This is a genomic window from Capnocytophaga sp. HP1101 (genome assembly GCF_054772415.1).
On sequence record NZ_BPUU01000009.1, the window covers coordinates 258,560 to 316,230 of the forward strand.

The window sequence follows — 57,671 nt, forward strand, 5'->3', positions numbered from 1 at the left end:
AAAGGTGTTTAACGGGAAAGTGCTACAAGTAGCGAATAGTACACCATAAACTAACGACTAATGACTAAAAACTAACGACTAATATGTATATCATTATTTTAACGTATCAAAAAGACCTTTCAGAGGTTGAAAAACATTTAGAAGCGCATCGCGCTTATTTAGATGAGCATTACGCTTCAGGCAATTTTATCGCTTCAGGAGCACAAGTACCTCGTGTAGGGGGCATAATTTTGTGTAAAGCAAGCAGTAGGGGAGAGGTAGAGGCTATCATTGCTAAAGACCCCTTTCATCAGCACCAAATAGCGAGCTATCAGGTTATTGAGTTTACTCCTACCAAATATGCTGAAGCTTTTGGTAAAGTAATTTCCTAATACATTTATATGAAACATTTTTTTGCAAGTATTCTTTTGCTTTTACTGCTCTGTAGTTGTGAAAATAGGGTAGAGGAGAAGCAACGTCTCACAGGTGGAGAACCTCCTATTACGTCATTGCCTGATAAAGCCCCTGTACCTTATGTAGACTGCCTAAAGTTGAATTACGAAGATTTTCTCAATCGTTATAAAGACAAGTATCCCCCTAAAAGTGAAGTTACTTTTATTATGAATGACTTGCAAGATGGAATCATCAGCGAATTTAGAGTGGGGCTATACAACTGTTTCAGTGAAAAAGAAGCTAAAGAGCGTGATATTCTCATCAAAGAAGTAACGTGGGATATTTCTTCAGACGACAAATATTTGACAATATGGTATCGCAGAGAAGGGAAGCACTGGGTACCTATAGATCATTTGCTTTATTCAAAAGATACAAGATTTTAACAAATTACCTCAAATGAATTTACAACAGTTTATTGAGAATTTTCCTTGGCAGAGATTTGGTACACCTTATGAAACCAATGCCAATATAGTAAAGCAAAGTCTGCTGAAAATATTGGACGGCTCGGCTACTAAAAGAGAGTATCAAAACCTTATCGATAGTTTTGAGTCGCAAGCGTGGTTGATAAAACTTTCGCCTTGGGGAATGAGGTTTTACCTTGCCTTATTGGAAGAGAACAAAGCGGATAAAGCTATATTGTTACGCGATATGCACACGCTTTTTGAGGCAGCTAATTACAGCTCACAGTCGCCACAAGCTAAGGAGTTTAAAACTACTAAAGGAAAAGTCGCTAAATATGAAGCATACAAAGAGAAACTATTTAGCAACACTTATAATGGCACAATGGACGATGAGTTTTTAAAGCTCGTTAAATCGTTAGACCGCCATTATTACCACGTAGCGATTATGGAACTATTAGAAGCGAATATCTCTCTATTGGAACGCTTCACTACTTCTGAAGATAAAGCAATAGCAGAGAACGCAACCTCACTGATAGAAGCTTTCAAGAACCCTAAAGTATATCCTTACAACTAATGAAAATAGTATTTTTAATAATCTTTATCCTTTTATTCTTAGTTTTCTTACTCTATTACTTAGTTCAGCAGTCTAAAAAGCCTTCGGGTTTTGTAGGCGTTATAATGATGAAGCTTTTCAATAGCGTTTATATGCCAATGGTACAATGGGCATTGGAATTCTATAAACCATCAAAAGTTCCACGAAAAATATTAGACATAGGGGTAGGAAATGGTAAATCAACAGTATTGCTCACTGAATATTTTCCTCATAGTGAAGTTTGGGGAATCGAAATCTCTGAAATAGCTATTAAGGAAGCGAAAAAACTTCATACAAGGGCTATTTTTCAGTTAGAGGACATTCGGAATACCTCATTTGGTGATAATACTTTTGATTTGATTACTGCTTTTCAAACACACTTCCATTGGCAAGAGCTTAAAGAGGCTTTTTTAGAAGTGAAACGCATACTTTCTGATAAAGGTACTTTTCTCATTGCTTGTGAATATACGAAGATTAGTTACTACCTTCCTAAGCTAAAAAAGACAGAAGATTTTAGTCATTTTTTAAACTCGGTAGGACTATCACTAATACAAGAAGAATGTAAACAAGGTTGGGTATTTTATAAGATAGTAAATACTGAATATAAGTAATTTACATTAAAAATATAAACTATTTATTTAACACTTATTTTACAAAGCATCTATTTACTGCGCGTACACTTGTATAACTATATTTATAATCAGTGTATTAAGTGCTTGTTTTAACAAATGTAACAAGCTTTCATTACAATTATTATCGGTTTCGTATTGGTTTCTATAGTTATATTTTAACTTTAAAATATTACAATAAAAACACTTATAACCAATATATTAATACAATAACTATATATGAGTAAAAATATAGCCCCTACTGTCAAGAAAAAACGCAAGGCTAATCGCTCCAAAAAAGTAGGTTTGCCTGCGGGTAGTTTGGTATACTTCGGTAACAAAGAGAAGCCCATCAATATAGAGGTGATGAGCTATAACGAGTCTTCTTGTTCCATAAAAAAAGTAACATCAGCTGACGAAGCTTTGAGTCTTATTACCGATAATCGTATCACGTGGATTAACGTAAATGGGTTGAACAATATTGAGGAAGTAAAAAAATTGGGTAACTATACCCAGTTGAATAACTTGCTCTTGGAAGACGTGTTGGATACAGAACACCGCCCAAAAGTGGAAATCCTCGACGATCATATTCTTGTGATCATCAAAATGCTGTATTATGGCAAAGATGAGCAACTCATCTCGGAACACTTAGCGTTGTTATTAGGCAAGAACTACCTCATTACTTTTCAAGAGAGTGAAGGCGAAGATGTGTTTGAACCCGTACGCAAACGCTTGCAAAATGCCGATACAGCCCTGAGAAAACGCACTGCCGACTATCTGCTATTCGGACTCTTAGATGCTATTGTGGATAATTATTTTGTAATTTTGGACAAGGTGAGTGAGAAGATTGAAGCAATTGAGGACGAACTCATTACGCACCCTCGTGAAGATATGATTTCTGAAATACAGTTGCTCAAAAAGAGTGCTATTTTCTTGCAAAAGTCAATTGTGCCCTCGCGAGAGGTGGTAAACAAGATTGAGAAAACCCCTCATCACCTTATTGAAGCTGATACCAAACACTATTTTCGCGACCTCCACGACCATACCGTACAAATTGTGGAGACCCTCAGCACTTATCGCGATATTCTTTGGGGGCTCACCGATACCTATATGGGGGCAATGAGCAACAAGATGAACAACATTATGCGTTTGCTCACACTCATTTCCACTATTTTCATTCCGCTTACTTTTATTGTAGGGGTGTATGGTATGAACTTCAAATATATGCCTGAATTGGAATGGTGGTGGGCATATCCGTTAGTTTGGTTGGTGATGATAGGCATATCAGTAATGATGATTTTCTACTTCAAACGCAAAAAATGGCTTTGACATTCACAAAAATACACTATCTTTGCGCGCTATGAATTTGTTAGACGAGAAAGTACAACAGTTTATCAAGGATTATCAAGGGGCAACTACAACATTGCTCCTCAAGAAAGCTGTGTTTAAGGGTCTGACAAACAAAGATTTAGTTGAGCAGATTGAAGGTAGGCGTACCGCTACTAAAAAGTTGCCTTTTTTATTGGCTGAAGAAGGCATATTATTTCCGCAAACGCTTAATTTAGAGCAAACCTCTTCTGAGGCAACGGCTCGCTACAAAGCACAAGGCTTGCAAGGCGAACGCTTTTTAGACCTCACTTGTGGCTTTGGCATTGATGCTTATTTCCTGTCAGAAAAGTTTAAAGAGGTTACCTTAGTAGAACAAAACGAGGAGCTCCTCAGCAAAGTACAGCACAATTGGCAGATATTAGGTCGCAGAGCCTCTTTTGTAAATAGCGATGCAGAAGATTTTTTGCAAACTACTACAGCACATTACAACCTTATTTACTTAGACCCCGCACGGCGTGACGCTCACAAACAAAAGAAGTTTCTGTTAGAAGACCTCTCGCCTAACATCTTAGACTTGCAAGCACTATTGTTGCAAAAAGCTGATAAAGTGCTTACCAAGCTCTCGCCTATGATAGACCTCAGTTATCTGTTGCACACGCTACCTAAGATTACGCACATTCACTTGATAGCGGTACGCAATGAGGTAAAGGAAGTTTTGGTAGTACAAGAGGCTAAAGGAGAAGAGCAAGTACGAATACACTGTGTGAATTTGGAAACTGAAGAGCCCTCTTTGCAGTTTGCTGAAGAGGCTTTGCATACCACTCAAGTAGCGTATAGCGCTCCTGAACAATATTTGTACATTCCTAACAATGCCTTGCTGAAATCGGGGGCATTTAACTATATAGCGCAAGAATTTGGGATAGAGAAATTAGACGTAAACACACAGCTGTATACCTCTGAAGAACTACAAATGCCTTTTGCAGGGCGTGTGTTGCAGGTGAGTACCATTAATCCTAAAGAACTCAAAAAAGGCAGTAAGTACTGTATTCTTTCAAAAAATTATCCACTAACGGTTGAAGAAATTAAAAAGAAATACCGCCTTGTGGAGGGCGGTAGTGAATATCTCATTTTTACCCGTTCTGTTGAGGGTTGGGTCGTGCTTTTAGGGACGGTAATCGGGTGAGGAAGTGCTTTTTCTTGAGGTAAAAGTGTTTCGTAAACGACAGTTGCAAGCTGGGAGTAATGAGGCGAATAGGTTTACTATCAGTAGGATATACCGATTTGTTATTAAAGATACCCGATAAGGCTATTGCCCAATCATTTTTGAGATAAACAAACGAGAAACGCGTCATAGAAGTAGGGTAGACCTTGATATTGAAATTTTGGAGCACGTCCATTTGGTTACCAAAATTGAGTCCGCCGATAAAAGTGCCTGTCAGCAACCAGTGTTCACTGGCTACCCACGAATAACCATAGCCCACGTGAACCCCTATTTGGAAGTTTTCAAAAGCCTCAGTGCTCACATTTTCAGTTTTAGCATCAGGCTCAATGCGATGCCAATAGAAACCACTGCCAAAGAGCAAACTCCCCGCCGATTTCACTTGACGTTCGCTCTGCTCAAAAGCCGCCCGTGCCGAAAACTTATCAGCGCGCCACACATAAGTGCTTTCAACCCCTATTTGTTGGGTAGAAAGGGTAGGAAAGAGGTCGTAATTACCTTTCCCTCTATCGATGTAAAAACCTGTATAATCATAAGCGTCGATTAATACACGTTTGCCGTATTTATGGGCTTGGATATCAATACTACGAGTGCTTAGATTGGTAGAGTTTTTCAGTCGGAATAAGTCCTGTGCATAGAGTATATTAAGCCCTAATATCTTGCGCAAACCTATTCCCACCCCTAAACTGAAAGGGTAATTAGGCGAATAAGTTTCCCCGCCCTGCGTAAGTACAAGCATTTTGGTAGGCGTATACGCTCTGAGCCATATTTCTTGTGGATAAGGCTGAATGTAGGTAGTGTCGCGCTCTTGAGCAAAGCTCAAAAGGCAACTACTTACTATAAAAACAAATAATAAGGCTCGTAAATTCATTGTAATATATAAAAACGGGTGCAAAAGTAATACATTTTTAGCAACTATGGAAATCATACTCAAATACTTTCCCTCACTCAGTGAGCAACAACAAGAACAATTTGCAAAGCTCAAACCGCTTTATGAGCATTGGAATGCTCAAATAAACGTCATCTCACGCAAAGATATCGACGATTTTTACGAGCGACACGTATTGCACAGTTTAGCTATTGCCAAGCGCATTCAGTTTTCTGATGATAGTCAAATATTAGATGTAGGCACAGGTGGAGGCTTCCCTGGAGTGCCTTTGGCTATATTGTTTCCTAACTGCCAGTTTACTTTAGTCGATTCTATCGGGAAGAAGATAAAGGTAGTGCAAGAGGTCGTAAAAGCCTTAAATCTTACCAATGTAACGGCTATACAGCTCAGAGCTGAGGAATTAAAAGCCCAATTCGACTTTGTGGTAAGCCGTGCGGTTACTCAAATGAAGGATTTTGTGCCTTGGGTAAAAGGAAAGTTCAAGAAAACCTCTGTAAACGACCTGCCTAATGGTATTCTCTACCTAAAAGGGGGCGACCTTACTGAAGAGTTAGCGCCTTTCCCTAAAGCAGAACTCACCGATATCAGTAGCTATTACGAAGAACCGTTCTTCGAGACCAAGAAGATAGTGTATTTAAAGGCTTAAAATAGTAGACCTAAAATATAAAAAAGGCTGTCCGAAACGACAGCCTTTTTTGTGTTCTAAATTTTCTTGAGTTGTTGTTGCATCATCTTTATTTGGTCGCTCATCAAGTTTTGCTTATCGAGTTTTTTAGCTTCGGTAAGAAGTTCTTGTGCTTCTCGTTTTTTGCGTTTCTGCATCATAATGCCGGCTAAGCTCAATTTTGCCATCGCTACATCATAACTCATCGTAAGCCCTAATTGCAAGGCTTTGCGAAAGTATTTTTCCGCTTGTGTGAGGTTCTTTTGCGAATAGATAATGCCGTACATATAGTTGTAATACCCTTGTTGTTTGCGCAATAAAGCAGTCTCTGGGTCAGCTATTTTACCAAGCCATTTTTCCATTCCCGCAAAGTCTTGTTTGCGCAAACGCAGGAAAGTAAGCAATATAAATTCGTTCCGAAAATAAAGTAAAATAGGGATAAGTGATAGAAAGATAAGCGCTATCCCATTGCCTATATTCCCCTGCGTGAACTGATACACTGCCCAAACAATAATAAGCACAGCTATTACTATTTTTAAATATTTGTTTTGTAGATATTTCATTTCTGTTTTTGTTTTAAAAGTTTGCAAAGGTAGTAATTCTTCTGGAATAATACTAATATTTAGTTGTTTTTTTCAACAAATACGTTCTCAGGGTATTCTATATGAGTGAGAAACAACCCACAAGCAGGCACCGAAGCCCCTGCTTTGCTCCGACTCTTACTAAGGATAATATCCTCAAAATCGGTGAGTGAAAGCTTCTGTAAGCCTACATCTATAAGTGTTCCCACAATCGCGCGCACCATATTGCGCAAAAAACGGTCGGCTGTGATGGTAAAGATGAGTTGGTTACCTACTTTTTCCCAATGTGCTTCGTATATTTTACAGTTATACGTCTTTACATCGGTATGTGTTTTTGAAAAACACTGAAAATCAGTATAATCAAAAAGTATTTGAGCTGCTTCATTCATTATTGCTACATTCAGCCGGTGTCTGAATGCCATTGCAAATTCATACGCAAAAGGGTCTTTTTCAGTACTAATATGGTATTGATACGTGCGTTTTAAGGCATCAAATCGGGCGTGAGCATTAGCTTTTACCTCGTATATATGATGAACAGCAATATCATCGGGAAGAAAAGCGTTTAACCTGTGAATGAGGTTAGCAGGCAACTCTTCTTCCACATCAAAATGAGCATACATTTGCGAAGCGTGTACCCCACTATCAGTTCGTCCTGCTCCCACCACTGTTATAGCAGTCCGCAAAATAGTAGAAAGAGCCTTCTGTAAAACTTCTTGCACTGAAATAGCTTTCGGTTGTAATTGCCAACCGTAATAGTTTTTACCAAAGAAAGAAAGTTCTATAAAATAGCGCATTTTTATCTTTATAAAAAGTAAAAGGTAACAGAGTTGAGTTCTGTTACCTTTTAGCATTCAGTTTATAATTAATTATTATTCACCAAGTAGCTTTTTAATACGTTGGAAGTTAGCACTGTCGCTCAAGGCACCATAAATACTCTTTAGCTGTTCTAAGATATTCTTATCGTTGCCATTAACTTTTACGTAGTTTTCTAACACTTCAGCAGCTTTTTTAAACAAACCTTCTTTTTGGTCTCTAAGCTCGTTAAATTTCTTGTTATCAGCAGCCGAATTACCCAATGCGTTCATTTGTTCAACCAATGAATTTCCTTCGTTGATGTAAGTAGTCGAAAGATTCAAAGTAGCATCAGCGTATTTAGGTTTAATTTTAAGCGCTTGTTCAAAAGCTTTGCGAGCTTCAAGATTGTTGCCTTGTTGCATATTGATAACCCCAATATTATAGTGAAGGTCAGCGTTATTAGGGTCAAGCTGTGCAGCTTCTTGCATTAGTTGTTTGAATTTTTCTTTATTGTCTAACTGCAAGTATACATTCGCCTCAGCAAGAATGATGTTAGCATCTTTAGGATAAGCCTTTCTGGCTTCAGCAAAAGCTTTTAACGCCTCATCTGTCTTGTTTTGTTCTACGTAAATAAACGCAATATTCTTCACGATATCAGCGCGTTTTGAAGGCGTTTTTTCTATTTTAGCATTTTCGTGAGTACCCGCTTTCACCATCAAATCACGTTGGTTCTTATCAGGGAAAGTTTCCTCTTTCTTAGTTTGCTTGTTAGTAGCCAAATAAAGCGTTTCAGCACCGTCATAACCTAAGTCTTTCAACTCTTTATAAAGTTTTACAGCGTTGTCGTAATCTTTACCTTCTACTGATACTACAGCCGCATTGTACAAAAATACAGTATCACGCGGACTAAGACGGTATACTTGTTCAAAAGCAACAGAAGCATTTTTGTAGCTTTTGCGCTCGTAATTGTCTTGCGCTTGCTTAGCTGCAATATTGATAGCCTCATCAGCTAACGTTTGCAATTGTCCTGAATATTTCCCTTTGCCACCTTCCAATTGTCTTACCTTAGCAAAAGCTGAAGAAGCCGCTTGTAATGAAGGCAATACATTCTCGTTTTTCTTAGCAGCCTCCACATTCACTTGCGCTTCCAAGAAATAAAACTGAGGTGCAAATTCAGTACCTTCCACTGAGCCTTTAATGGAACTTAATCCACTTTTAGCTGTCGCCAAATCCCCTTTACGGATTTGTTTTTCAATCTCTTTGAGTTCTTTTTTTTGTCCGAATGCCACTGCCGAAATTAGTAAGGCAGCAGCCATTAATAATGGTTTTCTCATATTGTTTTGCAATTTAAACGCAGTTTTTTGTTTTATGTTTTAATTTCAAGTCGCAAATGTAGCACTTTATTTTTAAAGTACCAAATATTCCCGACTTTTTATTTAGCAACAAATCTTGTGCCAACTGCATTCTTCTGATAATTAGTTCGTTGATATTTTATGAATATTCCACCACTTTATTTCTAATTGTGATAAAATTTTCTCAGAAGCCACACCTAAGAAAAATTGCATTTTTTTCGCTAAAATCGCGTTTTTAACATTTTTTTCTCAATAAGCTAAATACCTCTTTCTACTAATTGAAATTCAAGTTAGTAACCTCATTCCTTCGTCTTTCCTTCGTCTTTCCTTCGTCTTAGGTTCGCCTTACCTTCGCTTTAGGTTCGTCTCTTGTTCGTCTAAGAGATAAGATAGGTATATTTGTTATCTAATTGATACATAAACAATTATCATTTTCTTCTCTTTAAAAGAGTAACCAGTGTTTTATTATTTTATTTTGAAGAAAAATGCCCTATTTTAGATATTTTAAGAATTTTTCTTCAGTTTTTCCAAAGTCCGCATAGTATTCCTACACTACTACCTCGAATTTCCTTTATTTTTGAAACTAATTTGTTCTATTTCTTGCGTATAGTCTCACCATATAAAAGAATACTTTTCACCTATAATACTATTGTTTTGCATTAGCAATAAAATTTATAGGCTAACACTTTTGTATTTCCGATTATTATTCGTACCTTTGCCCTCAAATAAAATCTTATGAAGAAATTAACTTTAATCGCATTCCTTTTAATTGTCTTTTCTTGTAAGACAAATCCCTTTACAGGGAAGAGTACCCTTAATTTTATGCCTAATAGTCAGGTGTTTCCAATGGCATTTAGTCAGTATTCCACCTTCCTGAACTCTAATAAGGTAGTGAAGAATACCAGTGATGCCGCAATGGTAAAGCGCGTAGGCGAACGCATAGCAAAAGCAGCCAAACTATGGCTCGATACCAATGGTTATAAAGGCTATTTAGACGACTATCGCTGGGAATATAACTTGGTAGATAGTCCCGAGGTGAATGCTTGGTGTATGCCAGGAGGTAAAATTGTGGTTTATACAGGTATTTTGCCTATTACGCAGTCCGAAACTGGCTTAGCAGTGGTAATGGGGCACGAGGTGGCACACGCTTTAGCCGACCACGGAGCGCAACGTATGAGTGCGGCTACCTTACAACAAATAGGTGCTATTGCGGGTTCAGTAGCCCTGCAAACCAGTAAATACGCTGCTTATACCGACCAGTTTATGCTGGCTTACGGTCTCGGCTCTAACTTAGGGGTAATGTTGCCCTTCAGTCGTTCCAACGAAACTGAAGCCGATGCCATAGGTATCCAGATTATGGCAATTGCAGGTTATGACCCTGCCGAGGCGCCTGAACTATGGAAGCGTATGAGTGCCAAGAAAGACGGTAAATCTACCCCTACTATTTTAAGCACCCACCCTTCTGATGCCTCTCGTATTAAAAACCTTACCCTATTGGTACCCAAAGCACGTGCTGAGGCTGCTAAATTTGGAGTTACCAATTTTCAATAGGCTTAAAAAATAAGATACTATTACTAAGATTATATATGCGTAATAAGTGTCGCTACAATTCCCCCCTTGAGGGGGGTATAGGGGGATGTCTTTAATATCTCCATATATTAATTAGGTAACAAATAAACATTATAAAGATATGCAACAAGTTTACGACAAAATTAATGAAACGGCTCGTATCATACAGTCGTACATCACAGAGCACACTCCTGAGTTTGCTATTATTTTAGGTTCTGGACTCAATAAGTTAGAAGATGAAGTGGAAGTAATTTCGGAGATAAAATACAATAACATACCTAACTTCCCTAAATCTACAGTAGCAGGACACAAAGGCAAACTAATTTATGGTAAAATAGAAAACCGCTACGTGCTGATGATGGCGGGACGCGTGCATTACTACGAAGGCTATTCAATGCAAGAAGTAACTTTCCCGATACGCGTATTTGCACAATTGGGGATTAAACGTCTCATCGTTTCCAACGCTTCAGGTGGAGTAAACCCAAACTTTTCTATAGGTGATGTAATGGTGATTCGCGACCATATCAATTTATTCCCAGAACACCCTTTGCGCGGTAAAAACTTAGACCTATTTGGTGCTCGTTTTCCCGATATGAGCAAACCCTATAGCCAAGCAATGATAACTGAGCTTGAGAAAATAGCAAAAAAGCACAAAATTAAGCTCCAAAAAGGAGTATATGTAGGTTTACAAGGACCATCGTTTGAAACACCCGCTGAGTATGGAATGGTACGCATTTTAGGAGGTGATGCTGTAGGTATGAGCACCGTGCCCGAAGTGATTGTCGCACGTCATCAAAAAATGGAAGTGTGTGCCCTCTCTGTCATTACCGACTTAGGAGGTCCTGAAATATCCCCCGATGTATCTCACGAAGAAGTACTGAACGCCGCCAATATCGCAATGCCTAATGTCATATTGTTGGTCAAGAACTTGATTAAAAACTATCAATAATTTTTAGTCGTGGTATAAACTTTGCCAAAGTTTTAAACTTTGGCAAAGTTGAATTACCAAATTATATTCACTCTTCACTTTTCTCTTTAATAAGTCTCAGCACCTTCTCAGGGCATCTCACAGGTCTAAAAGTCTTCGCATCTACAAACACTAATACAGTATTAGCTGTAGAAAGTAGTTCACCTTTTTCATTGAGAATTTCATAATCAAACTCTATTTTTGTAGAGGGCAGTTCCTTTAGTTTCGTACGAATGGTAATGAGTTCATCGTACAAAGCAGGCTTTTTATATTGAATTTGCAACGATACCACTGGCATCATCACCCCTTCTTCTTCCATCCCTTTATAGGTAAACCCGATAGAACGTAACCACTCCACTCTACCTAGTTCGAGGTACTGAGGATAATTTCCATAGTATACTACCCCCATTTGGTCAGTTTCTGCATAGCGCGTACGCAGTACATAATCGAAATATAATTCTTTCATATTTAGATAGATATAAGTATTAACAAAATATTAACAGCTCTCTCATATAAAATAAAAGTACAAAAACAAGTGTTAAATATTTTTTTAATTCAAAAATTATTCACAATTTTGCTCACTGAAAAAACAACAGTTTTATCACCGGCAAAATTAATAAAAAAATCTAATAATCAAATTTTTAGATAAAAAGTAGCACTAAAAAAGATGAAAGAAGCAGCTGAAAAAGTCTGGAGTAAGTGTCTTGAATTTATAAAAGACAACATCGCAGAGCAACCATTTAGCACGTGGTTTGCTCCTATCATACCTGTGGAATTAGAGAACAACACTCTGAAAATCAAAGTCCCCAGTAAATTCTTTTGCGAGTGGTTAGAAGAAAATTACATTTCTCTTCTCAAATCGGCTATGACTTTTACCTTGGGAGTAAATTCCCGCTTGGTGTACATCGTCGATAATCCTATCACCAAAGAACAACTTCCTAGTACGAACCGGCCGGAACTAGCCAAACAGACTTTGACTTTAGCTACTGAGACCAAAGATCCTGGACTTAAAAATCCTTTTGTAATTCCTGGTATTCGCGAAATAACTGTTGATCCTCAGCTGAACTTACATCAAAACTTCGACAACTTTGTGGAAGGGGCTTCTAATCGTTTGGCGCGCTCTGCAGGTATGGCTGTTGCTAACAAACCTGGTGGCACAGCTTTCAATCCACTGTTTATATTCGGTGGGGTAGGCTTAGGCAAAACGCATTTAGCGCACGCTATTGGGGTAGATATCAAAGAGAAATACCCTAAGAAGAAGGTGCTCTACGTCTCTGCCGAAAAATTTACTCAGCAATTTATCAGCGCTTCTACTGCCAAAGACAAAGATAAAAATACTCTCAACGACTTTATTCACTTTTATCAGCTCATTGATGTGCTGATAGTAGACGATATTCAATTCCTATCAGGGAAAGTGAAAACTCAAGATGCTTTCTTTCACATCTTCAACCACCTTCACCAAAATGGCAAGCAGGTAATTCTTACTTCTGATAAAGCTCCTGTTGATTTGTTTGACATAGAGCAACGTTTGCTCTCTCGCTTCAAATGGGGACTTTCAGCCGAATTGCAAACCCCTGACTATGAAACGCGCTACAAGATATTAGAAAATAAATTCTACAACGATGGGGCTGAAATAAGTGAAGATATCATCGCTTATTTAGCTGAAAATATCCGTACCAATGTACGCGAACTCGAAGGTGTGAGTAATTCATTGATTGCGCAAGCTGCCTTTAACCGCAAAGAGTATTCCATAGAACTCGCTCAAAGTATCATTGATAAATCAGTGAAGAACAACCGCAACGACTTGACCATCGACCATATCCAGCAAATCATTGCCGATTATTTCAACTTGGATATAGAAGCCTTGCACTCCAAAACCCGTAAGCGCAATGTGGTGCAAGCACGACAATTAGCAATGTTCTTCTCAAAGAAATACACCAAGAACTCACTTTCTACCATCGGTAGCCAGATAGGTCAACGAGACCACGCAACGGTACTGCACGCCTGTAAAACAGTGGAAAACCTAATAGAAACCGATCGCGCTTTCAAAAAATATGTAAGTGATTTGGAAACTAAATTTTCTGACTAATACAAATCATTATCTTAAAATTTACTATTCTTATAAATAAAAAGAGAATTAGGCTGTATTGTATTGCCTAATTCTCTTTTTATTTATATCAAAAATCACTTAATTCGCTACTTCACTGATGAATTTCAGTCGGTAGATTCTCAATTCGTCGTCTTCATAGTCACCAGCAAACTCTTTTGAAGCTAACGATATTTTATCGCTTTCAGCTTCCATAAAGTACTCGTGTAACTCTTCTTGTTGCTCTTCATCAAAAATTTCGTTTACCCAGTAGCCAATATTCAGCTTGGTACCACTGTATACAATCTGCTCCATTTCTTTGAGGAACTCATCCATCTCCAATCCTTTGGCTTGAGCAATATCAGGCAAAGGTAACTTTCGGTCAATATTCTGAATGATAAACAGTTTCAAAGCCGAGTTAGAACCTGTAGTTTTCACAATTAAGTCTTCAGCTCGTATAATGTCGTTTTCCTCTACATAACGACCTATGAGCTTTATAAACTCAGCTCCAAACTTCTTAGCTTTACCTTCCCCAATACCGTGTACATTAGTCAGCTCCTGAATCGTAATAGGATATTTTAACGCCATATCTTCCAATGATGGGTCTTGGAATACCACAAACGGAGGTACACCTTTCTGTTTAGCCACCTTTTTGCGTAAATCTTTAAGCATTTCCAATAACACAGGGTCGGCAGTACTAGCGTTCCCACTATTGATATCCTCAGGTTCTTCGTCAAAACTGTGGTCTTCCGTCATCATAAACGACGGTACATCTTTCAAAAACTCTTTACCCTTATCGGTGATGAACATCACCCCATAAGTCTCTATATCCTTACGAATGAGCCCGTTTACCATTATTTGACGCAGTAGCGCCATCCAGTAAGCATCGTCTTTATCTTTACCAATGCCAAAGAACTCTTGTTCGTCAATACGGTGAGCCTTGATAATAGCACTCACTTTACCGATGAGTGTATTCACAATCTCTTTAGCTTTGAACTTCTGTTTAGTAGCGATAATCACGTTCAGCAATTTCACCACATCGTCTTTTGCTTCTTTCTTTTCTTTAGGGAAACGCACATTGTCATCCATATTAGCCCCTTCTCCGTTCACCTCGTCAAATTCTTCACCAAAATAGTGCAGTATAAACTTCCTGCGCGAACTGGACGTCTCGGCATAAGCTACAATGTCTTGCAATAACGCCTGACCTATTTCCTGCTCGGCTATAGGCTTGCCAATCATAAACTTTTCGAGCTTTTCCACATCTTTATAGGAGTAAAACGCTAAGCAATGTCCTTCGCCACCATCGCGCCCCGCACGACCGGTTTCTTGGTAATAACTCTCTATGCTTTTAGGAATATCGTGGTGAATTACAAAGCGCACATCAGGTTTATCAATACCCATACCAAAGGCAATAGTAGCCACTACCACATCTACCTCTTCCATTAGGAACATATCTTGATGTTTGGCGCGTGTTTTAGCATCTAAGCCCGCGTGGTAAGGCACTGCCGAAATCCCGTTTACTTGTAAAGTCTGTGCGAGGTCTTCCACCTTCTTACGGCTGAGACAATATATAATACCCGACTTCTTGCTGTTCTGTTTCACAAAGCGGATAATGTCGGCATCTACATTTTTAGTTTTAGGGCGTACTTCGTAATACAAATTAGGACGGTTAAACGACGATTTAAACACATTAGCCTCCTGCATACCCAAGTTCTTCAAAATGTCCTCTTGTACCTTAGGCGTAGCCGTAGCCGTAAGTGCCACGATAGGGATATTGCTACCCAATCGCTCAATAATCGTTTTGATATTGCGGTACTCAGGACGGAAATCGTGCCCCCATTCCGAGATACAGTGTGCCTCATCAACAGCTACAAACGAGATAGGCACCGTCTTGAGGAAGTTTGCATACTCCTCTTTGATAAGTGATTCGGGGGCTACGTAAAGCAGTTTAGTTTTTCCCGCACTGATATCCTCCATCACCTCGCGAATTTCATTTTTTGTAAGCGAAGAGTTCAGCACGTGAGCAATGCTATCAGTTGACGAAATACCACGCATCGCATCTACTTGATTTTTCATCAAAGCGATAAGGGGAGAGATAACAATAGCCGTTCCCTCCAAGACTAAGGCAGGTAATTGGTAGCATAATGATTTACCACCACCTGTAGGCATAATAACAAAGGTGTTCTCTTTGTTAATTACACTGGTAATAATTTCTTCCTGATGCCCTTTAAACGCTTCAAAACCAAAATAGTGTTTCAGGGCACCGTGTAAATCATCTTTTGTCATTTTCATATTAAATTTCTCCTGTTTTAGTGTCGAGTTTCTTTGTTGTCAAATTTATTTTACAAATATACGGCAATTTTTTGAATCACAAAAATTTTTTCAAAAAAAAGCCCAAAAAGATAAAAATCTCTTTGGGCTCTTTGTAAAACAAGAGCTAAATGTTACAAGGTGTGTTGTAGTTCCGTTACATTTCCCGGAAAGTCTGTTACCTTTATAGTTATAACACTACCTCTAACAGACGGATTACCAGCTGTAGTAGTATACACATATTGCATACCGTCTTGCACCGCTTCCCCTTGTTCAATCAGCGACTTGTTGGCTTCGTGAATACTCACTTTCACCGAGCGCACCGAAAAATCCTCTAAGATAAGCAATCTGATTTTATCACCAGTATTGCCCTTATAATCGCTTGCGTCTATCTTGTTCACCTTAGGTTTATTGAGATAATCGGCAACAGCCATTGTAAAGACTGTTTGCTCGCCACTCTTTGCCTGAGGTGATGCTGCATAGAACGCTTTCTTATCGGGCGTTTTCATCACTTGTTGGGCATAACGCACCGCTTCTTTAAAAAGCTCGCGTTGCTTTGCTTGTGCTGCACTGGGCGCTGATTTTGAAGGTCGGGGAGACCTTGCAACTATAGTTCTACCTTTCACATTGCGAAAGATAAGTGTTTTACCGACCTCACCCTTGAGGTCTTTGACAAGAATGTTAAAACTTTCTGCCATAACGAAATTAATTTTAAAGAGTTATACATTATTTTATTGAAAGCCCAAAAGAGGAGTGGTTATCCCCTTTTGTTTTCGGTGCAAAGGTACGGCAAAAAGCAATAGATTTTTCGCTAAAATTAATAAGTTATTAACACACTTATCAACAAATGAATGTTAAACATTATTAATGAAAGAGTTGTGTATTTATTCCTTCAATCGTTCTTTTATAAAAGCACTTACCGTAAGGCGGTGTACTCCTAAAATCCTACCTATAGCAGAATACGATACCTGCTTACTCAATAGTTCTTTTATCTGTCGCTCCTGCCCTGTGAGTTTGGTCTTAGCCGATTTGCTTCCCTTGGGTCTGCCTAATACTACCCCTTCAGCTTTCTTGCGTGCCAACGCCTCACGCGTACGCTGACTGATAAGGTTACGCTCAATTTCAGCCGAAAGCCCAAAGGCAAACGCCAGCACCTTGCTGTTGATGTCGCTACCAAGGCGATAGTTATCCTTAATTGTCCACACCTGAATATCGCGATTCATACACTCATTCAGCACCCCCATAATCATTAGGAGGTTACGCCCCAAGCGCGACAGCTCGGAACAGATAAGAATATCGTCTTTTTTCATTTCCTTTAGGATTTTACCCAGTTTTCTATTTTCTACCTTAGTCATACCCGAAATGGTTTCTTCCACCCAAGCATCAATACTAAAACTATTCTTTTTACAAAATTTACCAATCTCAAATCGTTGGTTTTCTACCGTTTGTTTATCGGAACTCACCCGAATATATCCATAAATCATTGTATAAGTAATTTTGATTAAAGTGTTTAATATAATCAAAAAGAATTAAATAATGATGGACGTTTATTTTTGACTAACCTAACAGAAGTTACAGGGCAACGTTGGAATGTTTTTGAAACAGTAAATAAGAAATTAAAATTAGGAGAGGGAGATTATCCTAATAATAAATTAAAACACTTAGCTTACTTGTTAAAAGGACAAAGCATAACTTCAAATGAAATAGAAAAAGGTGATTATCCTGTAATAGCAGGAGGGCAAACGAGTCCTTATACTCATAGTCAATATAATTTTAAAGGGAATGTTATTACAGTAAGTGCTTCAGGTGCCTATTCAGGGTATGTTTGGTATCATAATAACCCTATTTTTGCTTCAGATTGTATAGTTATATTTTCAAAAGAAGAATCAGAAATTACAACTTTATATTTGTCTGAAATATTGAAAATGAAGCAAAAAGAAATTTACAGTTTACAACAAGGAGCTGGGCAACCTCACGTATATGCAAGAGATTTAGAGAAAATAAATATCCCAATTCCTCCAATAGAGAAACAAAGAGAGATTACTAATAGAATTACAGCTATCAGACAGGAAGCTAAAAAACTACAGTTAGAAGCTATTGATACATTAGAAATAGTAAAGAAAACTATAGAGCGAATGATATTAGGTAATTAATTACCTAATATCATTCGTTCTACTTCTTTTTTGGCTTGCTCCAAAATTTCTTTTCCTTCTCGTTTTAATAAATTAGCTTTACTTCGTATCTGTGAGATATAGGTTGCTATTTCATTTTGCTTTTCTAAAGGAGGTAAAGGAATTTCTATATTTCCTATATCTTTTGGATAAATATGTGATGTTTGCCCTGTTTTCTCTCTGTTAATCAATATTTTATAGAGAACTATATTTAATAAGGGAAACAAATAATTTGATAGTAGTTTTGTCTCATCTGCTCTAACACATAATAGTTCCCCAACAAAAGAAGTGGAATTTTCAGGTGATTCTTCTAAATATTTTATATGTTTTCCTACATATTCAGCTTGATGCGCTGCTGAAAGAATAAAAATATCTCCCTTTACAACAGAAAGAGATTGTTTGTTTAAAGCAAAAGCTACCTTTTCAATATCAATTTTGTAATCTGTATAACTACTAACCTTAATTATAGGATAAAGAGACTTTTCCTTAGAATATTCAGAGCTTGCAGGAGTTTTTCCTGAAAAAATATTTAAGCAATTATTACTAATTGCATTTGTAGGGTATTTACCTTTCTTTATAATAGCTATAGTTCTTTTATAAAATACAGAATAATAATCAGGGTCAATTCTTTTTCCTGTAACTTCTGTTAGGTTAGTCAAAAATAAACGTCCCTTTTTTACTAACAAGTTATCTTTGTCTAAATTGTAGCTATTATCCTTATTAATAGGCTGTTGTAAATACTCTTCTTCTTTGGGTAGTGTTATACCCAACTCACCTAAAAGATAATCATCAATGCTATCCAACAACCTTTGTGCTTCAGCTTCTTTCTGTTGTTTTTCAGTATAGGCAGTTTCATATAATTCAACTATTTGTTGCTGAATTTCTAAAGGAGGAATTTGAGGGATTTTTAAACCAAATATTTTATCTATTCCTAATTTTGGAATAGTAGTTTGTATATAACTTAATTCTATTTGCTTTTGTAAGAAATTGGTTTGCAATACAATATTTAGATACTGAGGTAAAACAGCAGTATCTGTAAGTATTTTAACACAATTTTCAGTTAGAATAATTCTTTTCCCATTAGGTATGTTCCTTACTACTTTTGTTTTTCCCACAGTTCCTGCAATAGATATGATTAATTCATTTTCAAAAACTTCATATCTCTTTAATTTTTCGTACAATTCATCTGAAATATTTTTGAAGTTCAAATAATTAAATTCAGTACTTTCATCTATATCTGTAACTCTAAGATAAAGATTATGAGTATCTATATCAGAATAATCTGCATCTTTAGGAATTCTCTTACCTCCTTTTATTTTTGCAATTTTGGATAATCTAATTGTATTATGAAAATCAGGTCTATTTACATAAAAAGTAGAGTCAATTCTCCCCTCCAACTCCGAACGATTAATAATAAAAATCTTGTTAGTATTTATGTTTTCTGATAGTTTAAACATATTAATTTATTATTTTAAGGGTATACCATAGTTTTTATTTAATATCTCTAAAATATTCTTTTTCGCTATTTCAGATAAGCTTTTAGATCTATATTTATCATCATAGATATGATATGTGTCATTAGCATAATCTGATTTAGGCTTTTCTGAAGATTTTTCTCTAAATAAAAGAGTAGGTTTTTTCAGGGCTCTTGCCCAACCAGTCTCATATAGTACATTTGCATTATTATCAGAGATATCTGCAATGAAAATATGACAATTTTGAATTTTATTTATAATATCTTGTATCTGATCTTGAGTGTCTCCTTTATTTTGCATTATAGGATAAAGAGAAATCTTTACTCCATAATCTCTACTTATTTCATTGATTACATTTCTATATATTGTATTATATTCTTCAACAATGTTTGGATTGCCTTGAAAATAAGGCATTGCAACAAAAACCTTTATTTCTTGCTCTACTATTTTGTCAAATATTTTGATAATACTCTCTGCCTTGATTTCTTTAATATCAAAAATATGATTTTTGATTACCCAATTTTTGAAAAGTTCAAATTTACTTGTATTATTTGTAACTTTGTAATATAAAAATGCCGTAAGGAGCCCAAAACTTGAATTATTTTTTAACTCTTCATTTTCTGAATACAGAACATCAATACATTTTAATGCTTCAAGAACATCATCAACTATATGGTCTGTTTCATTGCTGTTCCCTAATAATACATTAAAAATTTTTATGCAGTAAGTTCTGTACTGATTTGAAATAATATGTTTGATACCTGTAAAAAAATCAGATCTTACTCTATCCATCAACTCTCTTGTTTTAGTTCCAGCTTCCCCTAAAATCTCCTCTATTTCAGTGTTGGAAAAATTTTCTTTATCATCAATGATAACCTTTAAATTTTCTTCTGATGTTAATGGGATTGTTTTAGTATTTATATTGTGAAAAAATATCTTGGTAGCCTTGTCAAAAGTTTTTGTGTCTTGAGTTTCGATTAACCTATCTCCATCATAAAATTCTTCTCCTAAAATAATACAAAAAGGCGCAACCATTCTCTCAACCTTATCAGCAGTAGATGTTTCTGCCGCTAATAACCTATGGTTGCCATCAATTCTATGAAAAGGTTTAGAATTAATATATTCATCAGCAATAATGAGCTCAATGATTTTTACTCCTTCATCAGTTGGTGAATTAAAAATTTTCTTTATTCTTATTTCAACATTATCCTTATTTGATTTATATTTATTTCCTGATTGAATAGTCATTAAAGGACTGTTATTTGATTTTTTAACAGAATCATGTCTGATTTTATAGCTTAAAATAATCTCAGGGAAAAATAAATATGTTTCTGTTTCTAAAAAGGTAATAATATCTTCTCTTCCCTCAATAGGGTTTCTTTGATAGTTATAATCCGCACAAGAAATTTTGGCTAATTCTTTAATAGGAGCAAAGCCTCTAATACATAATTGCCCACTAAGTGAATTGTCTAATATACCTCGTATTATCATAATTTATTTATTTTCAATGAATTTTATAAATCGTTCTAACTCTACTCCTATAAAATCTAGCTCGTTCACAGCAGTCTTTTTACCTGTAGCATCATAGCCTATCTCTTCAGCTATTGCCATAAAAATAGGATAGTCTTTTAGCTTTTTCTGTTTCTCTGTTAAGAAAGCGTCTTGCAACTCTTCTTTAAGGTTGTTTACCTTTTCAGCAAACTCCTCTTGGATTCCCTTTCTTTCTTCAGCTGTAAGTGCAGATAGTTCCTTTTTGTTGAGAGAAGGGTGTTTTTGTTTGTATCGGTTTTCAAGCTCTTTTATAGCTTGTTTTTTCTCTTTTTCTAATTGTGTCACCCTTTCTCTGTACTGATATGAGGAGAGCAAGCTGTATTTTGAATTTTTCTTTAAATCCCTAATTTGTTGCGTTTCTTTTTCACTATATTTTTTTAAAAATAGCACTGAGCTCTTAACCCCAGCTCCATTGGCAGTAAAAGCTGTTTGAGGCATAGAAACTACCGCTACTATTCTAAAAGTCTCTTCTATATGGTCACGCACGTATTGCAACGAACTGTTAGTTAAGATACCATCAGGAATAACAATCGCTAAATAACCTCCTGCTTTTAAAAAATTATAACATTGTTCAATAAACAGTATTTCAGTACTTTGGTTTTCGCGTACTGTTTCAGGTGGTTGTTTTACTGCCAACCAGTCTTCTTCTTTTTTACCTAATTTATACTCTTTTAAATAGGCTTTTTCTGTTTGTCGTACTGTACTGCCAAAAGGAGGATTGGTAATAATAAAATCAAAATGATTGTATTTAAAACCTTTGTTTTCTGTGTTTTTTTGTATCTCTTCAGGACTTAAAAGTCCATCAGAGGTAATCACATTGGTATGTCCGTCATCGTGAATAATCATATTCATTTTGGCGGCTCTTGAAATCTGTTCGTTAATTTCTATACCATATAAGTTTTTCTCTGCAAAGTCGTGCCAATGGCTATAATGTCTTAAATTTTGTTTTGTGTCTGTCTTATAATTAGGATACCATTCATCAGCCTGTTGTCTTACTTTATTAAGCGCATATAAAAGAAAACCACCACTACCACAAGAAGTGTCTAAAACAACTGATTCATTAGTAATAGGTAGCACTTCAACAATGAATTTTACAATTTCGCGAGGGGTAAAGTATTGTCCAAAATTACCTCTAAAAAAAGAGTTCATAAAAGTTTCAAAAGCACGCCCTTTAGCATCCAAGTCAGTTTCACCAATGTTAATATCTTGTAAATATTCTACTACAGTTCTAACTTTCTCAGTAGTAAGACGGATATTATCCCTAAAAACTTCAGGGTCTTTTTTTCTTCCTTCCTCGTACAAGTCTTTTATCCTATTGAATAAACGCTTATTCTCTTCATCTTGGATTGATTTTACTAATTCATTTTCACCCAATTTTTCAAAATTCTTAATTTCAGAAGCGTCCACAGTGATAATTTGAAAGTCATAAGGTTGTCCTGCTTTTCTATCCTTCTTTTCATCCCAAATTTTACAAAAAATAAGTTTATCTAATTCGTCAAATGCTTCTGATGGATTGAGTTGCCCTCCTCCCCAAAGTGCATCGTGTGCTCTTTTAAAACGATTGGTAAGAGCTGCTTGTTCAATAGTTTGCAAATCAAAAAAACTTTGCTTTCCTTCTCCTTGTTTTATAGATTCAGCTCCATATACAAATTTGTAATTAGCTAATTTCTTTACCCCAAATTGAGGAATATCAGGTAATGTAATTTTTGAAGTTTTACTTTTATCTACCTCAAAGTATTGATTTTTGTCCGATGATGTTACCCAAACATATTTTACATTGTTGGGCATTGCATAGGTATAACTATACGCTTGATTTACAGCTTCATTAAAAGCAGGGTCTGTAATATCAGGTTTTTTGCACTCTACTAAAATATGAGGTTCAGTACATTCATCATCATTGTACACCACAATATCAGCCTCTTTAGTTTCTACGCCCATTTTTACAGGAACAAACATTTTTATCCGTTCAGGCTTATAATTATATTGTGTTACCAAAAGAATAAAAGCCTCTGCTTGTACTTTTTCTTCTGGATTAGTAAAGTTTCTGCTTTTATTTTGGTGAATGTATTTAATTGTCTTTTCATCTTCTGAAATAGAGATAAGACCTCTTTTTACACCTTCTTGAATAATCTTCATTGTCGTAATTAATTAAAAATAACCCTTTTTCTTAAACAGGTGCAAATATACCACAAAAAATGCAATCTGCCTAATTAATATTCCCTTTTTTATGTCATAGTTCTGTCAAACTCTATTACTAATGCAAATTGTACTTTTAGCAAACTTCATTTAACTCTATAATCAGTTGCTTTTTCAGTAGACTGTAGGGAGTAATGGCTATTATCCTCAATAGCAATTCGTTCTAATTGTTAAAATTAGTGAAACTATTGTTTTTTATTTATCACCAAAAACACCCTAAAAAACTACTTTTTCCCCTCTCTCCGCAAAAAGAAAAAATACCTATACCGAACCTTCACCGAAGGAAGAGCGAAGGAACACCGAAGGGAGAGCGAAGGAAGAATGTGCTTTTCTTAGTACTGTGTCAACTGTAAAATGCTTATTGTTTAGAAAAATGAACTAAATATATCTAAATAGTTGAAAATATTATCTTTTTCGATACAATGCTAATATAGGGGATTTATAGCCTAAAAACACCTGAAAATAACTTTGCGTTTTTTAACATAAAAATGTGTTTTTAACAATAAAAAAGCAATGCTATAATAGGGTAGGGGAGGAGGGGTATCTGCAGCGCTCAAACATTTATATTGTTACATTGTTGTACTCTCACATTATTTTTGTACTTTTGCACGCTGAAAAACGCTATATCAAGATGTTTGCACTATTCAAAAAAGAAATTCGTTACTTTTTCACTTCTCCTATTGGGCTCACCATTATAGGGCTGTTTGTCATTCTCAACGGATTGTTTCTATGGGTTTTCAAAACCGATTACAATATTTTCAACGCCGGTTTTGCCGATTTGTTGCCTTTCTTCCGACTTTCGTCGTGGATATTTGTCTTTTTAGTACCCGCGCTCACGATGAGAAGCATTTCTGAAGAGAAAAAGAGAGGTATGCTCACGCTTTTGTTCACCAAACCTGTCAGTTTGTGGCAAATGGTGCTCGGGAAGTACTTAGGCATTCTCTTTTTGCTCTTTATTATCCTGTTACCGTCTGTTTTATACGTCTATATGGTATGGGTGTTGGGCAACCCCGTAGGTAATTTGGATATTGCAGGCACCATAGGCTCCTACATTGCGCTTTTTCTGCTCATTGCCACCTTTGCAGCGGTGGGCTTATGGGCGTCATCAGTGAGCAGTAACCAAATCATTTCCTTTGTGTTAGCCGCCTTTTTGTGCTTCTTTTTCTTCTTTGGTCTCGACCAGCTCATCGCTCTCATCACTTCCGATGATTTCAGTGGTTTTGGCTTTCAAACGCATTTCGATGCCATCAGTAGGGGAGTGCTCGATACCCGAAATATAGTGTATTTCCTTTCTATTATCCTGTTTTTTATATACCTCACTACCTTATCTCTCAAAGCCTATAAACGATGAAAAAACTCTTCAAAAATACTATAAGCAAGGTGCTCATCGCTTTGGTGTGCCTCCTCGCTATCAATTACATAGCCAAACAATGGCACGCACGGGTAGACCTTACCCAAGACAAGCGCTATACGCTCTCCGAGGTTACCCGTAAAACACTGGCTAAAGTACAGAATCCTATTGAGATAGATGTACTTCTGAAAGGAAATATCCCCACTGAGTTCAAGAAGTTGCAGACGGAAACTTTGCAGTTGTTGGAGGAGTATGCTTCAGCCAACAGCAATATTATCGTGAATTTTGTCAATCCGTTAGAAGGGGAGGAGCGCCCCAAAAATGTGATACAAGAGCTGATAAACAACGGTTATCAACCTTTGCAAATCACTCAAAACGAAGCAGGTAAATCGTCAATGGAATATATTTTTCCTTGGGCGGTTATCAGCGATGGCAAAAGGAGCGAGCGCGTGCGTCTGTTTGTGAATAAGTTGGGTAGCACCGACCAAGAGCAGGTGCAGAACTCGGTACAAAAACTTGAATACAACTTTACCGATGCGCTCAGTAAGTTTATTTTAGAGAAAAAAAAGAAAATAGCAGTGCTTAGGAGCAATGGTGCTTTGGAGGATATCTATATGGCTGATTTCTTGAAAACTGCCCGTGAGTATTACTTTATAGCGCCCTTCACGCTTGATTCAGTAGCTACCAATGCCGAAAAGACGCTCCACGACCTCCAAAACTTCGATTTGCTCATTGTCCCTAAACCTACCGAACCCTTTACCGACCCGCAAAAGCAGGTGGTAGACCAATATATAATGAGTGGCGGACGTGTGTTGTGGCTCATCGATAACGTAGCAGCTTCCTTAGAAGATATGTACAAAACGGGCGGAATGACTATGGCAATGCCTGTAAATCTGAATCTTACCGATATGTTTTTCCAATACGGTTTCCGTATCAACTATACGCTCATTAACGATTTGTATTTCTCTGAAATAGTGGTAGCGACAGGCGAGGGCTCTCAAACGCGTTATGTGAATATCCCTTGGGTGTATAATCCGTTGGTACTTTCTAATAACAATCACCTTATCAACAAACATTTAGACGCTGTACGATTGCAGTTTGCCAATGGAATTGACACCTTGAAAAACAACGTAAAAAAGACGGTTTTGCTCTCCAGCTCGCCTATTTCAAAAGCTGACGGAACACCTCGTGAAATCACTTTGCGCGTAGACCCGAACAACCAAAATAAAGAGGCTTACAAGCACGGTAATATACCGCTTGGAGTGCTTTTAGAAGGCGAATTTACCTCTGTGTATAAGGACAGAATCCGTCCTATAACATTGAAAGAAAAATCAGATAAAAGCGTGCCTACCAAGATGATAGTCGTTGCCGATGGTGATATCATCAAAAACGATTTCGATACCAAGAACAATATGCCTTTAGAACTCGGTTTTGACCGTTGGACAAACAAGTATTACGACAATAAAGCCTTCTTACAGAACTCGTTAAACTACCTGTTAGACGATACCGATTACCTGACCTTGCGCAACAAGAAAGTGCAATTAGCCTTCTTAGACAAGGAAAAAATCGCCGAAAGCCTAAACACTTGGCAAGTAAAGGTATTTGTATACCCATTATTGCTTTTAATATTGGTAATATTTTCGGTATTATATTTGTACAGAAGAAAGAACGTAAGAAAATATTAGTATCCGAACTTTGTCAAAGTCTTAGGACTTTGACAAAGTCTATTATTCTAATAATCAGTCGATTTTCCATTGCGTTATGTAGGGGCGTATGGTATACGCCCAATATACGCCCTAATAATTGATTTGCATTAAAAACTTAAAAATAAAAGAACTAAATGAAAAGAGTAGTAGTAGGATTGAGTGGGGGAGTGGATAGCAGTGTCGCTGCTTATTTGCTTAAAGAACAAGGCTACAACGTCATAGGCCTCTTTATGAAAAACTGGCACGACGATTCAGTAACCATTTCCGACGAATGTCCTTGGTTAGAAGATAGTAACGATGCGCTTTTAGTAGCTGAAAAACTCGGAATCCCGTTTCAAACGGTAGATATGAGTGAGCCCTACAAAGCCCGCATCGTCGATTATATGTTCAATGAATACGAACACGGTCGCACCCCCAATCCCGATGTCTTGTGCAATCGTGAAATCAAGTTCGACGTGTTTATGAAACTCGCCCTTAGCTTAGGTGCTGATTATGTGGCGACGGGTCATTATTGCCGAAAAGAAACTGTAGAGGTAAACGGACAAACAGTATACCGCTTGCTTTCAGGCAAAGACGAAAATAAAGACCAATCGTATTTCCTTTGTCAGCTTTCACAAGAGCAACTTAGTAAAGCACTTTTTCCTATCGGGGAATTGCAGAAATCGGAAGTGAGAGCCATTGCTAAAGCCCAAGGTTTGATAACTGCTGATAAAAAAGATTCTCAGGGACTTTGCTTTGTAGGAAAAGTACGTTTACCCGAATTCCTACAACAAAAACTACAACCCAAACAAGGCGATATTATTGAAATTCCCAATGATTGGAAAGGATATACTGACTTTGATATGCCACGCACTTTTGAAACTTATGAAGGTGAATTGGAGTATTTGTCACAACGTTTTGTTTATCGCCCCGAAGACGGTAAAAAAGTAGGTATCCATCAAGGGGCTCATTATTTTACTAAAGGGCAACGCAAAGGCTTAAATGTGGGAGGAACTAAAGAACCTTTATTCATCATAGAAACTGATATCGAGAAGAATATCATCTATACAGGACAAGGACACACACATCGCGGATTGTTCCGCAGTGCTTTGTTTATCGTAGCCCCTGATGAACATTGGATTCGCGAAGATTTGGCATTAAAAGTATATGAATCGAAAGAGTTTATGGTACGTATACGCTATCGTCAGCCATTACAGAAAGCGGTTTTATATAAAGTCGAAAACGGTTTGTATATTCATTTTTCAGAACCTCAAAGCGCTATTACTGAGGGACAATTTGCTGCCTGGTACAGCGGAGATGAATTAGTGGGTAGTGGTGTTATTTCATAGAAAAAGACACCTATTGTAAAATGGTTATAACGTAATATTCAAAGAGATATGAAACACATCTTAATCGCCTTTTTCGTGATATTACTCGCCCAAGTAAGCGAGGCTCAAACCCCAAAGCATTCACACTTCTACGTACAACGTTCCAGCTTATTCAGTAAATTGGCAATCAATCCCAAAGATATCGTTTTCATTGGTAATAGTATTACCAACGGTGCCGAATGGAATGAACTCTTTCCCCGAAAACGTGTAAAGAATAGAGGAATTAGCGGAGACACTTCCGAAGGTGTGTATGACCGATTAGATGCTGTTATAAAAGGTAAACCTTCTAAAATATTCATTCTCATTGGGATTAATGATATTTCTCGTGAGATAAAAGTAGAGACCATCGTCTGGAATATGAAGCGAATTGTTGAGAAAATACAAAAAGAATCGCCGAAAACGAAGATTTACATTCAAAGTATATTGCCCGTAAATCCAGATTTTGAAATGTTTAAAGGTCATATGAAACCCGAACTCATTAAAGAAGTCAACCAAGGTTACCAAAAAATTTCCCAAGAATATAAGGTGAATTACATTGATTTATATCCGCATTTCCTTGAAGAAGGAACCGATAAAATGAATAAGAACTATACCAATGACGGATTGCATTTGCTTGGTGAAGGGTATTTATTGTGGAGCGAAATTATAAAATCACACCTTTAATTATGTATACATTTGCCACGTTTGCCTAAAATAAAAACGATTTGAATTTACTAACTATAATGTATATTATGTAAAATAGAAAAAAGAAGTATATGAAGAAGGTACTTATCATCACCTATTATTGGTTGCCTGCTGGAGGTCCTGGTGTACAGCGTTGGCTGAAGTTTGTAAAGTATTTGCGAACTTTCGGGATAGAACCTATTGTATATGTACCTGAAAATCCAACATATCCAATCATTGATAATGAAATTGGCAGTGATTTACCTGCTGATTTACAAATTGTCAAGCAACCTATATGGGAACCTTATGGATTAGCTTCATTTTTCTCTAAAAAGAAAACCCAAAAAATCAGCTCAGGCATCATTCCTCGTAAAAAAGTATCGTTATTGGACAAATTGTTACTATGGATACGCGGTAACTTGTTTATTCCTGATGCTCGTAAATTCTGGGTGAAGCCTTCTGTAAAATATTTAAAAAAAATCATCACTGAAAATAATATTGAGACGATTATCACTACCTCTCCACCTCATAGTGTGCACCTTATAGGCTACCATTTGAAAAAGCAATTGCCTCATCTCAAATGGATTACCGATTTCCGCGACCCGTGGACGACTATTGGCTACTACAAAGATTTACGCCTTAGCAAATGGGCGGATAAGCGTCAGCATTATTGGGAAAAAGAAGTGCTACAACACTCAGATTTGGTGATTACAACAAGCTTTAAAACCCAAAAAGACTTTCAGCAGCTTACTGATACTCCTGTACAGGTGATTACCAATGGTTATGATGAGGAAATAACAGTAGCCCCTCCCCTATCCAAAAAGTTCCTAATTTCTCACATAGGTTCCTTATTATCAGATAGAAATCCTAAAATATTGTGGGAGGTTTTAGCTGAATTAGTACGTGAAGAACCTTGTTTTGCTAAAGATTTTGAGCTTTGTTTTGCGGGTAAAGTAAGTGAGGATATTGAGGAGGATATTTGCGCTTACGGACTTCAGTCTTATTACACCTATAAAGGCTATATAGCACATCAAGAGGCGGTTAGCTTGCAAAAACAATCACAGGTATTGTTGCTCATCGAGATAGATGCTGAAGAAACTCAAGGCATTATAGCGGGCAAGCTCTTTGAATATATGGTCTCTGGTCGTCCTATTCTTGCCATAGGACCTAAAGATTGGGACGTCTCCCCTATTCTCACCGAAACTCAAACGGGTATAACTATCAGCTATAGTGATAAGGAGCTCTTGAAAACTCAACTACTGGATTATTATCACCAATTTAAGAGCGGTACGCTGCATTCAACTCCTAAAAATATAGAAAAATACAGCCGCAAAGCACTTACCGAACAACTTGCTAAAGTTTTGTAAATTTGGATATACAATTTAAGTACATAAAAAACTTCTTTATTTAAAAACAAATCCTAAACAAACAAATGACGGTGCAAGCCACACGGGTAGATAGACAAAAGACGGTGCGAGCCACACGAGCAGACGAACAAAAGACGAACAAAAGACGAACAAAAGACGAACAAAGAACGAACAAAGAACGAACAAAGAACGAAGATAACCTTCTCCTATTCACTTACTCCGCTATCGTGGACAACCTCCAAAGCGGGAACTGTAGCGACTCAAAGACGAAGAGAAGACAAATCTTGAAGGAACTTATAGAGAAGAACATAAGAAGATATTATAAGTAAATTTAATTTGTTTGGGGTAGAAAAATATATTATCAATTGCTAATTACTAATTATTTTGTACTTTTGTCGTTGTAATTATTCAAACACTACAAAATAATACCAAACCTAATTGAATAAATTAAATGATGAAAAAGTTACTTTTTTTACTTTGCTTACTGCCTATTTCAGCAGTGGCTCAGAGAGTGTGGACATTAAGCGACTGTATTCAGTATGCCAAGGAGAATAACCTTTCTATTAAGCAATCAGAAATAGATTTGAAAGCTACAGATATTGAAAAATTACAAGCTAAAGCAGGCTTCTTGCCCTCGGTGAATGGTAATGTGTCTTATAATTTAAATGAAGGGAAAAATATCAACCCCGTAACTAACCAATATGAAAATGCTTTTTTTCAATCGGCTTCTGGAGGTGTGAGCGTTGATCTTACCCTATTTGCAGGACTACAAAATTGGCGCAAGTTACATCAGGCGGAACTTAACCGTATAGCTTCTCAATATCAATTGGATAAGATGAAGGACGATATAGTGTTGATGATTATTAATGCTTATGCTGAAGTGTTGAGCAATAAAGAACAAATCAAGAATTTGAAGGCACAATTAGAAATCTCTAAAGAAAGTTTGGTACGCACTCGCGATCTTATAAGCGCGGGTTCTTTGCCTCAGGGAGATGTTTATGAAGCTGAAGCTCAATTACTCACACAAGAACAGCAAATAATTGCTACTGAAAATGCACTATTTATTGCTAAAATGGGATTAGCTCAATTACTCTTACTGAAAAACTATCAAGATTTTGATGTTGCAGATAGTGCCTTTGAACAACCTTCAAGCGATATTCTCAATAAGACTCCTGAAGAAATTTATAAGCGTGCTAAGGAAGTGATGAGCGATATAAAATTAGCTGAAGCGAATATGCAAGTAGCTCAGAATAGTTTACGTTTATCACAGTCGGGTTACTCACCACGACTTTCTGCTCAATGGGGTTATAATTCACGTTGGAGTAAAAACCAAGCACAAGATTTTTGGCAACAACTTGATGCTAATAAAGGTATGTATGCTGGTTTATCGCTCAATATACCTATTTTTAATGGATTTTCTACCTTAGGTAATGTAAAACGTCAGCGTTTAAACTTCTTGAAAAGTCAATTTGCGAAAGAACAGGCAGAACTTACTACTGAAAAGAATATTTATCAAGCATATAACGATGCTGCGAATGCTAAAAAGCTATATGAAGCGAGTGAAAAGACCGTACAAGCAAAACAACAAGCGTTTAGTTATGCGCAAGAGCGCCATAATGTAGGTTTAATGAATACTTTTGATTTCAGTCAAGCAAAATATCAGTATGAAAATGCTCAAAACGACTTTGTGAAAGCAAAATATCAGTACATTTTCAAGCTAAAAGTACTTGAGTATTATTTTAGTCATTGATAAATTTAAAACTTATCAATAAAGATAAAGCCTAAAGAGATTAAAATCTTTTTGGGCTTTATTGTTATTCCTATATTTTGCAAAAAAACTCTTGTAGAAGAAATATGCGACTTACATAGGGTAGCTAAAGAAAGTGAATAATCTGTTTTTATGATAGTTAGTGTATATTAATAAGTTTAATCTATCATATCGATAGAAAAAATCAATGAAAATAAGTTGCTTTTTATTTGTTTCTTTTTAAAAGTATCAGTAACTTTGTTGCCGATAAAAGAAAGTAATTAGAAAATAAATATATATGAAAAGTAACTATTTATTAGGCTTAGCAGTGTTGCTCATTGCACCTGCTTGGGCACAACAAAAGGACTCTTTAGAAAGAAGTCAAAAGGAAAGGTCACAATACGGAGGAAAACCGTAATGTGATGCTGAATGCTTCGTCCAACTCTGGACCTCGTGAAGTGAATATAGGATTGCCTTCATCAGTAGGAGGTATTACTGTATTAGAAAATGATTTACCTGTGGTATATTATTTCTGGCCTGAATTGCCTACTCGTACGTGGCGACCTTCGCAAAGCCTCAATATGCGTGGACTTATCTCAGTAGGTGAATCAACCCTTACCATTGGAGATTTTGGTTATGCGGTAAACTCTTATACTAAAGTAGGAGGTGATAAAACCCAAGTGATAGGTACGCTTAAAGTGAATCATCACGGTTACTATTTAGGAGATGTAAACCTATCAGGTAGATTTGGTAGCAATAGTAATTGGCATTATGCCTTAGGTGCACTTGTAACGGGCGACCCTGGTGAAGCAAAACACAAAGGCTCAAGGCTAATTGACGATACTCAATTATTTCGTGCAGTGCTTACCTATAAGTTTGATGAGAAAAGCGATATCAACTTCGGGTATAAGTTTTCTCGCTCTAAAATGATTAACCATTATGCACCTTTTATTTATCACACTGATGGCTCAGTTACCGAATATAATGGGATTGGCATTGGTACTGATTCGTATATGTTGAGTGATGGCAAAATCAACTTCTTCAATATTCTTACTGGCGACCCTTATACCCTTGACTTTACAGGTAGTGGATCTAAGTTGTGGTCGGATTCTCATACCTTTGACCTCTTTGGTAAGAATGATTTAGGCAGTAATTGGACTTTCAAACACTCTTCTCGTTTTCATATAGCCAGAGCTTCAGCTTTTCTTCCTCTACTTGCAGGAACAAGTCTCAAAGGTTCTACCTCTTATACTTATGTAGACGATGGCACACCTTATACGGGCGAGTATGTACAACAGATGTTAGCTGCATTGTCTCCTCAAATCAAAACTACTTCTTTTCAGTCACGTTTATGGGTTGAGAAAAACACTGAAGCACACAAATGGCGCATAGGATTCTTAGGGCAATATTACGATGTGGATAAGTTCCGTCAAGACCGTACTTTCCTTTTCCATTCAGTAGAAAAACAACCTCGATTGTTATTGCGCAATGGCAGTAGCGACCCTTATTTTAATTACAACGCAGGAGGTGAATATCACGATGGGTATGAAACCAAACTTACCCTTTACGGATCTGACACTTGGAATGTAACTCCTTGGTTTGACCTATCGTATGGGGCAGGTTTGCAATACCAAAAACTTAAAGGTGACTATAGTTTGCAAGCTCGTGTACCTAATGTGGTGCTTACTAACTTTACTAATTTTGACCACGATTGGTATCACTTCAATGCAGATTTGAAAGCGGTGTTTAAACTTACCTCTCAATTTGGATTGCTTGGTAACTTTACTTATCAAGAGAAACACGGTCAGCTCGAAAACTATTCAGGTGCTTATACTCCTAATTTTGATAAAACGAAAACCCCTTTTATCGCAGGAGGTGTTTATTACAACAACGATTGGGTGAGCTTAGTATCGCAAATTTCTACCCTTACGCGTAATAACTATCAAACTCGCTTGAATGTTACTGATAGAGCTACAGGAAATACCGAAGTAGTATCAGTACAATATGATATTAAAACTTTAGGGTGGACTACTGATATGGTGTTGAAGCCTTTTAAGAATTTCCAATTACACTATTTACTTACCTTGCAAAATCCTGAGTACGAGAACTACAGCTTTGTGAACCCTCACAATACAGCTCAAACTATTAGCTACAATGGCAATGTGGTAACAGGTATTTCAAAAATGTTGATGGAAATAGACCCTTCTTATACTATTAATAAGTTCCGTTTTGGCTTGAACTTGCGTTACTTTAGCAAACAGTATGTGAGTTTGACAAATCAGTTTGTGATTGCTCCTCGTTGGGAATCATTCTTCTCGTCCTCTTACAAATTCAACGATCACTTTGATTTAGGATTCAATGTAGTGAATATTTTCAACCAAACAGGAGCATCAACCAGTATTGCAGCATCTGAAATACCTTTTGATAATATCAATGATGCTGATAATACTTTGCGTACAGGTTCTTATATTCGTCCGCTTACTTTTGAATTACAGTTGAATTTTAAATTTTAATACATTATGAATACCAAAAATATATTACTTACTTTAAGTCTTTGTGTAGGCTTAACCGCTATGGCACAAAGCGATATCCAATACGTTACCAATAAAAAAGGGGCAACATTAGGTTATAGCACTCAGTCGGGAGTGAAAATTATCACTCAGGGAGGCTTGAAATTTAAAGACCTAAACCGCAATGGCAAACTCGATAAATACGAAGATTGGCGTTTGCCTGTAGATGTACGAGCCAAAGACCTCGCTTCACAAATGTCGGTAGAAGAAATTGCAGGACTTATGCTCTATAGCAATCACCAATCGGTGCCAGGCACTACCTCTGGCTATCGCAAAAGCACCTACGGAGGCAAAATATTCCCTGAAAGTAACGCCAAAGTATATGACCTATCCGACCAGCAAAAGGTATTTCTCTCTCAAGACCACGTGCGCCACGTATTGGTTACTACTGTTGAAACTCCTAAAGATGCAGCTATATGGAGCAACAACTTGCAACGTGCCAGTGAGAGTGAACCACTAGGTATTCCTGTAAATATCTCATCAGACCCTCGCCACACTACCTTGGTAACTGCCGAGTACAACGCAGGTGCAGGAGGTAGTATTTCTCTTTGGCCTGATGGTTTGGCAATGGCAGCTACTTTTGACCCAGCAGTGGTACAGAAATTTGGTGAAATAGCTGCTAAAGAATACCGCGCTATGGGTATCACTACTGCTCTTTCACCTCAAATCGACTTGGGAACTGACCCTCGTTGGAATCGTATGGTATTCACTTTTGGTGAATCTCCTGAACTATCGGCTGATATGGCACGCGCTTATGTAGATGGCTTCCAAACCTCTACTGGTAAAGCCGAAATTAAAGACGGTTGGGGCTACGAGAGTGTAAATGCAATGAGCAAACACTTCCCTGGCGGTGGTACGGGTGAAGGCGGTCGCGATGCACACTTCGCTTATGGTAAATACGCCGTATACCCAGGTAAAAACTTTGAGATGCACCAAAAACCTTTTGTAGAAGGAGCTTTCAAACTTAAAGGTAAAACTAAAATGGCTTCTGCCGTAATGCCTTACTACACCATCTCGTTCGACCAAGATAAAAAATACAACGAAAATGTAGGTAACGGCTTTAGCAAGTACATCATCACCGACCTATTGCGTGAGAAATACGGCTACGATGGCGTAGTTTGCACCGACTGGCTCATTGTCGCTAAAGAACCTGCTACCCCTGGTAGCTTTGCGGGCAAACCTTGGGGTGTGGAAGATTTAGATTTACCCCAATTGCACTACAAAGCCCTAATGGCTGGGGTAGACCAATTTGGCGGTAATAATGCTGCAGGTCCTGTGGTTGAGGCTTATAAAATAGGGGTGAAAGAACACGGCGAGAAATTTATGTGCGAACGTATTGAGAAATCTGCCGTACGCCTATTGCGCAACTTCTTCCGCTTAGGCCTCTTCGAGAATCCTTACCTTAACCCCGAAGAAAGTGCTAAAATAGTAGGAAATCCTGAGTTTATGAAAGCGGGTTATGAAGCGCAACTCAAATCTATTATTATGCTCAAAAACAAAGGTAAAGTATTACCTGTTGATAATAAGAAAACTGTCTATATACCTAAAGTGTATAACGAACCTCAACGCAACTGGTGGGGCGTATTTACCGAAGGTAATATTGCTTACCCTCTCAATATCGAGAACGTAAAGAAATACTTTAACGTTACCGACGACCCCGACAAAGCCGACCTTGCTTTGGTATTCGTGAAAAGTCCTACCCAAAACCACCCAGGTTATAACGATGAGCTTTTCAAAGCAGGCGAAAATGGTTATATTCCTATTTCCTTGCAATACAACACTTACACTGCCGAGTACGCACGCGAGCATAGTATGGCAGCTGGCGATAAAGTGATCGCTCCTCAAGTGAAAGATCGTTCTTATAAAGGAAAATCAGCTAATGCCTCTAACATTACCGATTTGTACAATATCTTGGAAACTAAAGAGAAAATGAAAGGCAAACCCGTAATCGTTTCTATTACTGCCTCTCGCCCTATGGTATTCCACGAATTTGAACCAATGGTTGATGGTATTTTGCTTAACTTCGGTACTTCCGAACAAGCTTTGCTTGAAATTATCTCTGGTAAAGTAGAGCCTTCAGCCTTGCTACCTACCCAAATGCCTGCTAATATGAAAGTGGTGGAACAACAGTTTGAAGATGTGCCTTTTGATATGGAATGCCACAAAGATACTGAAGGCAATGTGTACGACTTCGGCTTTGGCTTGAACTGGAAAGGCGTGATTAAAGATGCGCGTAATGCTAAATACAAAAGTCATAAAAAATAATTGAATCATTAATTTAGTAGGGGCGAGAGCTCATTCGTCCCTACTTTTTTAATTTTATATCAGTATGAAAAAAATCGTATTATTCAGCGCTATAGCAATCCTATCAGCAGGACTCTCAGCGCAAAGCAAATTCAAAGTGACGCCTGATGAAGCGCACAATGGTAGTTACACCATTACTCCCAAATTACCTAAGGACGGAATGGTAAAAGCGGGAACAGTACTCACCCTCAAAGCAACGTCCAATAGTGGCTATATTTTTGATACGGGTTATTACTCTTTGCCAGGACAATGGGGGCCTATGTTCTACGAACAAGTAACTCCTGAGTTCAAAGTGAAAGTAGATAAAGATATGAATGTAGGAGCTTGCTTTGTACCTCAAGCTGCAGAAGCTAACCTAAATGTGGTGCAAGATGTAGTCTATGCGCAACCTGGGGTAAAGCCGTTGAAATACGATGTATATAGTCCTAAAGGGAAACAAAACCTGCCTTGTATCGTGATTATTCACGGGGGTGGGTGGAGTTCTAATACTGAGTCGGTAATGCGCGGTTTGGCACGCGAACTGGCAAATAGTGGTAAATATGTAGTTTTCAATATCGACTACCGCTGGATTGACAAGCTCGACGGCGATAGTACCCCCACTCAGCTACATCAAATTGTGGAAGATGTGTACGGAGCTTTGGCACACATCTGTGAGAATGATACTAAATACGGTGGTGATAGTAGTAAATTGCTCCTGACAGGTGATAGTGCAGGCGGACATCTATCTGCTTCAGCAGCTAATTTTGTAGAACGCATAGGCAATAGAGGATTTGGCAAAACACAAGGCGTGTATGAATTTATGCCTACTTATATGCCAAAAGGAAAAACCGTAGCTCAAGTGCGTGATGAATTGGCTAAAGCGATCAAAGCTGCCGCTCCCAGCTATGGGGTTTTTCGTCCTGAAATGCTTACTTATCGCTTCAAAGAGTATCCTTATCTAAACGAAATAGCTCCTATCAACAGTATTCCTGAGGCTTCTAAAAGAGCAGTGCCTCAACTGCTATTTCGCGGTTCAGAAGATGGTCTTATTAAAGATGAAGAAGTAAAAGCTTATGAGCGCGCTCTTGCTAAAGCAGGGCAACGAGTAGAATACATACAAGTAGGCGGAGCTAATCACGCTTTCTTTGATTGGAAACCCGATACTCGCACACAAGCTACTTTTGAAAAATATGGCAAATACCACGCTCACCAAATGTTGCTATTCTTTGATTCAGTATTAGAAGGACTAAAATAAAGGTTAAAGTGAATTTAAATGAAACTAAAGTAGTAGTAGTAGTACGGCAGGCAGTCGTAGCACGACAGGCAAATAATAAAGTTTGAACGAGCAAGTTATGGATAAAAAATAATAAAAACATCTCCCTATTCACATACTCTGCTCTCGCGCTGTGCACATACCCAGCTGTAAGCCCTCGCTGGCTATCTTCAAAGGGGAAGTATAGCGACGCAAAGACGAACAAATGACGGTGCGAGCCGTACGGGCAGTCGTAAAACGACAGGCAAGTAGGCAATGAATAAACGAACGAAAGACGAAGGAATGATGAACGATGAGTGGATCATCATCGGCTCTACATCGGCTCATCAGCGAATAAAAGACGAACAAAAGACGAAGGTAAGACGAAGGTAAGACGAAGGATGAATAGATATAAAATGGAGAGGAGGCAAAGGTAAGGTGAATTTAAAGCATTATTACGAAACTTAAGTTTGTTTTATTAGGGCTTGGAAAGATGAGTAAATAAGGAGTATATAAGGTGTTATAAAAACTTGTAGAGATAACTTCAAAAAAACATTGAAAAATATTTTTCAGTATTAAAATTTATTTGTACATTTGCACCGGTTTTTGAGAGACCTCTTAAAAATCGGTGCAATTTTATATTGCTCTTATACAAAAAAGAATCGTTAAATTAATATCAAATTAAAAGACATTATGAGTAAACCAAAAACGCTTTCCGTTGATAAATACGGAATTAAGAACGCTAATGTTCGTTATCAACTTACTGCTGACGAACTACACCAAGAAACATTAGACAAAAAACTTGGTGTTGAAGCCTCTTCAGGTGCTATTGCTATCAACACAGGTAAATTTACAGGTCGTTCTCCTAAAGACCGTTTTATCGTGAAAGACGATATCACTAAAGACCGTGTATGGTGGGGAAATATCAATATTCCTTTCGAACCTGAAAAATTCGACAAACTATACGAAAAAGTAGTAGCTTACCTTTCAAGCAAAGAAATCTACGTTCACGATGGTTATGTTTGTGCTGACCCTAAATACCGCACTAATATCCGTACAATCACTGAACTTCCTTGGAGCAATCTTTTCGCTTACAATATGTTCTTACGTATTGACGACAACGAACTCGCTTCATTCAAAGAAGATTGGTTAGTGGTTAACGCTCCTGGTTTTGAAGCTGACCCAGCTGTAGACGGTACTCGTCAAGCTAACTTTGCTATCCTTAACTTTACTAAAAAAATCGCTTTAATCGGTGGTACTGGTTATACTGGTGAAATTAAAAAAGGTATCTTCTCAGCTATGAACTTTGAATTGCCTGTGTTCCGTAACACTATGCCAATGCACTGTTCAGCTAACGTAGGTAAAGAGGGTGATACTGCTATTTTCTTCGGTTTATCAGGTACTGGTAAAACTACTCTTTCAGCTGACCCTAACCGTCATTTAATTGGTGACGACGAACACGGTTGGACTCCTGAAAATACTGTATTTAACTTTGAAGGTGGTTGCTATGCTAAAGTAGTGGATCTTACTGCTGAAAAAGAACCTGAAATCTTTGGAGCTATCAAGAAAGGTGCAATTCTTGAAAACGTAATTATGGATAGTAAAGGTGTTGTAGATTTCTCTCGCACTGATATTACTGAAAACACTCGTGTTTCTTATCCTATTTACCATATTGCAAACATTCAACCAGGTTCAATAGGACACAATCCTAAAAACATTTTCTTCCTTACTTTTGATGCTTACGGTGTGTTGCCTCCAATTTCTAAATTGACTCCTGAACAAGCTGCTTATCAATTCGTATCAGGTTATACTTCAAAAGTTGCCGGTACTGAAGTAGGTATCACTACTCCACAAAAGACTTTCTCTGCTTGCTTTGGAGCTGCCTTTATGCCACTTCACCCAGCTGAATACGGAAAAATGTTAGCTGAAAAGATAAAAAAATCTGGTGTAAATGTATGGTTGGTAAACACTGGTTACAACGGAAAAATGAAAAGATGTAGCCTAAAAGATACTCGTGCGCTTATCACTGCTGCCTTAACTGGAGCTTTGAACAACGTTGAGTACAAACAATTACCTATCTTTGGATTCCAAGTACCTCAATCTTGTGCTGGTGTATCAGACCAAAGCATCTTGAACCCAGAAAACACTTGGGACGATAAAGCTCAATTTAGCGCTAAATTGAAAGAATTGGCTGAATCATTTGTACAAAACTTCAAAGACAAGAAATTTGAAGACGGTGCTACTGCCGATGTTCTTGCTGGTGCTCCTAAATTGTAATCATTTAGATAACCATATTCAAAAGGCTGTTCATTTAAGAGCAGCCTTTTATTTTTGTTTTTTAGTAATATTATTACTACTTTTGCACCCCAAATAGAATTTAAAGATAAAAAATGCTCGACAAATTAAATATCGTAAAACAGCGTTTCGACGAAGTTTCGGACTTGATTATTCAACCTGATATCATTGCAGACCAAAAGCGTTATATACAGCTCAATAAGGAATATAAAGACTTGAAAGAACTGATGGATAAGCGCGATGAGTATATAAACGTAACTGGAAACTTACAAGAAGCTGAAGAAATTATCGCTGACGGCAGTGATGCCGAAATGGTGGAAATGGCAAAGTTACAGTTAGAAGAGAGTAAAGAACGTTTGCCACAATTAGAAGAAGAAATCAAGTATATGCTTATTCCCAAAGACCCTGAAGACGCTAAGAATGCTGTAATGGAAATTCGTGCAGGAACAGGTGGTGATGAGGCATCAATATTTGCAGGCGACCTTTATCGTATGTATACTAAATACTGCCAGAGTAAGGGTTGGAGTACCTCGGTAATGGACTTTAATGAAGGAACTGCTGGCGGGTATAAAGAGATTATCTTTGAAGTGACGGGAGACAATGTATATGGTACTTTAAAATTTGAAGCAGGAGTACATCGCGTACAGCGAGTACCACAAACAGAGACACAAGGACGCGTACATACTTCGGCAGCGACTGTGATTGTTTTACCAGAGGCTGAAGAGTTTGATGTGGAACTTGATATGGCTGATGTAAAAATCATTCGTACTACTTCTACGGGACCTGGAGGGCAGTCGGTGAATACTACGTATTCGGCGATTCAGTTACAACACATTCCTACAGGTATTGAGGTGCGTTGCCAAGATGAGAAATCACAACACAAGAATCTTGAAAAGGCACTTAAAGTATTACGCTCACGCTTGTATGAAATGGAGTTAGCGAAGAAAATGGAAGCTGATTCTGCTCGTAGAAAATCAATGGTTTCGAGCGGTGACCGTTCTGCTAAAATACGCACTTATAACTATCCGCAGGGTCGTGTGACCGACCACCGTATTGGGCTTACCCTTTATGACTTGCAAAACGTTATCAACGGTGATGTGCAACGCCTTATTGATGAGCTTCAGTTGGCTGAAAACGCTGAGAAGCTGAAAGAAGGTGATGTTTTTTAGGCTATTATGTAAAAAGAAAACAAGAATATTGTTGTTATAACTATAGTAGCAGTTATATTCCTTTTAGCAATTCTATATATTTTGTGAAATGGCAAAGAAGTATTATGTAGTATGGGAGGGACACCAGACGGGTGTCTTTAGCTCGTGGGCTGAATGTAAGAAGGCTGTTAATAATTTTCCGAATGCTAAATACAAAAGTTTTCCTACCGAAGAAATGGCACAAAAAGCTTATGCAGGGAATTATGAAACGTACAAAGGTAAGAAGATAGAAGAGCCTGCACTTTCGACAGAAGCGATAAAACTTATCGGGAAACCTATTTTGCCTTCTATTGCAGTAGATGCTGCTTGCAGCGGTAACCCTGGTATAATGGAGTATCGGGGAGTGGATACTGAAACACAAGCTGAGATATTCAGACTCTCACCTATGAAAGATGGCACTAATAACATAGGGGAGTTTTTGGCTATAGTGCACGCTTTAGCTTTTTTGAAACAACGCAATCTTACAATGCCTATCTACTCTGATAGTAAAATAGCAATGAGCTGGGTGCGACAAAAAGTATGTAAAACAAAACTTGAAAAGACGGCTCATAACGCAAAAATATTTGAACTAATGGCTCGTGCTGAAAAATGGCTACACCAAAATACTTACCCGAATCATATTCTTAAATGGGAAACCAAAGCGTGGGGAGAAAATCCTGCGGACTTTGGTAGAAAAGACCCCTAATCTTTCCTCTTAAATCTAAAAATGAAATGACTGATATTACTCTATCTATACAACCTACTTCCAGTCCTGATATTATTAAATTGGAGGCAAATAAAGCTTTGGTAAAAGGTAGCTATGAGTACAAGAATATTGATGAGGCTAAAAACTCACCCTTAGCAAAAGAACTTTTTTATCTTCCTTTTGTAAAGACAGTATATATCTCAAGTAATTTTATTGCGTTGAAAAGATTTCCAATTATAGAATGGAAAGACGTGCAAGAAGAAGTGGCACAACAAGTACAGCTTTATATACAATCAGGAAGAGAGATTGTAAGTGCCGAAGGAGGGAGAGAAATAGCTATTACTGTATATACTGAAACGACACCTAACCCTTCAGTAATGAAGTTTGTAGCCAACAAGCGCCTTGTTCCTACTATTATAGAATATAAAGCTATAGAGGAAACTACAGAAGCTCCTATAGCAAAAGCTCTTTTTACTCAATACCCATTTATTGAAGAAATTTTTTTTGATGACAACTATATTTCACTTACTAAAAAAGAAAGTGAAGAATGGGAAATGGTTACTTCGGATATACGTGATTTTATTAGGAAATATATCTCAGAAGGGCGTACACTTATCACATCTTCTGAAATTAAACGGCATCAACAAGCAACACAAGAGCGATTGCTCTCTATGGTTACTACCGACGAAGTTTCAAAGGAAATTGTAGCTATTATAGATGAGTTTGTAAAACCAGCTGTGGCTTCTGATGGGGGTAATATTCAGTTTATTTCATACAATCCTGAAACGCATTATGTAGAGGTAATATTACAAGGTGCTTGTAGTGGTTGCCCCTCCTCTACCCTAACCTTAAAAAAGGGAATTGAAGTTATTCTAAAAGATAAGCTACAGAACCCTTATATCAATGTGAATGCTCTTAACGGATAAAACTATTCTTCTGAAATAAAATAACCACGCCCTACAAGGCGTGGTTTAATTAAACAATTGTTGAAATGTGTAGTGTTGCGGTTACACGAAATTCTTCTTATTTATTTTTCAATAAATCTCTAATCTCAGTAAGTAACTCTTCTTGAGTAGGACCAGCAGGAGCTGCAGGAGCTTCTTCTTCTTTTTTCTGTTTGTTTAGTTTGTTGATACCCTTTAAGAGCATAAACAATACAAGAGCAATACACAAGAAGTTAATTACAGCAGCAAGGAACTTCCCATAAGCTACTCCATTCCATACCAAACCTTCTAAGTGTTCAGCACCTGTAGCTTTTAAAGCAGGTGCTAATAGCAAAGGTGTGATTACATCAGATACTAATGATGATACGATAGCACCAAAAGCAGCCCCGATGATAACACCAATAGCTAAATCAATTACGTTGCCCTTTACGGCAAACTCTTTAAATTCTTTTAAAAATCCCATAATGATTTAATTTTAAGTTTATAAAAATAATTTGTTACTTAATTCGGGGCAAAAATAATACTTTTTTTGAAACTACCAAAAAGAAAAGGGACGAATTTCACAACTGTCCCTTTTCATCACTAACTAAAAAACTCAATCACTATGACGGTTAAGTATAACTTATACAGTCATACTAAATATTTTGGTATTGGGCATTTTTCGTTGCAGTTGCAAATCAAAAGCCATACAGATATTTCTAATAAAAGGTTTGCCCTCATCGGGGACTTGTATGCGATTATTTGCTATATGTAACAAACCATCGCTTTGCATCTCTTGCAGATGCGTGAGTACTTCTGTTATCTCAGGAAACTGGAGAGACTCATCGTTCCAAGAGGTAGTAAACTGACACATCAGGTTAAGAATATGACGTCTAATAATTAAATCTTCTTTATTGAGAATATGACCTTTACATACGGGTATTTCATTCTTTTCAAGACGTGCATAATAATCGTTTAAATCTTTTTCGTTTTGCGCAAATCCGTACCAACTATCGCTGATAGACGACATTCCTAAGCCTATCATCACTTGTGTTTTGGAGGCTGTATAGCCCATAAAATTACGATGCAATTGACGATTTTTAAAGGCTTTATACATACTATCGGTAGGCAAAGCAAAGTGATCCATTCCTATCTCGGCATAACCTGCATTGAGCAGATGTTGTTTACCTACTTCGTACAGTTGGCGTTTTACTTCACCTGAAGGCACATCTTCGTCTTTAAAACCGCGTTGCCCACTGCCTTTGATCCAAGGTACGTGTGCATAGCTATAGAAAGCGATACGGTCAGGACGAAGTGCGTTAGTTCTATCAATGGTAAAGAGCACATCGTCTAAGGTTTGGAACGGCAAGCCAAAGACTAAATCGTGACTTACTGAGGTGTAACCTATTGCACGAGCTTCTTCGGTAACACGCTTTACATTTTCGAAGGGTTGAATACGATGTATGGCTTGCTGTACTTTAGGTGAATAATCTTGTACACCATAGCTAACACGTCTAAAACCCAAATTGTACAGTGTTTGCAAGTGTGTTTCGGTGGTGTTATTAGGGTGACCTTCAAAGCTAAACTCGTGGTTATCGGCTTTATCAGCACGCTCAAAAATGCCTTCTATGAGGCGACGCAACTGTGATGGTTCAAAAAAAGTAGGGGTACCTCCGCCTAAGTGTATTTCCTTAATACGAGGGCGTTCCTTCAAGAAATTGGTATATAACTGCCATTCTTTGAGCACAGCATCTATATAAGGAGCTTCCATCTCGTGGCGCTTAGTAATGCGTTTATGACAACCACAAAAGGTACAAAGACTCTCACAAAAAGGCAAATGAATGTATAGGCTAATTCCTTCGGTACTATTGCTCTCAGCATACGATTTTGCTAAGCTATCTAACCATTTTTCAGTAGAAAAAGTACTGCTATCCCAATAGGGAACAGTAGGATAGCTAGTATAGCGAGGTCCAGCTACATTGTATTTTTGAATGAGAGATATTGCCATTTTTTGTAAAAAACGGGGCAAAGGTATAAAAAAAAAGTGGAAAGTGAAAAGAGAAATGTAAAAAAAATATAGGTAGCTAATACCACAATGCCAATAATACCAGTAATACTACTGGTGTAATTAGGAAATTAGAAAATTAGGAAATGAGTGATGAAGCGTGAAAAGTTTTTAGAAATAGAAAATGTAATTGAAAATCAATTCTTATTCTAAGCTAAAGCAAACCTAAGACGAACAATGAATGTCTCTATATCGGCTCTATATCGGCTCTATATTGGCTCTACATCGGTTCTATATCGGTTCTACATCGGCTCTGCATCGGCTCTATATCGGCTCTACAATAGATGATAAACAAAGGAAGAGCGAAGGTAAGATACTAAAAACATCCCCCCCTATTCACATACTCTGCTCTCGCAGACTTCCTTCAAAGGGGGGAATAGCGACGCAAAGACGAGGGATGAACGAAAGAAAGACGAACAAATTACGAACGTAAGGCGAAGGGAAGGCGAAAGAAACCTCCCCCTATCCCCCTCCAAAGGGGGAATTGTAGCGACGCAAAGACGAAGGAATGACGAAGGAAAGACGAACAAAAGACGAAGGAATGACGAAGGAATGACGAAGGTAAGGCGAAGATGAGTTAAAGATAAGATGGAGATAAAAAGAGAGTTATTAGTAGGCTTCAACTTTGCCAAAGTTTGAAACTTTGGCAAAGTTGAATATATAAACGAACCTAAAGTAAAGGAAAATTATTTGGATATTGAATATTAGATATCTATGGTTAGATTCTTTCACGGGGAAAACAATAAGACTTTTTAACTTTGCGCTTTTCTAATTTGATTATAAAAGGTTTAAAAGGTTTTCATTGAACCATTTATACCGATTGATAATCATAATATGAGTACCATTTTTTACTACAATAGCATTTTTTATGTACTGAATAGGAAAAACAGGATCTTTATCACCGTGAATGTGAACTGTACGGGGTAAAGGTTCTTTTTGTTGCCAATTCACAATACGGTCTATTGACCAATCGAGATAGGCTGGGGAACGCATTCCTATATATTTTTCGTATAGGGCTATTCGTTTAGTCATCAGTTCAGAAAATGAAAATCGCTTCCAAAACTCAAAATCGCTGATAGTGCGCGTAGGCAATAGCTTGTGCAAGTTTGTATAGCGTGCCAAAAGCATCTTTTTAGGTAGTTCGTACTGTGTTTTTACGCTGGAAATGACTACAATCTTCCTATAATCGGTGAGCTGTTTGGCAATTTCTTGCACAATAATCCCCCCAAAGGACACTCCTAAAAGAATAGGTGAAGGGTCTTTTATTTCGTCTGCAATGCGTCCTGCATAGTGTGTTAGAGTCTCGTTTTTCTCAGGAGTAATCCAGTCGAGCAAGTACACACGACAATTATTTGGGAACTGTAAACGCTCGAAAATCTTGGGACTGGCAGCCATTCCAGGCATTAAATAAATAGAAAGATTATCTTTTATATTCATTTGATATTGTTTTTTTACGGAAAATAAGTAACTTTGCACCGGATTTTGAAGGATAGGAATTAGGAAGTAGGAAAAAGGATTTAGAATACACTTCTCTAATTACTAACTTCTAATTTCTGACAAAAGTACAACATTTTTGTTGAATAATCAATATTACTAATAAAAAAACAGAGTACAATGGAAGTAATAGACAGCGAATTTTCACGCCAGTACCAAGCTAAAATTAACGGTGAACTTGCCTTTGTAGAGTATGCCATTCAGGAGCGTAAGATATTCTTTACCAAAACATTGTTGCCTGAAACGGCAGATGAAGCTCTTATAGATGAGTTTTTTAAAGGAGTTATAGCCTTAGTAGCTCAGAAAAAATACAGAGTGGTACCCGTTTGCCCTGTAGCTATCGCTTTTTTTAAGCGGAATAAAGAGTGTAAAGACATACTACCTGCTGGTATCAGAATTTAATGGTTAATGATTAGTGATTAATGGTTAAAGTTAATTAAAAAACTTAGTCTTACATTGGATTATGTACGGATAAGGTATATAAGAACAGATTTTGTGAAGCATATACTCTAAACAAAAGAGTAATGCTCTGCTCTACTCTTGTATATAAATAGAAAAGAATTAATAATATATTATATGAAAGCTGTATTTTTAGACAGGAACACGCTCTCAGAGCGCATAGATGTGGATATCCCTAAAGGGGTAGCCCAATGGGTAGCTTTTCAGAAAACTGCTCCCGATGAAATTGTACAACGCCTAAAACCTGCTGATATTGCTATCGTGAATAAGGTAAAACTTGATGAGAGTATTCTCCGTCAGTTGCCTAATCTGAAACTTATTCACCTTACTGCTACGGGTATGGACAATATTGATAAAGAAGCTACCAAAGCTTTGGGTATAGAAGTGAAAAACGTAGCGGGGTATTCTACTGAAAGCGTTACCGAACATTTCTTTATGTTATTACTATCGGCTATGCGTGCCCTGAAAACTTATCACGCAAGCGTAAGTGATGGCACTTGGCAAAAGGACGGTCGTTTTTGCCTTACCGAGCCTCCTGTGTTTGAATTGCACGGCAAAACCTTAGGGATTATAGGGGTAGGTAACATTGGTAAAGCTATTAGTAAAGTAGCCGAAACTTTTGGTATGAAAGTGCTATGGGCGGAACGCCAAGGCAAAACTCCGCGTAGCAAAGAGTATACAGACTTTGACAAAGTATTAGCTCAGAGTGATATCATCTCGCTTAACTGTCCGCTCACGCCTGAAACCAAACATTTGGTAAACGAAGATTTCGTTTCTAAACTGCGCAAAAGACCGTTGCTCATCAATATGGCACGGGGAGCTATAGTTGACCCTCAAGCGGTATACGAAGCTATTGAAAGTAACCGCATTATGGGCTTTGCTACTGACGTGTTTGAGCAAGAACCTCCTCTTGACAACAATCCTCTTCTCAAAATAGCCGATCACCCTCGTGTGATTTATACCCCTCACGTAGCTTGGGCAAGTGAATATGCACAAGATAAGCTGTGGCGTATTCTCAAACGTCAAGTAGAAGAGTTTATCGTAAAATATAAAGCAGAACACAAGGAAAATGAAAAAGCATAATTTTAGCGCAGGACCTTCTATCTTAGCGCCTGAGGTATTCCAAAAAGCTTCAGAAGCTTTACTTGATTTTGAGGGTACTGGCCTATCAGTAATAGAAATATCGCACCGCAGTGCCGAGTTTTTGAAAGTAATAGAACGAGCTCGTGCTTTAGCCTTAGAAATTGCTGGCTTAAACGATTCGTACGAAGTGCTCTTCTTACAAGGAGGAGCTAGTATGCAATTCTTGATGGTGCCCTATAACTTGCTAGAACACAAAGTCGCTTACATTGATACGGGTACTTGGGCAAACAAGGCACAGAAAGAAGCCTCTCTGTTTGGCAATGCCGAAGTAATCGCTTCGTCTAAAGCCGATGGCTATAAGTACATTCCTAAAAATGTGAGTGTTCCTACAGATGCTGACTATCTGCACATTACTACCAACAACACTATTTACGGTACCGAATACCACAGTCTGCCCAAAACGAATATTCCTTTGGTAGCTGATATGAGTTCGGATATTTTCTCACGTCCGTTAGATTACAAGCAGTTTAGTTTGATTTATGCAGGTTCGCAGAAGAATTTAGGTGCTTCGGGCTCTACTTTGGTAATTGTGAAGAAAGATATATTAGGCAAAGTAAGCCGCAAGTTGCCATCAATGATGGATTATCAATTGCATATCAAGAACGATAGTATGTTCAACACGCCGTCTACTTTTGCGGTTTATGTCAATCTATTAGTACTCGAGTGGATACAGACGCAAGGTGGCTTACAAGCCTTAGGGAAGCGCAATCAAGTGAAAGCTGACTTACTCTACGGCGAAATTGACCGTAATCCGTTGGTGATAGGCTATGCCAATAAGGAAGACCGATCGCTGATGAATGTAGTGTTCAATCTCACTGATGAAAGCACCAAAGAGCGCCTTGATGCTTTGTGCAAAGACGCTAATATCAGTGGCATTAAGGGACATCGTAGCGTAGGAGGATATCGCGCCTCTATCTACAACGCTCTACCTGTTGAAAGTGTACAAGTGTTAGTGGATGTACTCAAAGAATTTGAACGCACCGCTTAAAGAAGAATACATTAAAAACAAAATAAGTCCGATATTTCTATCGGACTTATTTTATATTACACAATATGTTGTTTAGCGAATTTTTACAAGCATTAGGCTTCACAACTACTACAATTCACAAAGTTCATCATCATTTCTTTTGCTACTGATTGGCTACGTTGATAGTACAAACTTTTAACTCCTAATTTCCAAGCCTCAATAAGTACTTTATTCACATCGCGGATAGGCATTGCTGATGGAATATTTAAGTTTAAACTCTGAGTTTGGTCAATATATGCCTGGCGCTGCGCAGCTTGTGATACAATTTCCATAGGAGATATTTCTTTAAAAGTTTTAAACACATTTTTCTCTAACTGAGACAATTCTTGTAAGTGTTGCACAGAGCCATTATTCAAACGAATAGAACGCCATACATCTTCATTATTGAGACCTTTTTCCTCCAAAAGCTGAGTGAGATATTTATTCTTGCGCATAAAATTCCCTTTGGAGAGCCCGACTTTATAGTAATTGCTTGAATAAGGTTCGATACCAGGTGATACTTGACCTAAAATAGCCGAACTGGAAGTAGTAGGAGCAATAGCCATCGTTGTAGTATTTCTTCTACCATAGCCTTTTAAAACTTCTGGTTCTCCGTAAATATGAGCTAACTCTTTGGTTGCTTTATCAGCTTCTTCACGAATATATCTAAAAGCACGTGCGTTAAACTGAGTTGCCTCAAAGCTTTCAAAAGGAATCATATTGCGTTGCAAATAAGAGTGATATCCTAACACACCTAAACCTAAGGCACGATGACGAATCGCAAAATTGCGAGCTGCTTGCAAATAGTAGTTACCTTTGGTTTTTTCTATAAATTCTGAGAGTACAGCATCTAAAAAGAATACCGCTAATTTTACTGCTTTTGTATCTTTCCATTCATCAAAAAGCTCTAAGTTCATAGACGAAAGACAGCAGATAAACGATTCATCTTCATTTGATGGCAACATAATCTCACTGCACAAGTTACTTGAACGAATGAGCATATCCTTATCTTTATACACTTGAGGACGGTTGCGATTGGCGTTATCAGTAAAGATAATGTAAGGTAATCCTTTTTGTTGGCGTGACTCTAAGACACGAGCCCATAAGCGACGTTTTTCTGCATCACCATCTATCATTTCTTGCATCCAATAATCAGGAACGCAAATGCCAAAGAAAAGATTTTGAATAGGAAACTCAACATCTTTGATTTGCAAGAACTCTTCAGCATCGGGATGATCTATATCAAGATAAGCTGCAAAAGCCCCTCGTCGTACTCCACCTTGTGATACTACGTCCATAGCTGAATCGAAGAGCTTCATAAAGCTTACCGCTCCACTTGATTTACCATTATCGGTAACGGCAGAACCGCGACTGCGCAATTCACCAAAATAACCGGAGGTCCCCCCCCCTATTTTGGTTTGCATAATTACCTCTCCAAGTTTATGAGTAATCCCCTCAATACTATCAGGTACGTGCACATTAAAACACGAAATGGGCAAACCACGTTCAGTACCCATATTAGCCCAAATAGGGGATGAAAAACTAATCCAGCCTTTAGTAATCATTTCTTTGAAAGCGGGCTGTAATTCGGGTTTATAAAGCCTATGTGCGGCAGCACTTGTAATGCGGTCTATTGCCCCCTCTACGCTTTCTCCTTTCAATAAATAGCCTCTATTGAGGATTTGCTCAGATTCCTCGTTGAGCCACCAAATATCTATTTCTTCGTTCATAACTTTTTATTTTCGGGGTGCAAAGTAACAGCTTTATATTTTAATTTCACTCCCTATACAAAATAAGTTATTAACAAAGTTTTCAACAATATAGCAAAATCAGCCTCTTAGAATATTTTTTTAACATATGATTATACTTTTATATCATTTGAATAGCTAAGAATAATACGAATCGAATGTATAAAACCAAAAAATCTACTAAAAAATTAAATGACAAAAGGGAGCAAATACACAGTTATTAATCACTAATAATCAACATATTATATTTACTTGTTATATTTAAAACAAAAAATAATACTTAATTTACCTAATATATTTTGTTTATTTCAAATAATTTTCGTACCTTTGTAGCGTTAAGTATAAAGGAATTCTTATGTCAGAACTAATTACTAGACCTGTACCTATAGATGAGGAAGTGGTATGGGATAAAACAAAGACAATTATCAGTACCACTGATAAGTTGGGTACTATTACTGACGTAAACCAAACATTTATAGATGTTTGTGGTTATTCTGCGGTTGAATTGTTAGGGAAACCACATAACATTATTCGTCACCCCGATATGCCTAAAATCATATTTAAGATTACTTGGGATAATATTTTAGCGGGGAGGAACTTTCACGCTATTATTAAAAACTTAGCTAAATCAGGTAAGTATTATTGGGTAATTACCGATTTTGAAGTAGGTAGGAATATTATGGGCGATGTTGTTACTATTATGGCTCGCAGGCGTTCAGTACCTAAATATGTAATTACAGAGTATATTGAACCTTTATATCAGACACTCCTTAAACTTGAAAAGATAGGAGGTATGGAGCTTAGCAATCGTTATTTCAAGGGGTTTTTAGAAAAACAGGGGAAATCATATATTGAATACATTATGGATATTATGGACGAAAGTAAACGAAAAATTCTCTTTGATCCTATTCCTAATATGCCTCATACTGACACTAACATTGGTGATTATGAAATTTCTGATGATATATTTAGTGAAGAACATCACGAAGAAGAAACGGTGATGGAACGCAAGAGTTTCTTTGCAAAATTGTTTTCTACAAATTAGCTGTAGTACGGCAATCATAATATAAAAAGAGTGCACCTATACAGAATATAGGTGCACTCTTTTTCGTTAGCTTTTAAAACATTAAGCTTCTTTTTTCTCTACCTCTTTCTTGTTGTCTTTCAATTTAGCAGATAGTTCCATAGAAATAGCAGAACGCTCGAATTTGATTTTTCCTGAAAGTGTTTCTAACACACAAGTATCATCAGTAAGTTCTACAATACGTCCGTGCATACCACCTTTAGTAATTACTTTATCACCTCTTTTCATTCCCTCAATAAAGTTTCTTTCTTGTTTTTGTCGCCTTGTTTGTGGACGAATCATAAAAAAGTAGATTACCAAGATAATCATTATAAGAGGTAGTAACCCACTGTTCATCAATTGTTGCATATTTATTAATTTAATTATTAGCTTTTATTTATTTAGAAAATAGGAGTTAAAGACTTTTAGTTTTCAAGTTTTAGCTCTCACTATAAAAGCCCTCTTCCTATCTTTTTAATTTGTTGTTTTTCTTCAAGTTCTTTATGTACAATTTTCATTACCCCATTAATAAATGTACTACTTTTAGAGGTTGAATATTCCTTAGCAAGTTCTAAATATTCATTAAATGTTACTTTCACTGGAATACTGGGAAAGCTGAGCATTTCACAAACAGCCATTTTTAGCAGTATGCCATCTATTACAGCTACACGATCTTTCTCCCAACCTGTCATTCTGCTTATAATTTCATTCTCCCACTTACTATCATTAAGTACTGCTTTTTTTAGTAAATCTGTAAGAAAAACTTTTTCTTCTTCATCTTTATAAAGTGAAGGAACAAAGTATTTATTATTTGAGGTGGGTAGCACTTCCTTGAGTAGCCTACTTATATAGGTATTAATAATAGGATAATCATCTACCCAAGTAAGATTATAATCTTCAATATATTCATATATTGTTTCATCAGGAGCTATAATTTCTTCAAAAATAGCAACTAAAAAAGATTTATCAGCTTCAAAACTGTTCTTCTGGTTACTATATTTCTTATAAAGCTCACTTTCTACAATATTTTTATATATAGTACGCACATATTCTTCGTGTATTTCCCAATGATTTATATGCGCCTGAGCAATAGTTTCTTGTAATAATGTATTACGAGCAATAGCCGAGAGCAAAAGGTTATCAGAGAGCTTTTGATGTAATGTTTTCTCTTGAGCAGTAGCCAAATATTTCTTCTGAGCTATTTCGTGCTGATGAATTGCTAAAGAATGTAATTCGATGAAAAGTGATAACATCAATAAATATAGGTGTTGCATTTCATCAGCACTATTTTGCAAGAATTTCAATTCTTTGTCTAAATCCTGACTTTGGCTCTGACGCATCGCATAAATTGATTGCATTACTTTTGCCCTAATGTGTCGTCTTGTAAGCATAATTTGTAAGAACTTTCTTAACTTTATTTGAGAGTGCAAAAGTAAAAAAAAAGGTTTAACGAGCCAAAAAAAAGCACTAAAAAAGCACCAAAAATGTTAATTTTTTGCTAAAATCGTATTTTTTCTTGATTTATGCTTGCTATGAAGAAATATATTACTACCTTTGTGCTTATTAACTGTATTTATAAGTTATCATATGAACAAATCAGAATTAATTGATGCAATTGCATCAGAGTCTGGACTTACAAAAACCGACTCAAAAAAAGCTGTTGAAGCGTTCTTTTCAAGTGTTGAAAAGGCTCTAAAAAAAGGTGACAAAGTAGCTGTCGTAGGATTCGGTTCTTGGTCAGTTGCTAAAAAAGAAGCCAGAGAGGCTCGCAACCCTCGTACTGGTGCAGTAATTAAAGTACCTGCTAAGAAAGTTGTAAAATTCAAAGCAGGGGCTGAATTATCTGATGCAGTAAACAAAAAATAATTGCAGCAAAAAAAAAGTCCCTTTCAGTTGAAAGGGACTTTTTTTATCTAATTGTGAATCAGATTATTTATTAATCTACTGATTTATTATGATAAACTTGATAGCCGAACAAAAAACCACTGAACTCCATATGGAAAATTCTCAAGCAATAGTTAGCTGATATTTAGGTCTATACCTCAGCTCTATTAAAGATACCCCTTTGCAATGAGACTTGAGCTGGGGATAAGACGGTGCGAACCGCACGAGTAGATGGTGGCTAAGAAGATTAGAAAGATAGCGGAGAGGAACGGAAGAGGGTTTTTAGGTAAAAGGTAAAAGAGAAAAGGTAAAATAAGGATATGAGAGGTATGGGGAGCTTATACAAAGCTTATAGGATGCTTATACGAATCTTGGACGATTGTTATACAATAGCAGTATAAATACTTAAGAGTGAGGAGTTAAGAGTTAAGAAAAAAATGCCAATAACAGGGTTTCGAGACGAAAGAAAAAGAAGGTAAAATTAGTGGATTAGTGAATTTGAAAATGAGAAAAAAACTCCCCCTACCCCCCTCCAAAGGGGGAACCGTAGCGACGGAAAGGCAGAGATAAGGCGAATGATGAGTGAGTCATCAGTGGCTCTACAGCGAAGGAAAGACGAAGAAAGAACGAAGGAAAAATGAAGTTGAGTTGAAGCTAAGGTCTAAGGTAGAGATAAAAAGAAGGATAATTCTACTTTTTGCAATTTGATATATTATCATTATAACTGACATTACCAATATGAAAAAGAAGAAAATAGTAGTCCTTACAGGGGCTGGTATTAGCGCCGAAAGTGGCGTGAAAACTTTCCGTGATGCGGACGGTCTCTGGGAAGGACACGACATAGAACAAGTAGCAACGCCTTATGGGTTTAACAAAGACCCTGAGCTAGTGCTCAACTTCTACAACGGATTGCGCAAACAACTCAAAGACGCGCAACCCAACCCTGCTCACTTGCTTTTGTCTGAACTGGAAAAAGACTACACTGTGGTGATTATCACTCAAAATGTAGACGACTTGCACGAGCGTGCAGGTAGCCACAACATCATTCACTTGCACGGCGAACTACTGAAAATGCGTGGGGTAGACGACCCGTATACCCTCTTTGACTGTACCGAAGACATAAAAGTAGGTGACCTCAGTCCCAGCGGCGCACAATTGCGTCCTCACATTGTGTGGTTTGGCGAAGATGTTCCGATGATTGTAAAGGCTGCCGAGGAGGTAGAAAGCGCCGATGTGGTGCTTATCGTAGGCACTTCGCTACAAGTGTATCCCGCCGCGGGATTGATGAACTGCGCCAAGAAAGGAACACCTATATACTATATAGACCCACGCCCAAGCATCAGCAGTAAAGACAATATCACTGTAATTAAAGATGTTGCCTCTACGGGGGTGGCTAAAGCTATTGAACTAATAAGAGAATTAAAATGAGTAACTTCCCCAAATTTATTTTAGGTGACAACACCAATATGCCCGACGCTATGTTTGTGGTGCATTTAGAGTATCCGCGCTTTGTGCTGAATTTAGACAACGACGAGGTAGAATGGTTAGAAGAGTTTGACGAAGAGGATACTAAAGAGTTAGAAGCTGAAAGCGAGAATCTTATAACAGAAGCTATTGCTTTCTACGAACGTGAAATCGCCCGTATTGAAGAAAATGACTACTAAGCAACTTACTGAGCAAATCAAAGCCAAACAATCATTGCTATGCGTGGGCTTGGACACCGATATTACTAAAATTCCGCCTCACTTGCTTGAGGAGGAAAACCCACTGTTTGCGTTCAACAAGGCGATTATAGAGGCTACTCACCCATTTGCGGTAGCCTATAAGCCCAACACTGCTTTTTACGAAGCTCACGGCGAAAAAGGGTGGTGCGCCTTAAAAAAGACGATTGACTACTTGAACCGCCACCACCCTGAGATTTTCACTATTGCAGATGCCAAACGAGGAGATATTGGCAACACCTCAACAATGTATGCCAAAGCCTTTTTCGAGGAGATGCAGTTCGACAGTGTAACGGTTGCCCCCTATATGGGGCGCGACTCGGTAGAGCCTTTTTTAGCTTTTGAGAACAAACATACTATCCTCTTAGCGCTCACCTCTAACAAAGGGGCTTTTGACTTCCAAACACAACAACTCGCTGAGGAAGAGCTCTACAAAAAAGTTCTCCGTACCTCACTCACTTGGCAAAACAACGAAAACTTAATGTATGTGGTAGGCGCTACGAAAGCCGAGTTCTTGAAGGAAATACGCAAAATCGTACCTGAGCACTTCTTGTTGGTACCAGGTGTAGGCGCTCAAGGTGGTAGCTTGGAGGAGGTTTGTAAGTACGGCTTAAATGACCACTACGGATTGCTTATCAATTCGTCTCGTGGCATTATTTACGCCTCAAAAGGTGAGGATTTTGCCAAAGTAGCAGGCGAGAAAGCCGAGGAATTGCAACAGGAAATGAAATTAATGATGAATGACTAAATAATAATAATATGATTACATTTTTAAATAAAAGCAACATTACCCCAACTATTGAAAAAGATGCCGCTCGGTTGTTTTCATTACTGAGTAGGCGATACCAACAACGGCTGTCCGATCTCTTTCAGGACGAGACCAAAATACCTTATGTGGTGGGCTACGTAGAAGATGGTCACCTACACGGAATGGCTTCTATGGCTATTTACCGAGTGATTTCGGGCTACAAAGGTTGGATAGAAGATGTAGTAGTAGATGATGTAGCGCGTGGCAAAAAGATAGGCACTCAACTTATTCAACTGCTTATTACCAAAGGAAAAGAGTTAGGCTTAGGCGAGATATTGCTCTTCACTTCGCCCACAAACGACATAGCTATTAAGCTCTATGAAAACGAGGGGTTTAAACGCAAAGGTGCAGAGGTATATGTGAACGCTCTCAAACAAATGTACCCTCCTGAGTCTTGATATATTGCTATTTCTTTGTATTTTTGCCCCTCTGATGAAAATATTATGGAATTAGTTCACAAGAATCTCATATTGCCTAACAACGGTAAAAAACTACTGTTGCACACTTGTTGCGCACCTTGTTCGGGTTCTATTATACTATCGATACAAGGCTCGGGAATTGACTTTACTATCTTTTTTTACAATCCTAATATCCACCCTAAAAAGGAATACGAAATCCGCAAAGAGGAGAACATTCGCTTTGCTGAAAAGTGCGGTGTGCCCATTGTAGATGCTGAATACGATACTGATAATTGGTACGCACGTGCTAAAGGAATGGAATTTGAACCCGAACGTGGCAGTCGTTGTGCGATGTGCTTTGATATGCGTATGGAGCGTACCGCTTTGTATGCCTACGAACACGGTTTTGATACCATCGCTACTTCCTTGGGAATCTCACGCTGGAAAGACTTGAACCAAGTGAACGAAGCTGGCAAGAACGCTGCCGATAAGTACGAAGGTCTTACCTTTTGGGACTACAATTGGCGCAAGAACGGTGGCTCTGCTTGCAATATGGAAATCTGCAAGAATGAGAGGTTTTACCAACAAGAGTACTGCGGTTGTGCTTTCTCACTGCGCGATGCCAACAAATGGCGTATAGCTAACGGAAGAGAGAAAATACGCATAGGTGAGAAGTTTTACGGAACTGAGAAAAGTAAGATGTAAGAGATAAAAGGTAAAATACTAATTGTCAATTGTTAATTATTAATTGTTAATTGAATTGATTACTCCAGAAGAATTTAACGAGGGTCGTATATTGCTAATAGATAAACCCCTGAAATGGTCATCGTTTCAAGCAGTGAACAAAATCAAGTGGGCAATACTCAAGCATTATAAACTCAAGAAGATAAAGATAGGGCACGCAGGGACCTTAGACCCGCTTGCCTCTGGCTTATTGGTGATTTGTACGGGCAAGTTTACCAAGAAGATTACTGAAATACAAGATGCTGTAAAAACCTATACGGGCATCATTACCTTAGGAGCGACCACACCTTCCTACGATATGGAAACCGAAGAGAATGCCCACTACCCTACTGCTCACATCACCCCTGAACTCATTGAAGAAGTGCGCCAGAAATTCCTCGGAGAGCTCGTGCAAACGCCTCCTGTGTTTTCGGCTATCAAACAGGACGGCAAACGCCTCTACGAGTTGGCTCGCAAGGGCAAAGAAATAGAAGTTCCTAAGCGCACTATCTATATCCACAGTTTCGATATAGATGCAAGTGAGTTTCCTAAACT

53 protein-coding genes (2 of these 53 running past the window's edge) are annotated in these 57,671 nt (G+C 37.6%); 36 read left to right on the forward strand and 17 right to left on the reverse strand.

Going from position 1 to position 57,671, the window contains the following annotated elements; translation table 11 throughout:
* From RCZ04_RS07120 to RCZ04_RS07150, 7 genes are all read left to right on the forward strand, one after another.
* Positions 1 to 49 carry the final stretch of an SDR family NAD(P)-dependent oxidoreductase gene (locus tag RCZ04_RS07120; protein WP_460485323.1) on the forward strand. It extends 629 nt beyond the left edge of the window, so the window shows 49 of its 678 coding nt (coding positions 630-678); its start codon lies beyond the left edge, outside the window; it ends in the stop codon at positions 47 to 49.
* A gap of 34 nt (positions 50 to 83) precedes the next feature.
* Positions 84 to 371: a YciI family protein gene (locus RCZ04_RS07125; RefSeq protein ID WP_460485324.1), complete on the forward strand. Its 288-nt coding sequence runs from the start codon at positions 84 to 86 to the stop codon at positions 369 to 371.
* A gap of 9 nt (positions 372 to 380) precedes the next feature.
* On the forward strand, positions 381 to 815 hold the full coding sequence (locus RCZ04_RS07130) for a hypothetical protein (RefSeq protein WP_460485326.1): 435 nt from the start codon (positions 381 to 383) through the stop codon (positions 813 to 815).
* Positions 816 to 828: 13 nt separating this feature from the next.
* Complete coding sequence (locus tag RCZ04_RS07135) at positions 829 to 1,407, forward strand: hypothetical protein (RefSeq protein WP_460485328.1); 579 nt, start codon at positions 829 to 831, stop codon at positions 1,405 to 1,407.
* Positions 1,407 to 2,036, forward strand: a complete 630-nt coding sequence (locus RCZ04_RS07140) for a class I SAM-dependent methyltransferase (RefSeq protein WP_460485329.1) — start codon at positions 1,407 to 1,409, stop codon at positions 2,034 to 2,036. The genes RCZ04_RS07135 and RCZ04_RS07140 overlap by 1 nt, the downstream gene beginning before the upstream one ends.
* Before the next feature lie 237 nt (positions 2,037 to 2,273).
* Positions 2,274 to 3,362, forward strand: coding sequence for a magnesium and cobalt transport protein CorA (corA, locus tag RCZ04_RS07145; RefSeq protein WP_460485331.1), 1,089 nt, complete (start codon positions 2,274 to 2,276; stop codon positions 3,360 to 3,362).
* 31 nt (positions 3,363 to 3,393) lie between these two features.
* Positions 3,394 to 4,545: a class I SAM-dependent methyltransferase gene (locus RCZ04_RS07150; RefSeq protein WP_460485332.1), complete on the forward strand. Its 1,152-nt coding sequence runs from the start codon at positions 3,394 to 3,396 to the stop codon at positions 4,543 to 4,545.
* Here RCZ04_RS07150 and RCZ04_RS07155 read toward each other — a convergent pair.
* Positions 4,493 to 5,452, reverse strand: coding sequence for a DUF4421 family protein (locus tag RCZ04_RS07155; protein ID WP_460485333.1), 960 nt, complete (start codon positions 5,450 to 5,452; stop codon positions 4,493 to 4,495). The genes RCZ04_RS07150 and RCZ04_RS07155 overlap by 53 nt on opposite strands.
* 46 nt (positions 5,453 to 5,498) lie before the next feature.
* Between RCZ04_RS07155 and rsmG the strand changes: the two genes are divergently transcribed.
* Complete coding sequence (gene rsmG, locus RCZ04_RS07160; RefSeq protein ID WP_460485334.1) at positions 5,499 to 6,116, forward strand: 16S rRNA (guanine(527)-N(7))-methyltransferase RsmG; 618 nt, start codon at positions 5,499 to 5,501, stop codon at positions 6,114 to 6,116.
* A gap of 56 nt (positions 6,117 to 6,172) precedes the next feature.
* Here rsmG and RCZ04_RS07165 read toward each other — a convergent pair whose 3' ends face one another.
* From RCZ04_RS07165 to RCZ04_RS07175, 3 genes are all read right to left on the reverse strand, one after another.
* Positions 6,173 to 6,697: a tetratricopeptide repeat protein gene (locus RCZ04_RS07165; protein WP_460485335.1), complete on the reverse strand. Its 525-nt coding sequence runs from the start codon at positions 6,695 to 6,697 to the stop codon at positions 6,173 to 6,175.
* A gap of 59 nt (positions 6,698 to 6,756) precedes the next feature.
* The gene (gene truA / locus RCZ04_RS07170; RefSeq protein ID WP_460485336.1) at positions 6,757 to 7,509 is read right to left on the reverse strand and encodes a tRNA pseudouridine synthase A; all 753 of its coding nucleotides are present in this window, start codon (positions 7,507 to 7,509) and stop codon (positions 6,757 to 6,759) included.
* 75 nt (positions 7,510 to 7,584) lie between these two features.
* Positions 7,585 to 8,844 (reverse strand): tetratricopeptide repeat protein, encoded by a 1,260-nt coding sequence (locus RCZ04_RS07175; RefSeq protein ID WP_460485337.1) that lies wholly within the window; start codon positions 8,842 to 8,844, stop codon positions 7,585 to 7,587.
* 753 nt (positions 8,845 to 9,597) lie between these two features.
* On the opposite strand from RCZ04_RS07175, the gene RCZ04_RS07180 reads away from it, so the two are divergent.
* Together RCZ04_RS07180 and RCZ04_RS07185 are read left to right on the forward strand one after the other, a co-directional pair.
* Positions 9,598 to 10,413 (forward strand): M48 family metallopeptidase, encoded by an 816-nt coding sequence (locus tag RCZ04_RS07180; RefSeq protein WP_460485338.1) that lies wholly within the window; start codon positions 9,598 to 9,600, stop codon positions 10,411 to 10,413.
* Positions 10,414 to 10,552: 139 nt separating this feature from the next.
* On the forward strand, positions 10,553 to 11,380 hold the full coding sequence (locus RCZ04_RS07185; RefSeq protein WP_460485339.1) for a purine-nucleoside phosphorylase: 828 nt from the start codon (positions 10,553 to 10,555) through the stop codon (positions 11,378 to 11,380).
* A gap of 67 nt (positions 11,381 to 11,447) precedes the next feature.
* On the opposite strand, the gene RCZ04_RS07190 is transcribed toward RCZ04_RS07185, so the two are convergent.
* On the reverse strand, positions 11,448 to 11,864 hold the full coding sequence (locus RCZ04_RS07190) for an acyl-CoA thioesterase (protein ID WP_460485340.1): 417 nt from the start codon (positions 11,862 to 11,864) through the stop codon (positions 11,448 to 11,450).
* A 201-nt stretch (positions 11,865 to 12,065) separates the two neighbouring features.
* On the opposite strand from RCZ04_RS07190, the gene dnaA reads away from it, so the two are divergent.
* The gene (gene dnaA / locus RCZ04_RS07195) at positions 12,066 to 13,487 is read left to right on the forward strand and encodes a chromosomal replication initiator protein DnaA (protein ID WP_460485341.1); all 1,422 of its coding nucleotides are present in this window, start codon (positions 12,066 to 12,068) and stop codon (positions 13,485 to 13,487) included.
* Between the two features lie 99 nt (positions 13,488 to 13,586).
* Here dnaA and recQ read toward each other — a convergent pair whose 3' ends face one another.
* The 3 genes from recQ to RCZ04_RS07210 form a co-directional block, all read right to left on the reverse strand.
* Positions 13,587 to 15,776 carry a RecQ family ATP-dependent DNA helicase gene (recQ, locus tag RCZ04_RS07200; protein ID WP_460485342.1) on the reverse strand — a complete coding sequence of 730 codons (2,190 nt, stop codon included), beginning with the start codon at positions 15,774 to 15,776 and terminating at the stop codon, positions 13,587 to 13,589.
* Between the two features lie 152 nt (positions 15,777 to 15,928).
* Complete coding sequence (locus RCZ04_RS07205) at positions 15,929 to 16,492, reverse strand: hypothetical protein (RefSeq protein ID WP_460485343.1); 564 nt, start codon at positions 16,490 to 16,492, stop codon at positions 15,929 to 15,931.
* Between the two features lie 186 nt (positions 16,493 to 16,678).
* Positions 16,679 to 17,278 carry a master DNA invertase Mpi family serine-type recombinase gene (locus RCZ04_RS07210; RefSeq protein WP_460485344.1) on the reverse strand — a complete coding sequence of 200 codons (600 nt, stop codon included), beginning with the start codon at positions 17,276 to 17,278 and terminating at the stop codon, positions 16,679 to 16,681.
* Between the two features lie 69 nt (positions 17,279 to 17,347).
* Here RCZ04_RS07210 and RCZ04_RS07215 point away from each other — a divergent pair, with 69 nt between their 5' ends.
* A complete protein-coding gene (locus tag RCZ04_RS07215; RefSeq protein WP_460485345.1) occupies positions 17,348 to 17,947 on the forward strand; it encodes a restriction endonuclease subunit S in 600 nt (199 codons plus the stop codon).
* Here RCZ04_RS07215 and RCZ04_RS07220 read toward each other — a convergent pair.
* The 3 genes from RCZ04_RS07220 to RCZ04_RS07230 are packed head-to-tail and all read right to left on the reverse strand — an operon-like array spanning position 17,944 to position 23,127.
* Positions 17,944 to 19,422, reverse strand: coding sequence for a restriction endonuclease subunit S (locus RCZ04_RS07220; protein WP_460485346.1), 1,479 nt, complete (start codon positions 19,420 to 19,422; stop codon positions 17,944 to 17,946). The genes RCZ04_RS07215 and RCZ04_RS07220 overlap by 4 nt on opposite strands.
* Before the next feature lie 9 nt (positions 19,423 to 19,431).
* Positions 19,432 to 20,931, reverse strand: a complete 1,500-nt coding sequence (locus RCZ04_RS07225) for a hypothetical protein (protein ID WP_460485347.1) — start codon at positions 20,929 to 20,931, stop codon at positions 19,432 to 19,434.
* A gap of 3 nt (positions 20,932 to 20,934) precedes the next feature.
* Positions 20,935 to 23,127: an N-6 DNA methylase gene (locus tag RCZ04_RS07230; protein ID WP_460485348.1), complete on the reverse strand. Its 2,193-nt coding sequence runs from the start codon at positions 23,125 to 23,127 to the stop codon at positions 20,935 to 20,937.
* Between the two features lie 691 nt (positions 23,128 to 23,818).
* Here RCZ04_RS07230 and gldF point away from each other — a divergent pair.
* The 13 genes from gldF to RCZ04_RS07295 all read left to right on the forward strand — a co-directional run bounded on the left by gldF (position 23,819) and on the right by RCZ04_RS07295 (position 42,607).
* Positions 23,819 to 24,538 (forward strand): gliding motility-associated ABC transporter permease subunit GldF, encoded by a 720-nt coding sequence (gene gldF / locus RCZ04_RS07235; protein ID WP_460485349.1) that lies wholly within the window; start codon positions 23,819 to 23,821, stop codon positions 24,536 to 24,538.
* A complete protein-coding gene (gldG, locus tag RCZ04_RS07240) occupies positions 24,535 to 26,223 on the forward strand; it encodes a motility-associated ABC transporter substrate-binding family protein (RefSeq protein ID WP_460485350.1) in 1,689 nt (562 codons plus the stop codon). Before gldF ends, gldG begins: the two co-directional genes overlap by 4 nt.
* A 155-nt stretch (positions 26,224 to 26,378) precedes the next feature.
* Positions 26,379 to 27,572 (forward strand): MnmA/TRMU family protein, encoded by a 1,194-nt coding sequence (mnmA, locus tag RCZ04_RS07245; RefSeq protein WP_460485351.1) that lies wholly within the window; start codon positions 26,379 to 26,381, stop codon positions 27,570 to 27,572.
* 48 nt (positions 27,573 to 27,620) lie between these two features.
* The gene (locus RCZ04_RS07250) at positions 27,621 to 28,274 is read left to right on the forward strand and encodes an SGNH/GDSL hydrolase family protein (RefSeq protein WP_460485352.1); all 654 of its coding nucleotides are present in this window, start codon (positions 27,621 to 27,623) and stop codon (positions 28,272 to 28,274) included.
* Positions 28,275 to 28,366: 92 nt separating this feature from the next.
* Positions 28,367 to 29,641, forward strand: a complete 1,275-nt coding sequence (locus RCZ04_RS07255) for a glycosyltransferase family protein (RefSeq protein ID WP_460485353.1) — start codon at positions 28,367 to 28,369, stop codon at positions 29,639 to 29,641.
* A gap of 451 nt (positions 29,642 to 30,092) precedes the next feature.
* Positions 30,093 to 31,391 carry a TolC family protein gene (locus RCZ04_RS07260; RefSeq protein ID WP_460485354.1) on the forward strand — a complete coding sequence of 433 codons (1,299 nt, stop codon included), beginning with the start codon at positions 30,093 to 30,095 and terminating at the stop codon, positions 31,389 to 31,391.
* Positions 31,392 to 31,810: 419 nt separating this feature from the next.
* On the forward strand, positions 31,811 to 33,901 hold the full coding sequence (locus RCZ04_RS07265; protein WP_460485355.1) for a TonB-dependent receptor: 2,091 nt from the start codon (positions 31,811 to 31,813) through the stop codon (positions 33,899 to 33,901).
* A gap of 6 nt (positions 33,902 to 33,907) precedes the next feature.
* Entirely contained in the window at positions 33,908 to 36,223 is a 2,316-nt protein-coding gene (locus tag RCZ04_RS07270; protein WP_460485356.1) for a glycoside hydrolase family 3 protein, read from the forward strand.
* Positions 36,224 to 36,287: 64 nt separating this feature from the next.
* Positions 36,288 to 37,496 carry an alpha/beta hydrolase gene (locus tag RCZ04_RS07275; protein ID WP_460485357.1) on the forward strand — a complete coding sequence of 403 codons (1,209 nt, stop codon included), beginning with the start codon at positions 36,288 to 36,290 and terminating at the stop codon, positions 37,494 to 37,496.
* Between the two features lie 690 nt (positions 37,497 to 38,186).
* Positions 38,187 to 39,770 carry a phosphoenolpyruvate carboxykinase (ATP) gene (gene pckA, locus RCZ04_RS07280; RefSeq protein WP_460485358.1) on the forward strand — a complete coding sequence of 528 codons (1,584 nt, stop codon included), beginning with the start codon at positions 38,187 to 38,189 and terminating at the stop codon, positions 39,768 to 39,770.
* Between the two features lie 113 nt (positions 39,771 to 39,883).
* Positions 39,884 to 40,957 (forward strand): peptide chain release factor 1, encoded by a 1,074-nt coding sequence (gene prfA, locus RCZ04_RS07285; RefSeq protein ID WP_002672024.1) that lies wholly within the window; start codon positions 39,884 to 39,886, stop codon positions 40,955 to 40,957.
* Between the two features lie 88 nt (positions 40,958 to 41,045).
* Entirely contained in the window at positions 41,046 to 41,681 is a 636-nt protein-coding gene (locus RCZ04_RS07290; RefSeq protein WP_460485359.1) for a ribonuclease H1 domain-containing protein, read from the forward strand.
* A gap of 26 nt (positions 41,682 to 41,707) precedes the next feature.
* Positions 41,708 to 42,607 (forward strand): NifU family protein, encoded by a 900-nt coding sequence (locus RCZ04_RS07295; protein ID WP_460485360.1) that lies wholly within the window; start codon positions 41,708 to 41,710, stop codon positions 42,605 to 42,607.
* 97 nt (positions 42,608 to 42,704) lie between these two features.
* Here RCZ04_RS07295 and mscL read toward each other — a convergent pair whose 3' ends face one another.
* From mscL to RCZ04_RS07310, 3 genes are all read right to left on the reverse strand, one after another.
* The gene (gene mscL, locus RCZ04_RS07300; RefSeq protein ID WP_460485361.1) at positions 42,705 to 43,088 is read right to left on the reverse strand and encodes a large conductance mechanosensitive channel protein MscL; all 384 of its coding nucleotides are present in this window, start codon (positions 43,086 to 43,088) and stop codon (positions 42,705 to 42,707) included.
* 159 nt (positions 43,089 to 43,247) lie between these two features.
* Complete coding sequence (hemN, locus tag RCZ04_RS07305) at positions 43,248 to 44,612, reverse strand: coproporphyrinogen-III oxidase family protein (RefSeq protein WP_460485362.1); 1,365 nt, start codon at positions 44,610 to 44,612, stop codon at positions 43,248 to 43,250.
* A gap of 834 nt (positions 44,613 to 45,446) precedes the next feature.
* Positions 45,447 to 46,106, reverse strand: coding sequence for an alpha/beta fold hydrolase (locus RCZ04_RS07310; RefSeq protein ID WP_460485363.1), 660 nt, complete (start codon positions 46,104 to 46,106; stop codon positions 45,447 to 45,449).
* Between the two features lie 177 nt (positions 46,107 to 46,283).
* Between RCZ04_RS07310 and RCZ04_RS07315 the strand changes: the two genes are divergently transcribed.
* The 3 genes from RCZ04_RS07315 (at position 46,284) to serC (ending at position 48,753) form a co-directional block, all read left to right on the forward strand.
* The gene (locus RCZ04_RS07315) at positions 46,284 to 46,565 is read left to right on the forward strand and encodes a GNAT family N-acetyltransferase (RefSeq protein ID WP_460485364.1); all 282 of its coding nucleotides are present in this window, start codon (positions 46,284 to 46,286) and stop codon (positions 46,563 to 46,565) included.
* Positions 46,566 to 46,739: 174 nt separating this feature from the next.
* The gene (locus tag RCZ04_RS07320) at positions 46,740 to 47,705 is read left to right on the forward strand and encodes a D-2-hydroxyacid dehydrogenase (protein ID WP_460485365.1); all 966 of its coding nucleotides are present in this window, start codon (positions 46,740 to 46,742) and stop codon (positions 47,703 to 47,705) included.
* The gene (gene serC / locus RCZ04_RS07325) at positions 47,692 to 48,753 is read left to right on the forward strand and encodes a 3-phosphoserine/phosphohydroxythreonine transaminase (protein WP_460485366.1); all 1,062 of its coding nucleotides are present in this window, start codon (positions 47,692 to 47,694) and stop codon (positions 48,751 to 48,753) included. The genes RCZ04_RS07320 and serC overlap by 14 nt, the downstream gene beginning before the upstream one ends.
* A gap of 92 nt (positions 48,754 to 48,845) precedes the next feature.
* Here serC and RCZ04_RS07330 read toward each other — a convergent pair whose 3' ends face one another.
* Positions 48,846 to 50,501, reverse strand: coding sequence for a ribonucleoside-diphosphate reductase subunit alpha (locus RCZ04_RS07330; RefSeq protein WP_460485367.1), 1,656 nt, complete (start codon positions 50,499 to 50,501; stop codon positions 48,846 to 48,848).
* Positions 50,502 to 50,874: 373 nt separating this feature from the next.
* On the opposite strand from RCZ04_RS07330, the gene RCZ04_RS07335 reads away from it, so the two are divergent.
* The gene (locus RCZ04_RS07335) at positions 50,875 to 51,564 is read left to right on the forward strand and encodes a PAS domain-containing protein (protein WP_460485368.1); all 690 of its coding nucleotides are present in this window, start codon (positions 50,875 to 50,877) and stop codon (positions 51,562 to 51,564) included.
* A gap of 81 nt (positions 51,565 to 51,645) precedes the next feature.
* On the opposite strand, the gene yajC is transcribed toward RCZ04_RS07335, so the two are convergent.
* Together yajC and RCZ04_RS07345 are read right to left on the reverse strand one after the other, a co-directional pair.
* The gene (gene yajC, locus RCZ04_RS07340) at positions 51,646 to 51,951 is read right to left on the reverse strand and encodes a preprotein translocase subunit YajC (RefSeq protein ID WP_460485369.1); all 306 of its coding nucleotides are present in this window, start codon (positions 51,949 to 51,951) and stop codon (positions 51,646 to 51,648) included.
* A gap of 80 nt (positions 51,952 to 52,031) precedes the next feature.
* Entirely contained in the window at positions 52,032 to 52,973 is a 942-nt protein-coding gene (locus tag RCZ04_RS07345) for a transcription antitermination protein NusB (RefSeq protein ID WP_460485370.1), read from the reverse strand.
* 184 nt (positions 52,974 to 53,157) lie between these two features.
* Between RCZ04_RS07345 and RCZ04_RS07350 the strand changes: the two genes are divergently transcribed.
* The 7 genes from RCZ04_RS07350 to truB form a co-directional block, all read left to right on the forward strand.
* Positions 53,158 to 53,448, forward strand: coding sequence for an HU family DNA-binding protein (locus RCZ04_RS07350; protein ID WP_460485483.1), 291 nt, complete (start codon positions 53,158 to 53,160; stop codon positions 53,446 to 53,448).
* A 756-nt stretch (positions 53,449 to 54,204) separates the two neighbouring features.
* Positions 54,205 to 54,894 carry an SIR2 family NAD-dependent protein deacylase gene (locus RCZ04_RS07355; protein ID WP_460485371.1) on the forward strand — a complete coding sequence of 230 codons (690 nt, stop codon included), beginning with the start codon at positions 54,205 to 54,207 and terminating at the stop codon, positions 54,892 to 54,894.
* Complete coding sequence (locus tag RCZ04_RS07360) at positions 54,891 to 55,130, forward strand: hypothetical protein (RefSeq protein WP_460485372.1); 240 nt, start codon at positions 54,891 to 54,893, stop codon at positions 55,128 to 55,130. Before RCZ04_RS07355 ends, RCZ04_RS07360 begins: the two co-directional genes overlap by 4 nt.
* Entirely contained in the window at positions 55,120 to 55,935 is an 816-nt protein-coding gene (gene pyrF, locus RCZ04_RS07365) for a beta/alpha barrel domain-containing protein (protein WP_460485373.1), read from the forward strand. The genes RCZ04_RS07360 and pyrF overlap by 11 nt, the downstream gene beginning before the upstream one ends.
* An 11-nt stretch (positions 55,936 to 55,946) precedes the next feature.
* Positions 55,947 to 56,393 carry a GNAT family N-acetyltransferase gene (locus RCZ04_RS07370; RefSeq protein ID WP_460485374.1) on the forward strand — a complete coding sequence of 149 codons (447 nt, stop codon included), beginning with the start codon at positions 55,947 to 55,949 and terminating at the stop codon, positions 56,391 to 56,393.
* A gap of 45 nt (positions 56,394 to 56,438) precedes the next feature.
* Positions 56,439 to 57,098 carry an epoxyqueuosine reductase QueH gene (locus RCZ04_RS07375; protein ID WP_460485375.1) on the forward strand — a complete coding sequence of 220 codons (660 nt, stop codon included), beginning with the start codon at positions 56,439 to 56,441 and terminating at the stop codon, positions 57,096 to 57,098.
* A 55-nt stretch (positions 57,099 to 57,153) separates the two neighbouring features.
* On the forward strand, positions 57,154 to 57,671 hold the 5' end (the start) of the coding sequence (gene truB / locus RCZ04_RS07380) for a tRNA pseudouridine(55) synthase TruB (RefSeq protein WP_460485377.1). Its footprint extends 1,162 nt past the window's final position; only the first 518 of its 1,680 coding nucleotides appear in the window; the start codon lies at positions 57,154 to 57,156; its stop codon lies off the right edge, out of view.

Excerpts from the sequence above, each read along its gene's own strand:
- RCZ04_RS07255 (WP_460485353.1), top strand. The coding sequence starts at position 28,367 with ATGAAGAAGGTACTTATCATCACCTATTATTGGTTGCCTGCTGGAGGT.
- RCZ04_RS07205 (WP_460485343.1), bottom strand. The coding sequence starts at position 16,492 with ATGGCAGAAAGTTTTAACATTCTTGTCAAAGACCTCAAGGGTGAGGTC.
- hemN (WP_460485362.1), bottom strand. The coding sequence starts at position 44,612 with ATGGCAATATCTCTCATTCAAAAATACAATGTAGCTGGACCTCGCTAT.
- yajC (WP_460485369.1), bottom strand. The coding sequence starts at position 51,951 with ATGCAACAATTGATGAACAGTGGGTTACTACCTCTTATAATGATTATC.
- RCZ04_RS07360 (WP_460485372.1), top strand. The coding sequence starts at position 54,891 with ATGAGTAACTTCCCCAAATTTATTTTAGGTGACAACACCAATATGCCC.
- RCZ04_RS07135 (WP_460485328.1), top strand. The coding sequence starts at position 829 with ATGAATTTACAACAGTTTATTGAGAATTTTCCTTGGCAGAGATTTGGT.
- RCZ04_RS07345 (WP_460485370.1), bottom strand. The coding sequence starts at position 52,973 with ATGCTTACAAGACGACACATTAGGGCAAAAGTAATGCAATCAATTTAT.
- mnmA (WP_460485351.1), top strand. The coding sequence starts at position 26,379 with ATGAAAAGAGTAGTAGTAGGATTGAGTGGGGGAGTGGATAGCAGTGTC.
- RCZ04_RS07275 (WP_460485357.1), top strand. The coding sequence starts at position 36,288 with ATGAAAAAAATCGTATTATTCAGCGCTATAGCAATCCTATCAGCAGGA.
- RCZ04_RS07140 (WP_460485329.1), top strand. The coding sequence starts at position 1,407 with ATGAAAATAGTATTTTTAATAATCTTTATCCTTTTATTCTTAGTTTTC.
- RCZ04_RS07220 (WP_460485346.1), bottom strand. The coding sequence starts at position 19,422 with ATGTTTAAACTATCAGAAAACATAAATACTAACAAGATTTTTATTATT.
- prfA (WP_002672024.1), top strand. The coding sequence starts at position 39,884 with ATGCTCGACAAATTAAATATCGTAAAACAGCGTTTCGACGAAGTTTCG.
- RCZ04_RS07260 (WP_460485354.1), top strand. The coding sequence starts at position 30,093 with ATGATGAAAAAGTTACTTTTTTTACTTTGCTTACTGCCTATTTCAGCA.
- RCZ04_RS07150 (WP_460485332.1), top strand. The coding sequence starts at position 3,394 with ATGAATTTGTTAGACGAGAAAGTACAACAGTTTATCAAGGATTATCAA.
- RCZ04_RS07320 (WP_460485365.1), top strand. The coding sequence starts at position 46,740 with ATGAAAGCTGTATTTTTAGACAGGAACACGCTCTCAGAGCGCATAGAT.
- RCZ04_RS07375 (WP_460485375.1), top strand. The coding sequence starts at position 56,439 with ATGGAATTAGTTCACAAGAATCTCATATTGCCTAACAACGGTAAAAAA.
- RCZ04_RS07250 (WP_460485352.1), top strand. The coding sequence starts at position 27,621 with ATGAAACACATCTTAATCGCCTTTTTCGTGATATTACTCGCCCAAGTA.
- RCZ04_RS07310 (WP_460485363.1), bottom strand. The coding sequence starts at position 46,106 with ATGAATATAAAAGATAATCTTTCTATTTATTTAATGCCTGGAATGGCT.
- gldF (WP_460485349.1), top strand. The coding sequence starts at position 23,819 with ATGTTTGCACTATTCAAAAAAGAAATTCGTTACTTTTTCACTTCTCCT.
- RCZ04_RS07295 (WP_460485360.1), top strand. The coding sequence starts at position 41,708 with ATGACTGATATTACTCTATCTATACAACCTACTTCCAGTCCTGATATT.
- RCZ04_RS07185 (WP_460485339.1), top strand. The coding sequence starts at position 10,553 with ATGCAACAAGTTTACGACAAAATTAATGAAACGGCTCGTATCATACAG.
- RCZ04_RS07180 (WP_460485338.1), top strand. The coding sequence starts at position 9,598 with ATGAAGAAATTAACTTTAATCGCATTCCTTTTAATTGTCTTTTCTTGT.
- RCZ04_RS07155 (WP_460485333.1), bottom strand. The coding sequence starts at position 5,452 with ATGAATTTACGAGCCTTATTATTTGTTTTTATAGTAAGTAGTTGCCTT.
- RCZ04_RS07165 (WP_460485335.1), bottom strand. The coding sequence starts at position 6,697 with ATGAAATATCTACAAAACAAATATTTAAAAATAGTAATAGCTGTGCTT.
- RCZ04_RS07370 (WP_460485374.1), top strand. The coding sequence starts at position 55,947 with ATGATTACATTTTTAAATAAAAGCAACATTACCCCAACTATTGAAAAA.
- RCZ04_RS07225 (WP_460485347.1), bottom strand. The coding sequence starts at position 20,931 with ATGATAATACGAGGTATATTAGACAATTCACTTAGTGGGCAATTATGT.
- RCZ04_RS07330 (WP_460485367.1), bottom strand. The coding sequence starts at position 50,501 with ATGAACGAAGAAATAGATATTTGGTGGCTCAACGAGGAATCTGAGCAA.
- RCZ04_RS07335 (WP_460485368.1), top strand. The coding sequence starts at position 50,875 with ATGTCAGAACTAATTACTAGACCTGTACCTATAGATGAGGAAGTGGTA.
- truA (WP_460485336.1), bottom strand. The coding sequence starts at position 7,509 with ATGCGCTATTTTATAGAACTTTCTTTCTTTGGTAAAAACTATTACGGT.
- RCZ04_RS07355 (WP_460485371.1), top strand. The coding sequence starts at position 54,205 with ATGAAAAAGAAGAAAATAGTAGTCCTTACAGGGGCTGGTATTAGCGCC.
- RCZ04_RS07130 (WP_460485326.1), top strand. The coding sequence starts at position 381 with ATGAAACATTTTTTTGCAAGTATTCTTTTGCTTTTACTGCTCTGTAGT.
- pckA (WP_460485358.1), top strand. The coding sequence starts at position 38,187 with ATGAGTAAACCAAAAACGCTTTCCGTTGATAAATACGGAATTAAGAAC.
- RCZ04_RS07125 (WP_460485324.1), top strand. The coding sequence starts at position 84 with ATGTATATCATTATTTTAACGTATCAAAAAGACCTTTCAGAGGTTGAA.
- mscL (WP_460485361.1), bottom strand. The coding sequence starts at position 43,088 with ATGGGATTTTTAAAAGAATTTAAAGAGTTTGCCGTAAAGGGCAACGTA.
- RCZ04_RS07315 (WP_460485364.1), top strand. The coding sequence starts at position 46,284 with ATGGAAGTAATAGACAGCGAATTTTCACGCCAGTACCAAGCTAAAATT.
- RCZ04_RS07175 (WP_460485337.1), bottom strand. The coding sequence starts at position 8,844 with ATGAGAAAACCATTATTAATGGCTGCTGCCTTACTAATTTCGGCAGTG.
- RCZ04_RS07230 (WP_460485348.1), bottom strand. The coding sequence starts at position 23,127 with ATGAAGATTATTCAAGAAGGTGTAAAAAGAGGTCTTATCTCTATTTCA.
- corA (WP_460485331.1), top strand. The coding sequence starts at position 2,274 with ATGAGTAAAAATATAGCCCCTACTGTCAAGAAAAAACGCAAGGCTAAT.
- pyrF (WP_460485373.1), top strand. The coding sequence starts at position 55,120 with ATGACTACTAAGCAACTTACTGAGCAAATCAAAGCCAAACAATCATTG.
- RCZ04_RS07270 (WP_460485356.1), top strand. The coding sequence starts at position 33,908 with ATGAATACCAAAAATATATTACTTACTTTAAGTCTTTGTGTAGGCTTA.
- serC (WP_460485366.1), top strand. The coding sequence starts at position 47,692 with ATGAAAAAGCATAATTTTAGCGCAGGACCTTCTATCTTAGCGCCTGAG.
- RCZ04_RS07265 (WP_460485355.1), top strand. The coding sequence starts at position 31,811 with ATGCTGAATGCTTCGTCCAACTCTGGACCTCGTGAAGTGAATATAGGA.
- recQ (WP_460485342.1), bottom strand. The coding sequence starts at position 15,776 with ATGAAAATGACAAAAGATGATTTACACGGTGCCCTGAAACACTATTTT.
- gldG (WP_460485350.1), top strand. The coding sequence starts at position 24,535 with ATGAAAAAACTCTTCAAAAATACTATAAGCAAGGTGCTCATCGCTTTG.
- RCZ04_RS07290 (WP_460485359.1), top strand. The coding sequence starts at position 41,046 with ATGGCAAAGAAGTATTATGTAGTATGGGAGGGACACCAGACGGGTGTC.
- RCZ04_RS07210 (WP_460485344.1), bottom strand. The coding sequence starts at position 17,278 with ATGATTTATGGATATATTCGGGTGAGTTCCGATAAACAAACGGTAGAA.
- RCZ04_RS07190 (WP_460485340.1), bottom strand. The coding sequence starts at position 11,864 with ATGAAAGAATTATATTTCGATTATGTACTGCGTACGCGCTATGCAGAA.
- rsmG (WP_460485334.1), top strand. The coding sequence starts at position 5,499 with ATGGAAATCATACTCAAATACTTTCCCTCACTCAGTGAGCAACAACAA.
- dnaA (WP_460485341.1), top strand. The coding sequence starts at position 12,066 with ATGAAAGAAGCAGCTGAAAAAGTCTGGAGTAAGTGTCTTGAATTTATA.